This window comes from Chenggangzhangella methanolivorans (genome assembly GCF_042648545.1).
Lineage (GTDB): Bacteria > Pseudomonadota > Alphaproteobacteria > Rhizobiales > Methylopilaceae > Methylopila > Methylopila methanolivorans.
On record NZ_JBHRXS010000004.1, the window covers coordinates 107,693 to 161,426 of the forward strand.

Below are 53,734 nucleotides of genomic sequence, written 5' to 3' on the forward strand. Positions count from 1 at the left end.
CCCGGCGGCGACGCTCGCCGCCGCCGCCCCCGCGGACGCCGCCGCCGCGCTCTCCGCCGCCGCGCACCCGCAGCCGGCGATGACGGCCGCGCATGACGCCGCGCCGCCTTCGCCCCAAGAGACTGAGCGCGAGTCGGCCGCTCACGGGCCGGACGCCGCCGCCGCGCCCGGCGTGGCGGCGCATGACGAGCCCGCCGCGCCCTCCGCCGCCCCATCCGCCGCGCCGAGCGCCGTCCCCGCCGCCGCCGCCGGCGTCGGCGAGGTCCGGATGGCCGGCCACACCGCCCGGCTAGTCTTGCCCTTCGCCCGTCCGGTTCCGGCCGCGATCTTCCGGCGCGGACGCACATTGTGGGGCGTCTTCGACGACGTCGCGCCGCTCGACCTTTCGGCTTTCACCCGCGATTCCAAGGGCTTGGTGACGGCCGTTTCGCAGAGCGCGCTCGATCGCGGGCGCGTCGTGCGGATGACGCTCTCCGACGACGTGCTCGTCTCCGCCCAGGCCGACGGCGCGAGCTGGATCGTCTCGCTCGGCGACGAGGTGCTCAGCCGCTCGGGCGTCGTCGATTTGAAGCCGAGCTTCGACCGCGACGGCCGCGCCGCCATGCAGGCGGATGCGCCAGGCCTTGGAACCGTAAGGACAATTCCCGATCCGGAGGTCGGCGACGAGCTCACCGTGGCGACGCTTGCGGGCCCGGCCCGGGGCGCGGAACGGCCGCGCAGCTTCGTCGAGTTCCAGTCGCTCGCCACCGCGCACGGCCTCGCCTTCCTGCTCGGCGCCGACGACGCCCGCGTGGTCGGGCGCCTCGACCAGCTCTTCGTCGAGCGCGACGGCGGCCTCACGCTCTCGGCCGCCGACGCGACCGCGGACGCCACGCCCAAGCGCAAGAACGACAACGGGGTCACGCTCGGCGCCGAGACCTGGGCGGCCGACAACCAGAAGCCCTTCGCCGAACGCGAGAACGAGCTGATGGGCGCAGCCGCCATGGCCCCGGTCGACGACCGGCAGGAGGCGCGCCTCGATCTCGCGCGGTTCTATCTGGCGCGCCAGCGTCCGGCCGACGCCAAGGCCGTCCTCGGCGCGATCGTCGACGACGGCGGCCTGAGCGAGCGCGACGAGCGGCTCTCGATCATGCGCGCGGCGGCCGAAGTCGGCCTCGGGCGGGCCAAGGAAGCGCGTGCGATTCTCGCCGCGCCGTCGCTGCGCCTGCCGTCCGAGGCCGCGCTGTGGCGCGCCGCCGCGGAGGCGGAGGACGGCCAGACCGGCATGGCCCGGGTCTCGCTCAAGCGCGGCGCGCCCGCGCTCGACGACCTGCCGCCGGAGCTGCAGGCGCGCTTCGTCGGCCTCGACGTGACGCTCGCCCTCGACGCCGGCGACGCCGCGACCGCCGCGGCGGAGTTCGAAAAGCTCGACGTTCTCCCCGCGATCGACGGCGTCGCGCAGCGCGACCTCGTGCGCGCCCGTCTCGCCGAGGCGCTCGGTCGCGCCGACCGGGCGATCGCCTCCTATGAGAGCCTCGCCAAACGCGCCGGCGGCGCCGCGGGCGCGGAGGCGGACCTTCGTGGCGTCGAACTTGGCCTGAAGACCGGCAAGATCGACGCCCCGGCCGCGATCGACCGGCTCGAGCGGCTCGTGACGGGGTGGCGGGGCGACTGGATCGAGGCCTCCGCGCTGTCGCGTCTGATCCAGCTCTACGCCGACGCCGCGCGCTGGCGCGACGCGTTCTCGACCCTGCGCGTCGCCGTCCAGGCCTTCCCGGACGCCGACGGCACCCGCGCGCTCCAGGACAAGATGCAGGAGCGCTTCACCGACCTTTTCCTGGGCGCCGGCGCCGAAACCTTGCCGAAGCTCGACGCCCTCGCATTGTTCTACGACTTCAAGGAGATGAGCCCGGGCGGCAAGCGCGGCGACGAGCTCGTGCGCCGTCTCGCCGACAAGCTCGTCGAGGTCGACCTGTTCGACCAGGCCGCAGACCTGCTCCAGTACCAGATCGACAACCGCCTTGCCGGGGCGGCTCGCGCCCAGGTCGCGGCGCGCGCGGCCCTCGTCGACATGATGAACGGCAAGCCCGCCAAGGCGCTCGAGGTGCTGCGCAAAACGCGCCAGGCGGACCTGCCGGGCTCGCTTCTGCGCACGCGCCTGCGGCTCGAGGCGAGGGCGCTCGCCGAAACCGGCCGCGTCGACCTCGCGCTCGAGATCGCCGACGGGCTCGAGGGGCCGGAGGCCTCCCGGTTGAAGGCCGACATCCTCTGGGCGGCCCGGCGCTGGCCGGAGGCCGGCGAGGCGCTCGAAACGGCGCTCGGCTCCGCCTGGCGTGCGCCGTCGCCGCTCGACGCCAGCCAGCGCAGCGACGTGATGCGCGCCGCGATCGCGCTGTCGCTCGCCGAGGACGGGTTCGGGATCGACCGCCTGCGCCAGAAGTTCTCGGCCAAGATGGCCGACGGCCCGCAAGCCTCGGCCTTCGAGGTCGTGACCGCGCCGATCGAAGCGCGGGGCGACGCCTTCCGGGAAATCGCGCGGACCGTCGCCGCCAGCGCGTCGTTCGACGCCTTCATGAAGGAATATCGCGCCCGCGGGGCCGAGGAGGCGGCGGCGGCCGCTCCCTCGGGCGCGCAACCCCCGAAGGCCTGATGATCTTGGCGGCGCGGAACACGGTCCTGCGAGCCAAGACTTATTTCCCGCTTAAGGCGTCGAAAGACGTGGTGCGACAGGCTCCGCCATGCGAGAATCCTTCATCGCTGGGCATCGCTTCATGGCCGCCAGCGACTGAGAGTCGGGCTAGGCCTTGGGCTTCGTCCGCGCTCCCGCCGTTCGGCCCGGGAGCGCTCCATGTCGTATTACCGGCTCTATTTTTTAAGTCCGGACAACCGGATCTCGCGCTTTGTCGAGCTGTTTCACGACAGCGACCAGCAGGCGCTCGACGACGCCCGCGGTCATGTCGGCGGCGAGGCGATGGAGCTGTGGAACCAGGAACGGTTCGTGGCGCGTATCCCGGCTGAGGAAATGACCGCCAAGTCAGGCGCGCCCGCCTAGGTCTCTCCTTGCGAGGGCCGTTCCGACGGGTCTCGTTTCGCCGGTATGGGGCGCGGCGGATCGCCCGGTTTGCAAGCTCCGACGGCGCTCTAAACGGTCAAAACCGCCATATCGCCTGAGGTGTGGGGACCTCCAGCGGGAGGGCGACGCTAGGCTCCGCCCGTGTAGCTCTGCACGAGGCTGCCTGCGACCAGGTTCCAGCCGTCCACCAGCACGAAAAAGATGAGCTTGAACGGCAGCGACACGATCGCGGGCGGCAGCATCATCATGCCCATCGACATGAGCACCGAGGCCACCACCAGGTCGATCACGAGGAACGGGACGAACAACAGGAAGCCGATCTCGAAGGCGCGGCGAAGCTCCGAGATCATGAAGGAGGGCACCAGAACCCGCAGCGAGACCTGCTCGGGCGTCTCGGGATTCGGTTCGCGCGAAAGGCCCTGGAACAGCGCCAGATCCTTCTCGCGCACATGCGCCAGCATGAAGGTGCGGAACGGCGCGGCCGCGCGGGTGAAGGCGGTGGCGTCGTCGATCTGGCCTGCGAGCCTCGGCTGGACGCCGTCGGTATAGGCCGCCTGGAACGTCGGCCCCATCACGAAGGCGGTCAGGAACAGCGCGAGCGCCGTCACGACGGCGTTGGGCGGCGCGGTCTGGGTGCCGATCGCGGTCCTGAGCAGCGACAGCACCACCACGATGCGGGTGAAGCACGTCACCATCACCAGAATCGAGGGCGCGAGGCTCATGACCGTGATGAGCGCGACGATCTGGAGGGCGCGCTCGCTGGCGCCGCCCTGGCCGAGATCGAGCGTCATGGTCTGGGCGGCGGCCGAGCCCGCGACGAAGAGCGCCGCGCAGCCGAACGCCCAGCCGGCGACCCGCCTCACGCGGCGGAGCGCGGCCCCGACGCGGAGCCGCGTCGCGGTCGGGTCCTCAGCTCTTGGGCTTGCCGACATCCCGCCCGAGCAGGTTCGCCATGTCCGCCTCGAGCGACGCCAGCAGATCGTCCTCGGTCGAAGCGTCAAGCTCGGCGCGCTTTTCGGCCTTCACTTCGGGAGCCGGCGCCGAGGCCGGGGCGGACGGGGCGGGAGCGTCGCCGCCCATCGCCGGCATGGCGCGGGGCAGGTCGGGCTCGGCCGGGGCGGCCGCGGGCCGGGGCGCTGCGGGCGCCACCGGACGCTTGAGCGCGGCGGCGAGGCGGTCGGCGAGCTCGTTCGAGCGGGCGACGGGCTCGGCCGAGCGGGCCGCCGGACCGGCGATGATCTGCTGCGGAACCGGGCGCGGAGCGACGGGAGCTGGAGCAACAGGAGCCGGAGCGGCGGGAGCAGGGGCCTGCGGAGCCGGAGCGGGGGGCGGCGGAGGCGGCGTCGCGGGACGCGCGGGCTGAACGACCGCTTCGGGCTTCGGAGCCTCGACCTTGGGAGCCTCCACTTTCGGAGCTTCAACCTTGGGAGCCTCGGCCTTTGCGGGCTGCGCCTTCGGCGCTTCCACCGCTGCGGGTTTCTGGGTTTCGGCGGCGGGGCGGGCGACCGGCTGGACCTGCGGCGCAGGAGTCGGCTGAGCCGGGCGCGGGGGGATGGTCGGGGCCCGCTGCGCAGGCTGCTGCGCAGGCGTCTCCGCGATCTTGGGATGGACCCGGGTCTGGTCGGCGGGCGTCGGCGCGGCGACGACAGGGGCCGGCGCGGCTGGCTGCGGGGCGCGCGGCGCGGGCGACGGAGACGCCGGGATCGGCTGGGGCGGAACGGTGCGCGCGGGCTGAGGCTCGACCTGGCCGAGCGGGCCCGGTTCGCGCATCTGCTGGACGCCCGGCGGCTGGCGCAGAATGCCGCTCTCGACCACCACGTCGTTCGGCCCGCCGATCATGACGAGGTGCTCGACATTGTCGCGGCGAACGATCACGAGCCGGCGCCGCCCGTCGACGGCGAGCACGTCGAGCACGCCGAGCCGCGGCTGGCGCGAGCGTCCGGAGCCTGCCGTGGGGCCGAAACGCTGGCCGCCGAACCGACGGATCAGCCAGGCGGCGATCACGATCAGCAGGATGACGACCACGAAGGCCAGCAGGAACTTGAGGGGCGTCGGGACGTCGCCGAGGAACTGGTCGAACACGCGAGATACCTCACTCTCGAAGGCGCGGTCGGAACGTGCGGCCCGGCCGGCGCATGCCCGCCGGGTCGATGCATGAAGATCACACGACCGCGACAGACCGCTTCGTCATAGCCAGAGTCACGCGCAAGGTGAATTGAAACTTAACGTTCTTAACGCCTCGTTAACCATGGAGGCGGCAGATTTTGCCGGGCGGCGGCGCAAATCGCGAAAATGGAGTTCGGCGCCGCGACTGGGGAAAGACCCGTGAACGGCATCTCGGAACCATCGCTGATATCGGCGCTGAAAACAAAGATGCGCTGGCACGAGGCGCGTCAGAGCGTGCTCGCCGAGAACGTCGCCAACGCCTCGACGCCGAATTTCCGCGGCCAGGACCTCACGCCGCTCGACCTGTCGAGCCCGGGGACCGCGCCGGTTCGCACCGACAGCCGCCACATGACGCTGGCGTCCGTTCAGGATCTCGGCCGCGCCGGCCCCGTGGACGGCTTCGCCCGCACTCCGGACGGCAACGGCGTGACGCTCGAGGAGCAGATGTCCAAGACCGCCCAGAACCAGATGGACCACCAGATGGCCGCGATGCTCTACAGCAAGAGCCTCGGCCTTCTGCGCACCGCCCTCGGGCGGCGCTGAGGAGGCGACCCATGGACCTTTCCCGCGCGATCGGCCTCGCGGCCGCCGGCATGAAGGCGCAGGCCGGGCGCATGCGCATCATCTCGGAAAACATCGCCAACGCCGATTCGACCGCGCGCACGGCCGGCGGCGAGCCCTATCGCCGCAAGGTGCCGACGCTCCGAGCGACCTTCGACGACGAGCTCGCGGCGCAGTCCGTCACGCTCGGCCGCATCGAGCGCGACCGCTCGGACTTCCGCGTCAAGTACGAGCCCGGCAACCCGCTGGCCGACGCCAAGGGCAACGTGCTGATGCCGAACGTGAATTCGCTCATCGAGCAGACCGACATGCGCGACGCCCAGCGCTCCTACGAGGCGAACCTCAACATGGTCGGAGCGGCGCGCCGGATGATCTCGCGCACGCTCGAGATCCTCAGGGCCTGACGGGAAGGATAGACGGACATGACGAGCCCCACGGCGGCCGCCAGCGCCTACGCGTCCATATCCGGCCTCATGGGCGGCGCCGCGGGCGGCGTCCAGAGCCCGTTGGCCGCGCCGAAAGGCGGCGGCTTCGGCGACATGCTGGAGCAGGCGATCTCCGGCTTCGCCGAGCAGGGCCGCCAGACCGACGCCAAGGCCATGGAGGCGATCTCCGGCAAGGGCGACGTCGTCGACGTGGTGACGGCCGTCGCCGAGAGCGAGCTCGCCCTCGACACCCTCGTGAGCGTCCGCGACAAGGTGATCGCGGCCTACGAGGAAATCATGCGCATGCCGATCTGACCGGCGGCGGTCAGTTCGCACCCAGCAGGTTGAGGCCGATGACCCCTCCCGAAGTTCTCGACGTCGCGCGCGACGGGCTCTGGACGATTCTCAAGGTCGGCGGCCCGCTGATGGTGGTGACCCTTGTCGTCGGCGTCGTGGTGTCGCTCATCCAGGCGCTGACGCAGATCCAGGAGACGACGCTGGTGTTCGTGCCGAAGATCCTCGCGCTCTTCGCCGCGATGCTGCTCGCGCTGCCCTTCATGGGCGACGCGCTCGCCGGCCATATGGGCCGGATCGCCGAGAAGATCGTCTCGGGCGGCTAGCGACTCTGGTACAGATCGGCGTCTCGAACCGCCGCGCGGGCGCCCGATGACCCTGCAGATCCTTCCCGCGGAAGTCGCCGCTTTCGTGCTGATCCTCGCTCGGGTCGGCGCGCTCGTCATGCTGCTGCCGGCGCTGGGCGAAGAAAACGTCTCGCCGCGCTTCCGGCTGACGATCGCGGTTCTGCTCGCCTTCGTGTTCTGGCCGTTCGCGCGGCCGCTCTACCAGATCGACGCCGGCGACCCGATGCGGCTCGTCGGCCTCCTGATCTCCGAGATCGGCGTCGGGCTGATGCTCGGCCTCGTCGGGCGCTTCATCATGTCGGCGCTCTCGGTCGCCGGAAACGTGATCGCGAACCAGCTCGGCCTCGGCTTCGTCATGACCGTCGACCCAACGCAGGGGCAGCAGGGCGCGATCGTCGGCACGTTCTTGAGCCTGCTCGCCATCGCGCTCATCTTCGCGACCGACCTCCATCACCTCGTCATCACCGCGATCGGCCAGAGCTACGAGGCGTTCCGCCCGGGCGTGATCCCGGACATCGGCGACGCCGCGAAGCTCGCGCTGTCGTCGGCCGCCGACGCCTTCCGGATCGGCGTGCAGATCTCCGCGCCGTTCCTCGTCTTCGGCCTGATCTTCAATCTCGGGCTCGGCGTGCTGGCGCGCCTGATGCCGCAGCTTCAGGTGTTCTTCGTCGCGGCTCCGCTCACCATCATCGCAGGCATCGGCCTGCTCGCCATCACCATCGGCGTGTTGATGTCCGTCTTCCTGGACGGCCTGTCGGACACGCTCCGCCTCTTGCTGGGCCGTTGAGCCATGGCTGAGTCCGAAGGCGGCGAAAAGACAGAAGAACCGACCCGCAAGCGCCTCGACGACGCCCTCAAGAAGGGCGACGTCGCGAAGAGCCAGGAGCTCAGCACCTGGTTCGGCCTTGCGGCCGCGACTCTCGTGGTCTCGATCTTCGCCGACGGGACGACGGCGAGCCTCGGCCAGACGCTGACGCGCTTCCTCGCCTCGCCGGAGCGGATCGCGGTCGACGGCGCGTCGCTGCGCGCGATGTTCGGAGGCCTCGGGCTCGCAGTCGCGGCGGCGCTCGCGTTGCCGATGCTGATGCTGGCCTTCGCAGGCATCGCCGGCAACATGGTCCAGCACCCGCCGATCGTGACCGCCGAGCCGATCACGCCGAAGTTCTCGAAGATTTCCCCGGCCTCGGGCTTCAAGCGCATCTTCTCGGTCGAGGGGCTGCTCAACTTCTTCAAGGGCCTCCTGAAGATCCTGATCGTCGGGATCGTCATCTGGATGGTCGCGTGGCCCGAGCGCACGCGCCTCGCGACCCTCGCCGAGAGCGACCTCGCAGGCCTCTTGCCGCTTCTCAAGGAGCTCAGCCTCGAGGTGATGGTGGCCTCGGTGATCGTGTTCGCCGCGATCGCGATCGCCGACTACCTGTTCGCCCGCCACCGCTGGCGCAAGAAGCTGATGATGTCGCTTCAGGAGATCAAGGACGAGCACAAGCAGCAGGAAGGCGACCCGCACATCAAGGGACGCATCCGGGCGCTCCGCCAGCAGCGGTCGAGGAAGCGCATGATGGCGGCGGTGCCGGGCGCGACCGTGGTCATCGCGAATCCGACCCACTTCGCGGTCGCGCTGAAATACGAGGCCGGCATGAACGCGCCGATGTGCGTCGCCAAGGGCGTCGACGCCATCGCGCTGCGCATCAGGCGGGTCGCCGAGGAGGCCGGCGTCACGGTCATCGAGAACCCGCCGCTCGCCCGTTCGCTGCACGCGGCGCTCGAGATCGACCGGGAGATCCCGGCCGAGCACTACAAGGCGGTCGCCGAGGTCATCGGCTTCGTCATGCGGCGCAGGGGCGGGCGGTAAGTCCGCCGACCCCGGAGGTTCACATGCGGCCGCCCGGGAAGCGTCACCGCGTCCGGCGCGGATCGAACGCCTTCGGCGCGATCATCAGCTTCGGCGTGAAGCTTTCGGCGATCTTCTCCCACGGCACGAACTTGAAGTTCGTCTGCGAGGGATCTCCCGAGAAGATGTCGCCCTTGTAGCCGTCCTGCGTGATGAACAGGCCCTTCTTGAAGCCCGGCAGCCCGAAGGAGATGACCTCGGCGCCGTCGCTCTCCTGCACGGCGTCGATCTTCTTGCCTTTGCCGACCCGGAAGGAGCCGATCAGCTCCGGCGTGTCGTCGCCCTTCAGCTTGAACACGACGAAGCTGTCGTCATAAGGCGCGTCCGGCGTCGGCGCGTCGCCATGGGCGTTCCCCTGGCTCGACGCGATCAGATAGGCGTTGTCGTCCTCGCCATAGAAGACGCAGAGCCCCTCGACGTCGCGCGAGATGACGCTGTCGGGATTGTGGAACGAGCTCTCCTTCGAGCCGCGGGTCTCGTAGATGAGCTTCGGCTTCATGTCGGAGCGCACGCGGATCGGAATGCGCCAGATCCCGACGTCCTCCTGGCCTGCGTAGAGCACGCCGGCGCGCAGATCGACCGCGAGGCCCTCGAATTGCGGGCTCCAGTCCTTGAGCGGATCGTTCTCGTTCTCCTCGCGCAGGTTCTGGCCCTTGTGCACGACGGGCACGCGGAACTCGCTGAAATACACCGCCTCGACGGTTCCGCCCTTCCGCGGGACAAGGCGGAAGACCCCGAGGCGCGGTTGGCCGCGCTGCGTGCCGACGGCGAAGACGGCGCCGCTCTCGGGATCCTTGATGGCGGTCAGGCCATAGACGGTGTTCTGGTCCTCGAGCGGATTGTCCTCGAGGCCCTTGCCGTTCTCCTTCGGGCGCTGCGGAAAGGCGCGGCGCGGGTTCTTCGCGGTGATTTCGACCAAAGGCCCTTCGTCGTCGTTCGCGTTCTCGGGCCTTTCGATCTTGAAGATTCGAATCACGTCGAGGCCGCGGTCGCTCGCGATGGCCGCGTCGATCTTCGAACCGTCGGCGAGCTTCAAGCCGTAGACCACGTCGACATTGTTGATGCGGCCGCCGTCAGGCGCGGGATCGACGCGCTGCACGAGCTTGCCCTTGAGGTCATAGACGCGGACGCCGCCGTTCTTGACGGCGGTGACGACGAGGCTGTCGGCGCCGTCGCCCGGCGCGACCCAGACCGCGGGATCGTCGGCGTCTGCGTCGAGATCGCTTTCGGTCAGCGTCTCGGTCTCGAGCTTCGGCTTCACGACGCCGATCTCGGGAGCCTTTGAGAATGCGGGATGCGCAATGAAAAGCGCGGCGATCGCCGCGCTCAGGAGGAGAGGCATGCGCATGGCGTATCTCCTGGAAAAGGCGGGCCTCCACGATGGCCGACGAGGCCCCCGGAAGGTGGCGCCGTCGCATGACGGACCGTTGACGCGCGCACGATAGCGAAAGATGACGCGAAGCGCGCTTGTCACCCGCGTAACGATCCGATATAGCCCGCGCTCTGATCCGGACCGCCTCCCGCGGCGGTCCGTAGGACGGTCGGGCGTGTAGCTCAGCGGGAGAGCACTACGTTGACATCGTAGGGGTCACAGGTTCGATCCCTGTCACGCCCACCATCCGTTCCAGATATTCTTACATGGCTGAAAACCGTTCGCTCTCTCGGGCGGACGCATCGGGCTAAGCGTGACGCCTTTGGCGATCATCGACGGGCGTCCGTTCCGTCCGTGAGCTGAAGACCCGCCCGTTTTGCGTGGCTCAGGAAGCTGTTACGGTCTCGTCGGCAGAGCGGGCTAGATCCAGCTTGACGAGTGTCTTGATGGTCGGTCCAAAAGCCCGTGGGTCGCGCGATCGGCGACCGGCCCTGCAGGACGGCAAGGATCGGCTATGGGCGAGTGGTTCTATGATCTTCCGCCGGACGAGCGTCGGGACCTAACGCGCAAAGCGATCTTCGAGAAGCGGACGCTTATCGAGCGGTGGTCGGGCGCGTCAGGCCTTCCGGAAGAAAATTGGGCTCCGCGCGCGGAGTTGGCCGCCAAATTTCTCAAGAACGCCAAGATTGTGGTGGATTTCGGCGCGTCTGCCATGACGCTCGAGCGGTTTTTGGCGCCGGACGTCCAGTATATTCCGGTCGACTGCGTACGTCTCGACCTTGTCATCGAGGCGAAAGCTTTCGACTCTCCCGAGGAGAAAGCAGCAAAACTGGCCGAGATCGCTCCGTTCGATTATTCGCGCGTCCATGTGGTGGATTTCAACGCCGATCCTCTTCCCGATTTCGGCGCTGACACCGGCGCGGCGCTGGGGGTTCTTGAATACATCTATGATCCCCTGCCTCTTTTGAAGTCGATGCGCGCCCAGCTGAAGCATCTTGTTTTGAGCTACAATCTGCGCACGGGAAAATGCGTGCTCGAACACCGCGAGCGTCATGGCTGGGTAAGTCATCTTACGCGCGCGGAAATCGAAAAGATGATCGCCGATGCCGGCTTCATCGTGGACGCAGAGGTTCATCTGGGAGGAAAGTCCTGGATGTGGAGCCTCAGGTAGTCACAGCGTGCTCTTGCGACGATGACATCACCCCAATCAACGTCGGCCGCTGGCTGTCGGCCTTCGAACTGAATCGCGCGGGCCGTCCTGGGCACTTGCGGGTCGCGGCGGGCCTGGCGCGAGGTTCATCACAGCGACATCTCGGCGTGCGTCAACACGTAGGCGACTGATCTTTCGTCCCGGGACGCCGCTCCTCCGGCGCTCCCACACGCCGGGGTGCGACATGTCAAATCTTTCCGAGCAGCCCGACCTCAGGGGTCGGCGCGCGATCGTCACCGGTTCGACCAGCGGGATCGGGCTCGGCGTCGCGCGAAGGTTCGCGGCGCTCGGCGCCGACGTGGTGCTGAACGGTCTCGGCGACGCCGCCGACATCGAGGAAAAGCGCGCCGCCATCGAGACCGAATTCGGCGTCCGCTGCCTCTATTCGCCCGCCAACATGATGTCGGGCGCGGAGATCGCGGAGATGGTGGCGCTCGCCATCGACGGCCTCGGCGGCTGCGACATCCTCGTGAACAACGCCGGCATCCAGCACGTCTCGCCGATCGTGGAGTTCCCCGAGCCGAAGTGGGACGCGATCACCGCGATCAACCTCACCTCCGCGTTCCACGCCATCAAGGCGGCTCTGCCCTCGATGCAGACGAACGGATGGGGGCGGGTGATCAACGTCGCCTCGGCGCATGCGCTGGTGGCCTCGCCGTTCAAGTCGGCCTATGTGGCGGCCAAGCACGGCATCGCGGGCCTCACCAAGACGGTCGCGCTCGAGGTCGCCAGGGAAGGCGTCACCTGCAACGCGATCTGCCCGGGCTATGTGTGGACGCCTCTCGTCGAGGCGCAGATCCCCGACACGATGAAGGCGCGCGGGCTGACCAAGGAGCAGGTCATCAACGACGTGCTGCTCGAAGCCCAGCCCACCAAGCAGTTCGTGACGATCGAGCAGGTCGCGGGCCTCGCGGCGTTCCTGTGCTCGGACGTCGCCGCCTCGATCACCGGCGCGATCATCCCGATCGACGGCGGCTGGACGGCGCACTGAGGAGATCAGCCCATGAAGCTCGCCGACGTCCGCCGCTCCTATGCGATGCCGATCACCAACCCGGCCTATCCGCCCGGGCCGTATCGCTTCTACGACCGCGAATATCTGATCGTGACCTATCGCACCGACATGGACGCGCTGCGCGCCGTCGTGCCGGAGCCGCTCGAAGTCACCGAGCCGCTGGTCAAGTACGAGTTCATCCGCATGCCGGATTCGACCGGCTTCGGCGACTATACCGAGAGCGGCCAGGTCATTCCCGTGAGCCTCGACGGGCAGCACGGCGTCTACGTGCATTCGATGTTCCTGGACGACGACGCGCCGATCGCGGGCGGCCGCGAGATCTGGGGCTTTCCCAAGGAGCTCGCCAATCCGAAGATCGTCCACGAGGGCGAGGTCATCATCGGCAAGCTGCATTACGGCTCGGTGCTCTGCGCCGTGATGTCGATGGGCTACAAGCACCGCCCCGTCGATCATGACGTGATCGCGAAGTCGCTCGCGGCCCCGAACTTCCTCGTGAAGGTCATTCCGCACGTCGACGCCACCCCGCGCATCTGCGAGCTCGTCCAGTACGGGCTCGAGGACGTCGTCGTGAAAGGCGCCTGGGAGAGCCAGGTCGATCTCGAGCTGTTCCGCCACACGATCTGCGACGTCGCCAAGCTCCCGGTGCTCGAGGTCGTCTCGTCGGTGCACTTCATCGCCGACCTGACGCTTGGGCTCGGAAAGGTCGTGCACGACTACATGGCCGATCCGGCCTGACGGGGAGCGAAGCGATGGACCAGATCGTCAGGAAGCGGAAGAGCGAGACGCCGGACATCGCCGCCATGCTCAGGGAGTATCAGTCGGTCGCGCTGGTGCTGCAGGGCGGCGGCGCGCTCGGCGCCTATCAGGCGGGCGTGTTCCAGGCGCTGAAAGAGGCGGGGGTCGAGGCCAACTGGCTCTCGGGCGTCTCGATCGGCGCGATCAACGCGACCATCATCGCGGGCAACAAGCCGGGCGACCAGCTCGACCGGCTGCGGGACTTCTGGGAGACGGTGTCGGCCCGCAAGGTCTGGCACTTCAATCCCGAGGGCGACTTTTTCCGCCGGCTGCGCAACCAGATGTCGTCGATGATGACGATGAACTCCGGCTTGCCGGGCTTCTTCAAGCCGCGGGACATGAACCCCTGGCTCAATCTGCCGGGCGCGGACGGGGCCACGAGCTTCTACGATACGGGCGAACTCGAACACACGCTTGACCGGCTCGTCGACTGGCGCATCGTCAACGACGGCGAGCGGCGGCTCTCCGTCGGCGCGGTGAACGTCCGCACCGGCAATTTCCGCTACTTCGACAGCGCCATCGAAGTCATCGGCCCCAAGCACGTGATGGCCTCGGGCGCGCTGCCGCCGGCCTTCCCGTCGATCCAGATCGAGAACGAATTTTACTGGGACGGCGGCATCGTCTCCAACACGCCGCTCCAGTATCTGCTGGAGCAGGAGGAGGTCCACGACACGCTGGTGTTCCAGGTGGACCTGTTCAGCGCCCGCGGGATCCTGCCGCGCGACATGCCGGACGTCCTCGCCCGGCACAAGGACATCATGTATTCGAGCCGCACCCGCAACAACACGGACACGTTTCGGCGGATGCACAACATGCGCCTGAAGCTGCACAAGGCGCTTATGCGCGTGCCGCCGGAGGCGCTGACAGCCGACGACAAGATTTTCCTCGCCTCGATGGAGGACGTTCCGCAGATCAACATCCTGCACCTGATCTACCAGCAGAAGATCTACGAGAGTGACGCCAAGGACTACGAGTTTTCCGGAACATCCATGAGGGAGCACTGGGACAGCGGCTATCAGGACACCCGCAAGACGCTGAGGAACCGCGCCTGGCTGGTGAAGCCGCCGGAGACGATAGGCATGACGGTGCACGACGTGCACCGCGACGATCCGAGCTGAGCCGAGCCGCCCCGCGGGGCGCTTCCGCGCCCTTTCAGGCCGAGAGACGACGCTCGGCCTGCTGGGACGACGGCAGGGGGCCGGACCCCAGCCAGCGGGGTCCGAGATCGAGCCCCTTGGGCGGCGCGCCTGTCGCCTCGCCGGCGACGCGCGCCGCGATGTAGGTGAGCGCGGCCGTGACGAGGCGCGGCGAATAGGGCTTGGCCATCACCGCGCAGGCGCCGGCGAGATCGGCTGGCAGCATCGACGGATTGGCTGTGGTGAACACGCCGGCGATGTCGCGGGCCGCGGCGGCGCGCGCGACGTCGGCGCCGGTCCAGCCGTCGGCGAGGCGAAGGTCGATCAGGGCGAGATGGACAGTGGTCGAGGCCAGCAGGGCGATGGCGGTGTCGCGGTCGGCCGCGAGCCCGACGAGCTCGTGGCCGGCCTCCGTCACCAGCGGGCTCAGCGCGCCGGCCACCGCCATGTCGTCCTCGACGATCAACACCCGCATGCGCTTCCCCCGAATCGCCCGACGGCCTTCTGGTAGCCGCCGGCAGGGGCGCGCGCCACGCGCCGATGGGTCGCCTTGACGTCGGGCCTTCGTCCCATATCGGGACGCCTAAGACCGCGCGACCGGATCCGCTCAGAGGGTCTTCGCAAGCGCCTCGAGCTGGTCGGCGCATTTGCCCCAGCCCTCGTGGAACCCCATGGCCTCGTGGGCCTTGCGGTCCTCGACCGTCCAGTGCCGCGCGCGGGCGACGTAGCGGGTCTTGCCGCCTTCGTCGGCGAAGGTGAGCGTGCAGGCGAAGAACGGCTTCTCGGACGGCTCCCACGCCTTCGTGAACGCGTCGGTGAAGACCAGCTTCTCGTTCGGGACGACCTCGAGATAGACGCCGCTGTTCGGATATTCGTTGCCCTCCGGATCGGCCATCACCACGAGCGAGGAGCCGCCCGGCCGGAGGTCGATCTCGGCGTGCGGCACCGTCCAGGGCTTCGGGACGAACCACTGCTTCATGAGCTCGACCTCGGTCCAGCACCGCCAGATCTTCTCGCGGGGAGCGTCGAGCAGGCGGTCGAGGACGAGTTCGCGGGTTTCGGCGGCCTCTGGGGCGGACGTTTCGGCGGCGGTCATGTCGTGTCTCCGTCGGTTCTGCGTGTCGTCCCGAGGACGAGCGGCGCGCAGGCTAGCCGACAGAGATCCGAAATTTTTCTCCGTCGCGCTTCACGTTCCCTTGGCCACGATCGCCTCGTGCCAGGCGACCGCCCGGCGCATCATGCCGAGATGCTGGCGCTCGTACATGCGCCCTTCGATCTTGAGCGCGCCGGCCTTGCCGTGCTCCGGCTCGTCGAAGATCGAGATCACCTTGCGGGCGCGCTCGACCTCGTCGCTGCTCGGCGCGAAGCAGGTGTTGGCCGGCTCGATCTGGCTCGGATGGATGATGGTCTTGCCGTCGAAGCCGAGGTCGCGCGACTGGCGGCATTCCTCGCGGCAGCCCTCGACGTCCTCGATGTCGTTGAACACGCCGTCGAGGATGGTGAGGCCGTTGGCGCGCGCGGCCGCGAGCGCCATCATGATCCACGGCATCATGGGAGCGCGGCCCTTCACGATCTGCGCCCAGGTGTCCTTGGCGAGGTCGTTGGTGCCGAGCACGAGGCAGGTGAGCCGGCAACCCGGCACCGTGCGGCGGCCCTTGGCGATCTCCTGGATGTTGAGGATCGAGGCCGGCGTCTCGATCATCGCCCAGACGTCGATGCCCTCCGGCGCGTCGAGCGCCTCGAGCCGGTTGGCGATGTGCTCGAGCACCGCGGTCGACGACACCTTCGGCATCAGGATCGCGTTGGGCTTGGCCTCGATCGCGGCCTGCAGGTCGGCCTCGCCCCACGGGGTCTGGGGCGCGTTCACGCGAATGACGATCTCGCGGTTCCCGTAGCCGCCTTCCTTCACCGCGCGGCACACCTGTTCGCGGGCGATCTCCTTGGCGTCAGGCGCGACCGCGTCTTCGAGATCGAGAATCAGGCTGTCGGCCGCGAGGGTCTTCGCCTTGTCGAGCGCGCGCTGGTTGGAGCCGGGCATGTAGAGGACGCTGCGGCGCAGGCGAAGATCGGCCATGGGGCGCTCCCGTTGCGTGATATATCGGGAGCACTTCCTAGCAGAGATCCGCGCCGTGGAGCGACGCCGATCTTCAGACTTTCTTCCGATCAGGGTTCAGCGAAAATGAAAAAAGGCCGGGACAAGCCCGACCTTCTCTCTGCGTCCCGAAAGGCTCCGCCAGTACATCCGTGGTCGAACGCCTGGAGACGCGATCCGGCTCGCAGGCCGGACATGAGATGAAACTGCGCCCGTATGGTTAAGGATTCATGAACGCGCGATCACGAAGCCGTCACTGAGGGCGCTGGCGCGTTCAGCTCGACAGGGCCGCGGTGAGCTCGCGCAGGTTCGAGCGCATCATGTCGACGTAGGTCGAGGCGGGACCGCCGGCGGGCGACAGCGCGTCCGAATACAGCGCGCCGCCGACGCGCGCGCCGGTCTCCTTGGCGATGCGCTCGATCAGGCGCCTGTCCGAGATGTTCTCGACGAACACCGCCGGGACCTTGGTCTCCTTGATCTGGCGAATGATCCTGGCGACGTCCTTGGCGGAGGCCTCGGACTCGGTCGAGACGCCCTGGGGCGCGATCACCTCGAGGCCGTAGGCCATCGCGAAATACCCGAAGGCGTCGTGCGAGGTGATGATGCGCTTGCGCTCGCCCGGGACCTTCGCCCAGGCGGCCTCGATCTCGGCGTCGAGCGCCTCAAGTTTTTCGGTGTAGCTCTCGGCGTTCGCCCGGTAGGTCTCCTCGCCGTCGGGGTCGGCGGCGATCAGCGCGTCGCGGATGTTGGCGACATAGACCACGACGTTGCGCACGTTCTGCCAGGCGTGGGGGTCGACCGAGCCGTGGCCATGATCGTGACCGTGGTCGTCGTCGTCCTTGAGTTCGATCGGGGTCACGCCCTTGGTGGCGACCACGACGGTCGCCTTGCCGCCCGACGCCTTGGTGAGCTTCGAGATCCATCCTTCGAGGCCGAGGCCGTTCTCGAACACGATCCTGGCCTGCGCGACCTTCTTCGCGTCCGCCGGGGAGGGGGAGAACACGTGCGCGTCTCCGTCGGGGCCCACGAGCGTCTCGACGCTCACCCGCTCGCCCCCGACCTGCTTCACGAGGTCGCCGAGGATGGAGAAACTCGCGACCGTCTTCAGCGGCTCGGCGGCGGCGGGCGACGCGAACAGTCCCGCCGCAAGCGCTGCGGCGGCGAGAGAAAAGAGACGCATGGGGGCGCTCCCTGTTGGACGAGAAGGTTCAGGCCGCGCGGTGTCGGCGCGCGGGCAGCAGACGCCAGACGAGGCCGGCGCTCGCGCCGAAGGCGATCGAGACGAGGTAAAGCGCGCCCGCGGCGAGCACGATCGCGGGGCCGCTCGGAACGCCGGTGTGGTAGGAGCCGAGCAGTCCGAAGAGGCTGGCGAGCGCCCCGACCGCGATCGCCGCCACGAACATTCCGGACAGGCGCGCGGACCAGAACGCGGCGCTTGCGGCCGGCAGCATCATGATCCCGACCGAGAGCAGCGTTCCGAGCGCCTGGAACCCGGCGACGAGATTGAGCACCACGAGGCCGAGGAAGACGAAGTGGGTCGGTCCGCCGGACCGGCTGACCGAGGCGAGGAAGCCCGGGTCGACGCATTCGAGAACGAGAGATCGATAGAGCGCCGCGAGCGTCAGCAGGGTCAGCGAGGACACGCCTGCGAGCAGGAACAGCGCGTCGTCGTCGAGCGCGAGCACCGAGCCGAACAGCACGTTGAGCAGGTCGACGTTCGAGCCTTTCAGCGAGACCAGCGTGACGCCGAGCGCGAGCGACAGGAGATAGAAGGCCGCAAGCGCGGCATCCTCCTTCAAAACGCTGGTGCGCGTCAGGAGGCCCGCCAGCACGGCGACCGCGACGCCGGCCGCGAGCCCGCCGATCGTCATGGCGGGCAGCGACAGGCCCGCGACCAGGAAACCCACGGCCGCGCCCGGCAGGATCGCGTGCGCCATCGCGTCGCCCGCCAGGCTCATCCGCCGCAGCATCAGGAACACGCCGATGGGCGCCGACCCGACCGACAAAGCGAGCGAGCCGACGAGAGCGCGGCGCATGAAGTCGAACTCGACGAAGGGGGCGACGAGCGCGTCGTAGGGGGTCATGCGGCGTGGTCCACGGCGCAGACGGGCGCGTGGTCGTCGAAGGCTTCCTGCATGCCGCGGGCCTCGAGCAGGCGCTCGGGGCGCAGCGCCTCGGAGGTTGGGCCCCAGGCGACCTGGCGTCGCGCAAGAAGCAGCGTCTCGGGGAAGGCGCGGCGGACCGTCTCGAGATCGTGCAGCACCGCCACCACGGTGCGCGTCTCGGCCCGCCAGCGCGCCACGAGCTCGAGCAGGTCCGAGACGGTCTTGGCGTCGATCGCCGCGAAGGGTTCGTCGAGCAGGATCACGGCGGCGTCCTGCAAGGCGAGGCGGGCGAACAGCGCGCGCTGAAGCTGGCCGCCCGAGAGCGTGCCGATCTGGCGTCGCTCGAAACCGGAGAGCCCGACGCTCGCGATCGCCTCGGCCACGGTCGCGCGGTCGCCTTTCGACAGGCCGCCGAACAGGCCCCTGCGCCGCCAGAGGCCGGTGGAGACGAGGTCGAACACGTCGATCGGAAAGGACCGGTCGAGCGCCGCGGCCTGCGGCAGATAGGCGATCTCCCGCACTTTCAGCGCGCCGCGGTCGATGCGTCCGCCCAGCGGCTTCAGCGTTCCCACGAGGCCTTTCAGCAGCGTCGACTTGCCGGCGCCGTTCGGGCCGACGACCGCAAGCAACGCTCCGGGCGCGATTTCGCCGGTCAGGTGATGGACGGCCGGATGCCGGTCATAGCCGAGCGTCACGTCGTCGAGCCGGATGGCGGAGGCGGCGCTCACGACACGACCCACAAGACGCCGCCCCAGACGAGCGCGACCACGGCGAGCGCCGCCGACAGCCGCGCGGCGGCGGAGGCGCGCAGCAGCGACCCGGTCGCGTCAGGCGCGGGACGTCCCGATTGAAGACGACGATGGCCGCCATGATGATGGCCGTGCGCATGATGGTCGTGCGCGTCGTGGCCGGAATGGTCGTGAGGCATGAGGCGACGCCGGGAGGTCGAGAGATCTCAACGTTATAATGTTACAGAAGCGACGCGCAAGCCATCCGGATGCGCGTTTTGAGCGCAGGCCGGGCAGCGGCGCGCGACCCGGCGGCAGGCGCGCAAGCCAGCGGCAGCCGTGAAACCCAAAGGATAGTCAGGGAGGAGCTTCAGCCCTGCGGCTGCTCGGCGCCGCGGCGGCCCGGGTCGTTCTTGAGAGCCGAGCGCACGAAGGCGACGACGGCCCACACGCCGAGGCACAGGCCCGCGGCCTCGAACCCCCAGGCGAAGTATTCGCCGAGGCCGAGGAAGCCCGCGATCGCCCAGCCGCCTGCGACCGCCGCCGTGATGGTCTGAGCCGCGATCAGAATCACGGCCGAGACCAGAGTGACGGCGCGCGCCAGCGGCGTCTGGATCGAATGCGACGTCTGGTCGGTCACGGAAGGCGAACTCCGAAGGCGTGAGGCCGCGCGGCCTCGTTTCGCGGACTTTTAGCACGCCGGGCGCGCGCGTCGAGCCCCTCGGGTCCGCCTCCGTGTTGCGCGGCCTCTCGTCTCGCCGCATCTTCGCAGCGACGTCGAGGGTCTCCCGGCCCGCGCGAATCGCAACGTCCGTCAGGAGCCGCCATGTCGAGCCTCGCCGAGGGCGGCGAACGCGCCGCAGAGCCGCCGATCGACCGGTCGGGCCGTTCCGGTTCGATCGGCCTCGTGGCGCTGCTGGCCGTCGCCCTCGTCGGGGCGGGGCTCGCGATCTCGTTCCTGAAGGGCGAGGAGGCGCAGCCGTGGATCCTCGCGCTGCTCGCGATCCTTTCGGTCGTCGGCGTCTTCGCGCTGTTCGCCGCCGCCATCGGCCTCGTGCAGGTCGGCTCGCGCGGCGCGCGCGACGAGCTTTCCCGCGCCATCGTCGCGACCGACGAGCACGGCGTGCTGGTGACCGACCAGAGCGGCCGGATCGTGCTCGCCAACGACGCTTATCTCGACCTCACGCGCGCTGAAGGGCCCGCCGCCGCCCGGACGGTGGAGCGCGTCTTCGCCGGCAACGCCGACGTCGCCGAGGCGATCTACCGGCTCTCGCAGGCCGCGAGCGGCGGCAAGCGCGCCTTCGAAGAAGCGCGCGCGACGCTGCCGGACGGGCGCGGCGCCTGGTTCCGCATCGGCGTGCGGCCGGTGACGCGCGCCGGCGCCGCGGAGACGGTCTGGACGCTCTCCGACGTCACCGGCGAGCGCGAGCGCCAGGAGAACGTGTTCCAGGAGCTGCAGCATGCGGTCGACTTCCTCGACCATGCGCCCGCCGGCTTCTTCGCCGCCGAAGCCGACGGCTCGATTGTCTATATGAACGCCACGCTCGCCGGTTGGCTGGACCAGGATCTCACCCGCGTCGGCCCCGGCGCGCTGAAGCTGCGCGACATCCTTGCGGGCGAAGGCGCGGCGCTCGTCGAGGCGGCGGCCCCGGCCCCGGGCGGCACCTCGACCGAGATCATCGACGTCGATCTGAGGACCCGCGGCGGCCGGCCGACGCCGGCGCGGCTGCTGCACGCCGTCGCCTGGGGGCAGGACGGGGCGGCCGGCGCCTCGCGCACGCTCGTGCTCGACCGCGGCCCTGGCCAGGACGTCTCCGAGCCCCTGCGCGCCGCCGAGGTGCGGTTCGCGCGCTTCTTCAACAACACGCCGCTCGCGATCGCGACCGTGGACGCGCGCGGCCGGATCGCCCGCGCCAACGCGCCCTTCGCCAAGCTTTTCGGCGACCGGCTGCGCGGGGAGGGCGACGAGCGCTCGGTGTTCGCCTGCCTCGCCGCCGAACGCGACCGCACCGCGCTCGAGGCCGCGGTCTCGGCGGCGGCGCGCGGGGAGGGCGACATCGCGCCCGTCGAGGCGACCCTGCCGGGCGAGGCCGGACGCTCCGCGACGCTTTTCGTCACCCGCGTCGACGATCGCGACGGCGACGACGAGGCGGCGGTGGTCTACGCGCTCGACACCACCGACCAGAAGGCGCTCGAGGCCAAGTTCGCCCAGAGCCAGAAGATGAACGCCGTCGGCCAGCTTGCGGGCGGCGTCGCGCACGACTTCAACAACGTGCTCACCGCGATCATCGGCTATTCGGACCTGCTGCTCGCCAATCACCGGCCGACCGACCCGTCCTTCCAGGACATCATGCAGATCAAGCAGAACGCGAACCGGGCCGCGAGCCTCGTTCGCCAGCTGCTGGCCTTCTCGCGCCGCCAGACGCTGCGCCCGCAGGTCATCGCGCTCGGCGACGTGCTGGCGGACGTGCGCATGCTGCTTTCGCGGCTGCTCGGCGAGAAGATCAAGCTCGAGGTCGTGCACGGGCGCGACCTGTGGCTGATCAAGGCCGACCTCAACCAGTTCGAGCAGGTGATCATCAACCTGGTGGTGAACGCCCGCGACGCCATGATGGACGGCAAATCCGGCGCGGAAGGCGGCCTCGTCACCATCCGCACGCGCAACATCGCCGCCGCCGAGGTTCCCGCGCTCGGCCACGCCGAGATGCAGGCGGCGGACTACGTCCAGATCGACGTCGAGGACACCGGCCCCGGCATTCCGTCCGAGATCATCGACAAGATCTTCGAGCCGTTCTTCTCGACCAAGGAAGTGGGCAAGGGCACGGGCCTCGGGCTCTCGACCGTCTACGGCATCGTGAAGCAGACCGACGGCTATGTGTTCGCGGTCTCCGAGCCCGGCCGCGGCGCGATCTTCCGCGTGTTCCTGCCGCGCCACCACGCCGTGGCCGAGGACGAGGCCAAGCCCGCGGTGGCGGCCGCCGCGCCCCAGCAGGACATGACCGGCTCCGGCACCGTGCTGCTGGTCGAGGACGAAGACGCGGTGCGGGCCTTCGGAGCCCGCGCGCTCGCCTCGCGCGGCTACACCGTGGTCGAGGCGCGCTCGGGCGTTGAGGCGCTCGAGCAGATGAAGACCCACGGCTCCGAGATCCAGCTCGTGGTCTCGGACGTGGTGATGCCCGAGATGGACGGGCCGAGCCTGCTGCGCGAGCTCCGCAAGACGCAGCCGACGCTCAAGATCATCTTCGTGTCCGGCTACGCCGAGGACGCCTTCAAGAAAAACCTGCCCGAGGGCGAGACCTTCTCGTTCCTGCCGAAACCCTTCAGCCTGAAGCAGCTCATCCAGGCCGTGAAGGAGACGATCGGCGACGGCGCGGCGGGGAGTTGAGTCCGCGAGGCCCTCGCGTGGAGCCGCGGCCGTCGTCGCGGCCTTGAGCCCGGGCGGAGAACTGAAGGTCTGTTCAATCAAGGCGTTTCGGTTCGTCCGGCGTCTTCTGTTTCGCCGGCGGATCTGGATCCCGGCTCTCCGGCCGGGACGACGGCGGCGGGTTCTGCGATCGATTCGCCAGACGATCCGCGCCCCCGGATCAACCGCTAGCGTGTTCCGCTCGCCCTCAACCCCATATGTTCTACTTGTGTTCCGTGAACAAAAACGGTACATCTCATCGCGTTGAAGCCCCGCAGCAGCCCGTGCCATAAGGAGCCCCCGCGATGCCCCAGCCCTCGCTTCGTCTCGTCGAAGGAAGCTCCATGGACAAGACCAAGGCGCTCGACGCCGCCCTGTCTCAGATCGAGCGCGCCTTCGGAAAAGGCTCGATCATGCGACTCGGCGCCGGGCAGGCCGCGGCCGAGATCGCGACCGTCTCCACCGGCTCGCTCGGCCTCGACATCGCGCTCGGCGTCGGCGGCCTGCCGCGCGGCCGCATCGTCGAGATCTTCGGCCCGGAAAGCTCGGGCAAGACCACGCTTGCGCTGCACACCATCGCCGAGGCCCAGAAGAAGGGCGGCGTCTGCGCCTTCGTCGACGCCGAGCACGCGCTCGATCCGGTTTACGCCCGCAAGCTCGGCGTGAACCTCGAGGATCTGCTGATCTCGCAGCCGGACACCGGCGAGCAGGCGCTCGAGATCGCCGACACGCTGGTGCGCTCGGGCGCGATCGACGTGCTGGTGGTCGATTCGGTCGCCGCGCTCACGCCGCGCGCCGAGCTCGAGGGCGAGATGGGCGAGGTGCAGCCCGGCCTTCAGGCGCGCCTGATGAGCCAGGCGCTGCGGAAGCTCACGGGCTCGATCTCGAAGTCCAACACCATGGTGATCTTCATCAATCAGATCCGCATGAAGATCGGCGTGATGTACGGTTCGCCCGAGACCACCACGGGCGGCAACGCGCTCAAGTTCTACGCCTCGGTGCGCCTCGACATCCGTCGCATCGGCGCCATCAAGGAGCGCGACGAGGTCGTGGGCAACCAGACCCGCGTCAAGGTGGTCAAGAACAAGGTCGCGCCGCCGTTCAAGCAGGTCGAGTTCGACATCATGTACGGCGAGGGCGTGTCGAAGACCGGCGAGCTGATCGATCTCGGCGTCAAGGCCGGCATCGTCGAGAAGTCGGGCGCCTGGTACTCCTATGACAGCCAGCGTCTCGGCCAGGGCCGTGAGAACGCGAAGGTCTATCTCAAGGAGAACGTCGAGATCGCGCGGCGGATCGAGTCGGAGGTTCGCCAGGCCTCGGGCATCATCGCCGAGAAGATCTTCGACCAGGTCGACCCCAACGATCCGGACGTCGACGCCGATTAAGCAAGAGCTCGCGACGGCCTCGCGACGAGCGGGTCGGCTGACCGAGAGGGTTTCAGAAAGGCCCGCGCCGGCTTCTCCGGCGCGGCCTTTTCGTCGTCGAGGGCGGCGGCGGACGGGATTTCTGGACATCGCGAGAACGCCCTGGCTATGGTGCCGCCGCGCCCCGTGGCGCGGCCGCGAGCGCCGCGCCACGGGGCGCCGGTCATTTCCGGCGACGCCTGCCGCGTCGCCCTCCGGGCGACCGCCTTTTCTAGAGATCCAGGCGAACTTCAGCGCGATGAGCGGCGTCAACGAAATCCGCAAGACCTTCCTCGACTACTTCGCGACCGAGGGCCACGCCCCGGTCGCCTCGGGTCCGCTCGTGCCTCGGAACGACCCGACGCTGATGTTCACCAGCGCCGGCATGGTCCAGTTCAAGACGCTGTTCACCGGCGTCGAGAAGCGCGCTTACGCCACCGCGACCACAGCCCAGAAATGCCTGCGCGCCGGCGGCAAGCACAACGACCTCGACAATGTCGGCTACACGGCGCGCCATCTCACCTTCTTCGAGATGCTCGGCAATTTCTCGTTCGGCGACTATTTCAAGGAACGGGCCATCGAGCTCGCCTGGAACCTCGTCACCAAGCATTTCGACATTCCGGCGAGCCGGCTGCTCGTCACCGTCTACATCGACGACGACGAGGCGGCCGATCTCTGGAAGAAGATCGCGGGCTTCTCCGACCGCCGCATCATCCGCATCGCAAGCTCCGACAATTTCTGGGCCGCAGGCGAGACCGGCCCCTGCGGGCCGTGCTCGGAGCTCTTCTTCGACCAGGGCGAGAGCGTGTTCGGCGGCCCTCCCGGCAGCGCGGACGAGGACGGCGACCGGTTCCTCGAATTCTGGAACCTGGTCTTCATGCAGTACGACCAGATCGCGCCGGGCGACCGCCGCGACCTGCCGCGCCCCTCGATCGACACGGGCATGGGCCTCGAGCGCATGTCGGCGCTGCTGCAGGGCGTCCAGTCGGTGTTCGAGACGGACCTCTTCCGCGCGCTGATCCGGGCGAGCGTCGAGGCCTCCGGTGTGCCGGCGGAAGGCGCAGCGCTCGCGAGCCACCGCGTCATCGCCGATCACCTGCGCGCATCGAGCTTCCTCGTCGCCGAGGGGGTGCTGCCGGGCAACGAGGGCCGCGGCTACGTGCTCCGCCGCATCATGCGCCGCGCCATGCGCCATGCGCAGCTCATCGGCGCCAAGGAGCCGCTGATGCACCGCCTCGTGCCCGCGCTCGCGCGCGAGATGGGCGGCGCCTACCCTGAGCTCGTGCGCGCCGAAGGCCTGATCGCCGAAACGCTGGAGCGCGAGGAGACTCGCTTCCGCCAGACGCTCGCGCGCGGGCTCGGCCTTCTCGACGAGGCGACCGACGGCCTGACGTCCGGCGGCAGCCTCTCGGGCGAAACCGCCTTCAAGCTCTACGACACCTACGGTTTCCCGCTCGATCTCACGCAGGACGCCCTGCGTCCGCGCGGCATCACGGTCGACACCGCCGGCTTCGACGCCGCCATGGCCAAGCAGAAGGCCGAGGCGCGCGCCGCCTGGTCGGGCTCGGGCGAAGCCGCGACCGAAACGGTGTGGTTCGGCCTGCGCGACCGCGTCGGAGCGACGGAGTTTCTCGGATACGCGGAAGAAAAGGCGCAAGGCGCCGTCGTCGCGCTGCTTCGCGACGGTCAGGAGGTCGAGCGGCTGAACGCCGGCGAAACCGGCGCGGTGGTGCTGAACCAGACGCCGTTCTACGCCGAATCCGGCGGTCAGGTCGGCGACCACGGCTCGATGGCGGGCGACGGCGCGAAGCTTCGCGTGACGGACGTCTCCAAAAAGCTCGGCGACCTCTTCGTCCATACGGTCGAGGTCACGGAAGGCTCGGTCGCGGTCGGCGACGAGCTGACGCTCGAGGTCGAGCATGCGCGCCGCTCCGAGGTGCGCGGCAACCATTCCGCCACCCATCTGCTGCATGAAGCGCTGCGCCTCACGCTCGGCGACCACATCGCCCAGAAGGGTTCGCTGGTCGCGCCCGATCGCCTGCGCTTCGACTTCAGCCACCCCAAGCCCATCTCGGACGCCGAGCTGAGCGAGATCGAGCGGCTGGCCAACGCCGTCGTCTGGCAGAACGATCCGGTGGTCACCCGCGTGATGCCGGTCGCCGACGCCATGGAGTCGGGCGCCCGGGCGCTCTTCGGCGAGAAGTATGGCGAGGAGGTTCGCGTGGTCTCGATGGGCCGCGCGGCCGAGGGCTCGAACAAGGCGTTTTCGGTCGAGCTCTGCGGCGGCACCCATGTGGCCTCGACCGGCGAGATCGGGCCGATCACCATCGTGGGCGAGAGCGGCGTGGCGTCCGGCGTCCGCCGCGTCGAGGCGCTCACCGGCGAGGCGGCGCGGCTTTATCTCGAAAGCCAGAACGCGCGCGTCGCCGATCTCGCGGCGCTGCTGAAGGCCCCTGAGGCTGAGGTCGTGGCCCGCGTGGAGACTCTCATCGAGGAGCGCAAACGCCTCGAGCGCGAGCTCGCTGACGCCCGCAAGAAGCTCGCCATGGGCGGCGGAGGCGGCGGCGCGCAGGACGCGACCCGCGAGGTGGGCGGCGTGAAACTGTTCGCCAGAACCGTCGAAGGCGTCGAGATGAAGGATCTCAAGGGCCTCGTCGACGAGGCCAAGAAGTCGCTCGGCTCCGGCGTCGCGGCGATCGTGGGCGTCACTGCCGAGGGCAAGGCCGGCGTGGTGGTGGGCGTCACGGCGGACCTGACCGCGAAGTTCAACGCCGTCGACCTCGTGCGCGTCGCCTCGGCGGCGCTCGGCGGTTCGGGCGGCGGCGGTCGGCCCGACATGGCGCAGGCCGGCGGACCGGACGGCGCGAAGGCGGCCGAAGCGCTCGACGCGGTGGCGGCCAAGCTCGAGGCGGCCTGAGCGGACGACGCAGCAGCCGCTTGAGCCGATGGGGACGTTGGCGCAGTCAGCCGATCGTTCGCGCGGCGAGCTTCTGCCAGACGACATGCCGGCGAGGCTCGGGCCGAACGAGCATCCGTCGGCGAAGACGCAACGAAAAGGCCGCCGGGCGATCGCCGGCGGCCTCGTCTCTCTCCGGCGATCGTGCGCCGTGACGCTTAGCGGCGGTCCTGCGGACCGCTGACCTCGGCCGAGGGCTCCTCGCTCATCTGCGCGTCAGACCTGTAGCCGCGCGGCTCCGAGACGGACCGCGTCTCATATCCGCGTTCCGATCCGCGCCGCAGCTCCGCCGAGCGATAGCTCTCGGACGGCGCGACCATCTGCTCCTCAGCCGCCGAATAATCGCCTCTTGCGACCGTGTCCTGCTGGATGGTGCGGTGCGCGGCGGCCCCGGCCTGCCCCTTGCCGTCGACAGGGCCAGACTGGGCGACCGCGTAAGTCGCGCTCGAGGCGAGAATGGCGGCGGCGAGAGCGGCGTTTCTGAAAATCATAGACATAATTGTTTCCTGTACAGTTTCGATGCGAGGCGCCGAAGTCTGGCGTCGGGCTTCGACAGACCAACAGGTCGTGGCGCCGCATCGTTCCGCTGAAAGTCAGCGTCGCGAAAATCGTGATCGACTTGCACAGTCGATGTCCTGTGGCGCGAAATTAGGCGGGTTTGGATCGGCGCTGGTTGCTGATCTTGATCTCATGCTCGATGCGAGCGACGCGCTTGCGGTCCAGCTTGGTCTTTTCGACCATGGTCTGCTGCGCTGCGCCCACGCCGGTCGGCTGCGGATGGACAGGCGTCGCCTGCGCCGAGGCGTAGGTCATGGCGGCGGTCACGAAGCCGAAGAAAAGCGCGGTCTGTTTGGCCGAGTCCGTCATCGTCGTCGTCCCTCATCTCGTTCAAGGCGGCCCTGCTTGCGCACGGTGACGCCTCTCGACAATGGAAGGACGGTATCGGGGCGCGGATGAACCGCGCGCGAAGCAGCGATTTAGGTGAGGTTCAGAGAGATGAACGCGGGTTCATAATGTCTGTGCGACAGTTGGCGGTAAGATGCGCCGAGAATGTGGGGCCAAACACGACGTCACGCCACCGCCTTTGCGCAGGTGATCATGACTTCGGATTATGGGATAAGCATCGAGCATGACGGGCGGCGCGGCCAGAACCGCGCCGCCACGCCGAAACCTCAGGCCATGGCCTTCTGGAGGTTCTCGTCGACCTTGTCGAGGAAGCCCTCGGTGGTCAGCCACTTCTGCTCGTCGCCGACGAGCAGCGCGAGGTCCTTGGTCATGAAGCCGCTCTCGACCGTGTCGACGCAGACCTTCTCCAGCGTCTCGGCGAAGGTCTTGAGCTGCGCGTTGTCGTCGAGCTTGGCGCGGTGGCCGAGGCCGCGGGTCCAGGCGAAGATCGAGGCGATCGAGTTGGTCGAGGTCGCCTTGCCCTTCTGGTGCTCGCGGTAGTGGCGGGTGACGGTGCCGTGCGCGGCTTCCGCCTCCATGATCTTGCCGTCCGGGGTGGTGAGCACCGACGTCATCAGGCCGAGCGAGCCGAAGCCCTGCGCCACCGTGTCGGACTGGACGTCGCCGTCATAGTTCTTGCAGGCCCAGACATAGCCGCCGGACCACTTCAGCGCCGAGGCCACCATGTCGTCGATCAGGCGGTGCTCGTACCAGATCTTGGCGGCGGCGAACTTGTCCTTGAACTCCCCGTCGTAGACCGCCTGGAAGATGTCCTTGAAGCGGCCGTCATAGGCCTTGAGGATCGTGTTCTTGGTCGAGAGATAGACCGGGAAGCCGCGCGCGAGGCCGTAGTTCAGCGAAGCGCGGGCGAAGTCCTTGATGGACTCGTCGAGATTGTACATCGCCATGGCGACGCCTGAGCCCGGCGCGTCGAACACCTCGTGCTCGATCGTCGTGCCGTCTTCGCCCACGAACTTGATCGTCAACTTGCCTTTGCCCGGGAACTTGAAGTCCGTCGCGCGGTACTGGTCGCCGAAAGCGTGGCGGCCGACCACGATCGGCTGCGTCCAGCCCGGCACGAGGCGCGGCACGTTCTTGCAGATGATCGGCTCACGGAAGATCACGCCGCCGAGGATGTTGCGGATGGTGCCGTTCGGCGAGCGCCACATCTTCTTGAGGCCGAACTCCTCGACCCGCTGCTCGTCGGGGGTGATCGTCGCGCACTTCACGCCGACGCCGTGCTTCTTGATCGCTTCCGCCGCCTCGACCGTCACCTTGTCCTCGGTCGCGTCGCGGTGCTCGACGCCGAGGTCGTAGTAGTGCAGGTCGAGGTCGAGATAGGGATGGATCAGCTTGTCCTTGATCGACTGCCAGATGATGCGGGTCATCTCGTCGCCGTCGAGTTCGACGACTGGATTGGCGACCTTGATCTTGGACATGTGGCTCGGATCCTTCGGGAAGGGGGATGGTGCGCCGCACGCTCTAGCATGTGGGCGCGAACCCCGCCAAGGCTGAAGGGCGGTCACCAGTTCTGCTTAATCCCGAAGTAGCCCAGCAGCATGCGGCCGCCGGAGTTGGTTTCGGCCTCGAACTCGGCCGTGAGCGAGAGGCTCGGCGCGATCTCGACGCTGGTCTTGCTGTTGATCCAGAGGGCGTCGCGGGTGAGGTGGGAGGTTCCCCGGCGGGTCTGGGCGACGCCGCCTTGCGCGAAGGAAGCGTAGAAGCCGTGGCCGACCTTCTGCTCGCGCGCCCAGCCGACCTCGAGGCCCGACACCACCGCCTTGCGGCGTCCGACCGTTCCACGGAACTCCTGCTTTGCTTCGAGCGTGGTGGTCATGACGGACGGATCGGTCTCGACCGAACTCGAAAGCGAGGCGCCTTGGCCAAAGGAGCGCGTGAGGCGAGACGAAAAACCATCGGTCGAAGCGTCGAGCGGCGATCGGCTCCGGTCGGGGCGGCCCGCGCCATAGACCGACGCCTTGGCCGTCCATCCGGGGGCGAGTTCGAGGCCGCGCGATCCCGCCGCCGAACCCTCGGAGAACGGATCGTCGAGGTCGTCCGCGGCGTCTGACAGCCGCAGCGTCGCGCGGCGGCGGGAGGTGAGCCCGTCGGCGTCCGGCGCCCGAAACAGCGCCCCGGCGAAAGCCGGCGCCATCGCGGCGCTCCGGCGCTTCGCGGCGACGGCGCCCGAGGGCGAAGTCGCGATCGCGCAGGCCATGGCCGCGGACAAAGCTCTCCCGAAGACGGCGTGCAACGCGCGCGTCATGGTGAAGTCCTGTGAAATATAGATGCGATCTTGGCGCCGAACGCCTGCGCATCGGCCGTATCTATGCTTAGCGCATCCAAGCTGACGCGAAGCTGACCCGCTGCGTCAGGCAGGCATGGGGCGGCGTCCGTTAGGTCTTGTCTCCATCGGCTCGGGGCCCGCAGCCCTCATCCCGCCGAACCCGAGAAAGGATACGTCATGATCGTTCGTACGCTCATCGCCCTCGGCGCTCTTGCGGTCGCCGGCGCGCTTCCCGCTTCCGCCGCCGTCGCCCCCGCCACGGACGCGGCCGTCTCCCACCCGGCCGCCGCGCTCGTTCTCGCCCGCCACGGCGCCGACGACGGCGCGAACCACGACAAGAACGACGACAAGGGCCATCACAAGCGCGGCTCCGGCCACGCCTCGGCCTCCGACGCCGCCCCGATCGTGCTCGCCCGCCACGGCGCCGACGACGGCAAGAGCCATGACAAGAACGACGACAAGGGCGGCCGTCGCGGCCGTGGCCGCGGCAAGGACGACTGACCTCAGACTGACCTCAGCGGCGGCGCCTCCCCTCGCGCCGCCGCAGCCGGAGCCGGCGGCGCGCCGCCTCTCCGCGCATTCCTGTCTTGCGCTGCAGCATCTGGCGCGCGGGACCCGGGGGGCTACATGAGCCGGAACCTCTCAGGAAGTTTCCGGCGATCCCCATGTCCAGCACCGAGACCCTTGGCGCGAGCCGCGCGATCGACGAGGCGCCGAGCACGGCCGTGGTGCTGGCCGCGGCGGTGGCCTGCGGGGCGATCGTCGCGAACCTCTATTACGGCCAGCCGCTCGTCGACCTGATCGCGCGCGATCTCGCAATCGCGCCGTCCGCCGCGAGCGCGGTCGTCGCCCTGTCGCAGATCGGCTACGCGGTCGGCCTCATCCTGATCGCGCCGCTGGTCGACATCTTCGAGAGCCGGCGCCTGCTCACCATCACGCTCGGCTTTGCGGTCGCGGCGCTCGTCGTAGCGGCGCTCGCGCCGACCGGTTCGGTGTTCCTCGCCGCAGCGCTGCTGATCGGCGTCTCGTCGGTCGCCGCGCAAATGCTGCTGCCGCTCGTCGCCGGCATGGCGCCCGAGGCGACCCGCGGGCGGGTGGTCGGCACCATCATGAGCGGCCTCTTGTTCGGCATCCTTCTCGCCCGCCCTGTCGCGGGCGTGGTCGCGGATTTCTTCGGCTGGCGCGCGGTCTTCGCGCTTTCCGCCGTGCTGATGGCGGCCGTCGCGCTGATGCTGCGCGCGCTGATCCCGTCGCGGCGGCCGGAAGGCGGCATCGCCTATGGGGCCTTCCTCGCCTCGATGCTCGACCTCTGGAAGACCTATCCGGAGCTTCGCCGCCGCGCGCTCTACCAGGCGACGATGTTCGCCGCCTTCTCAATGTTCTGGACCGCCTCGCCGATGCGGCTGTCGGAGGGCTACGGCCTGTCGCATTCGCTTATCGGCCTGTTCGCGCTGGCAGGCGCGAGCGGCGCGTTGATCGCCCCTGTTGCGGGCCGTCTCGCCGATCGCGGCTTCACCCGCCCCGGCACGCTGCTCGCGATCTCCGCCGTGGTGATCGGCTTTGCGGCCGCGGCCGGCGACCTCTGGATGGGCGTCGCGGCGCTGCTGTTCGGCGCGGTGGTGCTCGACATGGGCGTGCAGGCCAACATGATCTTCGGCCAGCGCACCATCTACGGCCTGAACCCTGCGGCGCGCGGGCGCATCAACGGGCTTTACGTCGCGGTTCTGTTCCTCGGCGGCGCCTTCGGCTCGTCGATCACCAGCCCCTTGATGACCAATTTCGGCTGGGCCACGACTGCGCTCGTCGGCGCGGCCTTGCCCCTGGCGGCGCTGCTGTTTGCTTTCGCCGAGCGTCGCAAGGCCTGACGGTTTTGGCTGACGCGTGCTATCGGGGCGCTCCGTAACGTCCCAGTGAACGCGCATGGCCGGCACCGACCACACCAAGCAAGACCTCTCGCTGAGCCTGCCCTCAGGCCCCGCGATCGTTCTCGTCGAGCCGCAACTCTCAGAAAACGTCGGTTCGGTCGCGCGCGCCATGGCGAACTTCGCGCTCGCCGATCTGCGGATCGTGAACGGCCGCGCGAAAGCCTCGGACGAGAAGGCGCGCATCTTCTCCGCCGGCGCGACCCATGTGCTCGACGCGGCGCGAAACTTCGAGACCGTCGAGGAGGCGATCGCCGACGCGACGCTGGTCTTCGCCACGACCGCGCGGGAGCGGGGGCAGGCCAAGCCCGTCGACGCGCCGGAGGCGGCGGCCGCCCGCGCGCTCGGCGAGATCACCGCTGGCGGGCGGGTCGCGATCCTGTTCGGGCGCGAGCGCACGGGGCTCGAGAACGACGAGGTGGCGCTCGCCGCCCGCGTCGTCACCTATCCGGTGAACCCCACCTATGCGAGCCTCAACCTCGGCATGGCGGTGCTGCTCATGGGCTACGAGTGGTTCAAGGCCGCGGCCGGCGGCGCGCCTGCCTTCGAGATGCCGTCCCGCGCGCGTCCGCCCACCCATGAGGAGACGCTGGCGCTGTTCGCCCATCTCGAGGGCGAGCTCGAGGAGGGCGGCTTCTTCCGCTCGGCCGACAAGCGCGCCTCGATGGTCCGCAACATCCGCAACATGATCCACCGGATGGAGCCGAGCCTGCAGGACGTCCGCACGCTCCACGGCATGGTGGCGGCGCTCGTCGACGGGCGGCCGGGCCCGAAGGGCAGGGGTCGGACCTATCTGAAGCCGCTGAAGGACGCCGACGACGTCACCTCCGGGAGCTGAGCGGCCCCAGCAGCCCGGCAAGCGCGCCGATGGCGGCGGAGCCGAGCGCCACCAGCCCGTCGGGAATCGCGATCACGAGGCGCTGGGCCGCCTCGACGAGCTTGTCGGCCGCGGCGTCGGGGTCCGGAGCGGCCGCCCCTCCGGCCGCGGCAGGCGCGGCGCCGGGCGCCCCTGCCGCTGGGTCCACGGCTGCGGCGGTTTCGGCGATCAGCGGACCCACCTGACGCCAGGCGAGAAAGCCGATCGCCACCACGACGATCACCGAGACGAGGCTGAGCGCAGTGACGGCGATGAGATAGACGCGGCTGTCGGCGTAAGCCTGCGTGAGGTCGCGGTCCGCCTCGGTCTTTTTGAGCGCGAGGCTGTTCGCGCCGTCAGTCTGCGCGATCGACTTGTCGACGAGCCCCTGCAGAACCTGGGGTTGGCCAAGCGTCGTGACGAAGTTCGGATCCTTGACGATCTCGCTCGAGATGACGTCGGCCATCACGTTGGCGGATCGGGGGTCGTTCGAGGCCATGGCGGTTCGGTCTCCGGCGGTGTCGCGACAGAGTGTGACGAAGCGAAAAAGCACGTAATACGTGTAATTGTAGATATGGTTGCGTCAGGGTTGTATTTCGGACTCGTCAGATCTCGTAGACGAAGCTCGCCATGTCCGGTTCGCCGAGGTCGCGGAGCTCGGCGAGCGAGGCGCGGTCGAGCACGTCGGCGATCGCTTCGCGAACCTCGAGCATGACGAGCCTCACCTCGCAGGTCTCCTGGTCCTCGCAGTCCTGGCAGGCGGAGAAGGCCGACTTGCTCGCGCAGGCGATCGGGGCGAGGGGGCCGTCGAGAACGCGCAGAATCGCGCCGACCGCGATCTCTTCGGGGCGTCGCGCCAGCATGTAGCCGCCGGTCTTTCCCTTCTTGCTCCACAGCATGCCGGCGTTGCGGAGTTCGCCGAGGATGGCGTCCAGAAATTTCTTGGGGGCGCCGATGGCGCTCGCGATGTCGGCCACGAAGGCCGGCGAGCCCTGGGGCAGCTTCGCGAGATGCGCCATGGCCTTGAGCCCGTATTTCGCTTTCTTGGTGAGCATCCGGCCCTCCGCCTTGCGCCCCTCTCGCGTTCGTCGCGAAGGCTGCGTCGGCGGTCCGAAATTATATAATCTATCGAAATGATCAAATGTATCTTGACGCGGCGCCGCGAGAGGGACATCGTCAGCCTTGTTCCGGTCGATCCCTGAAGTCCCCCCCATCGACCGGGGCCGCGGTTTTTGAAGGGCAGCTTGCGCCGCGATCCCCAAGGCTAAAGCGCCGCGACGCGCGCCGGCGCTTCGTGGAGACCCTCACGGAGCGTCGGCGTGTCTTTCTCCTTGATGTCCTCAATGTCCCGACTCGAGACCCGGCCCATGAGCCGGCGATGTCGCCGCTGAAACGACGCTTCGCCCGGCGCTGGAGCCGGGCTCGCTTTTTCCAGGGACAATCGAGATTCAAGGGAGCGCGCGAGCCGGAGCGCCGCGCGTCGCGTCATGAATTCTGCAGTGCTGATCGAAATCCACGGCGTCGAAGCCGGCCTCGTCGTTCGCGACGAACGCGGACAGTTCCGCTTTTTCGCCGCGGCCCGCGAGGCCTTCCGGTTTGAGGGCCGCTTGTTCCGCAGCGCGGCGGACGCCCGCCGCGCCGTCGCCGAAGCGATCGATCCGAAGCCTTCGCGCAGAGGCGGGTGAGGGCCGCTCGGGTCCTTGGACCCTCGCGGGCTTCCGGTTTTACGCCTTCGCCGTGAACAGGCTCGAGATCGCCTCGTCCATGAAGCTGGCGCTCGACGAGGCGTAGGTCCCGCGGGCGCTGAGCAGCTCCGACAACGACGTGAGCAACTGGTCTGTCTCGTCCTCGGTCTCGTCCGACGCCTCGGATCCGCCTCCCGCGGGCGGCGCCGGCGGCGGTCCGCCTGGCCCTTGAGGACCCTGAGCCGTGCGGAACGCTTCGTCCTCGTCCGAGGAAATCTCGCCGTCGCCGTCAGAGTCGATTTCGGAGAACAAGCTTTCGACGTCGTCCGACGAGACCGACTTCGGCCCTGCCGCCGTAAACTCGTCGAGCGAGATCGAGCCGGAGTCGTCTGCGTCCGCTTCGGCGAAGAAGCCTCCGCCCGGGCCGCCTGCGCCGCCGGGCGGCGGCGGGCGGGCCGCCTCCTGCGCGCCGAGCAGGGCGCCGGCGCTTTCGGACGAGAACTTGGCGAGCCCCTGGGCGATTTCGCCTTCGGTGAGCGAACCGTCCTCGTCTGAGTCGAGCGAGGCGAAGGCCCTGGCGAGCGCGTCCTCGCTCTTGTCGGCTGACGTCGTCTCGAGGCTCTGCCCGAGCGGGGTGAACTCCTCGAGCGACGCCGTCCCGCTCTTGTCCTGGTCGAGCGCCTTCATCATAAGGCTCGAGAGCATCGAGCTCCCGCCGCCGACTGCTCCAATGCTCATGGCCCGCATCCTTTCGCGTGACAGGGCGACTTTGTCCTCCGCGGCCATCGCGGGAAAAAGCGCTGTGACGGAAAGGCTTGCGCCGCGACGATCACGCGAACGTTAACAAACCGCCCCTGAAACAACTCATCACGGGCGGCAACGTTCGGTTACGAGGCGCGGCGGCTCCAGGCGGTTGCTGCGTCACCCTGCGCCTTCGCGAGCGGGAGCGTGACGACCTGGACGAGGCCGCCCGAGGGCCTGTTCGCGATCGTCAGCCCGCCGCCGTTGCGGGCCACGATCTCCTTGGCGATGGCGAGGCCAAGCCCTGCGCCGGGCGTCGTGGCCTTGCGCGCCGGGTCGACGCGGAAGAACGGCTCGAAGGCGCGTTCGAGCAATTCGGGAGGGATGCCCGGTCCCTCGTCCTCGATCGCGACCACCACCTTGTCGGGCGTCACGTCGACCGAAAGCGTCGCCGACAGTCCATGGGTCGCGGCGTTGACCACGAGGTTGCGCAGCGCGCGCTTCATCGCGAGCGGCCGAACCAGGGCCCGGGCGGGCGCAGCGCGCGTGACGCGCACCGGCAGTCCGATCTCGCTGAGCTCCGCGGCGATCTCGCTCGTCATCTTGGCGACGTCGGCTGTCTGAGGCGCGTCCGGGTCGACCTCCTCGCGCACGAGCCGGATGGCGCTGTCGGCGATCCGGTCGAGCTCTTCGAGGTCGGCCAGCCATTTGCCGCGCTCCTCGTCGTCGGCCAGGAACTCCGCCCGCAGCCGCATGCGCGTCATGGGGGTGCGCAGATCGTGCCCGGCGGCCGCGACGAGCCGCATCCGGCTCTCCATCGCGGTTTTGAGGCGCAGCGACAGCTGGTTGATGGCGCGCGCCGCGGCCCGCACTTCGGGCGGCCCTTCCTCCGGCAGCGCCTTGAACTCGCCGTCCGGGCCGACGGCCGCGACCGCGCGCTCCAGAACGGAAAGCGGACGCGTCGAGCGGATCACCACAAAGGCCGCGAGCCCCGCGACGCCGATCGCGATCAGCACCAGCCAGAACGCGAAGACCAGCCACTCGCGACGGCCGGGGCCCGGCGGCGGGCCGGTCTCGATCGAGAGCCATCGACCGTCGGAAAGCCGCACGGCCGCGGTCGCGGGCGCGCCGGGCGCGGGTTCGACCACGCGCGCCTCGCCGTGCGCGCCCTCGCGCCGAAGCGCTTCCTCGAGCTTCTCGGACGCGCTCTCGATCTCGGGCCCGGGCGGCGGCGCGGAGCCGATCGAGACGGCGCCGCCGGCCACCAGCTTCTCGAACTCCGCCGTCGACAGCCGTTCGACGGCGCGGACCGCCATCGCGAGCTGGGCCGCGGCGCGGCGCGGACCGCCGGGCGGCGGCGGGGGCCCCAGAAACTGCAGCGCAAGGACTGTCGCGACCCCGACCACAATCAGGATCGCAAGCGTCAGGAGCGCGGCGACGCGGACGCCGAGAGCGTTCATTCGGGCGCCGCCTCCGTCTCCACCCGGGCGGTCATCTGATAGCCGCCGTTCCGCAGCGTCTTGAGGATCTGGAACGCGCCCTGGTCGCCGAGTTTGCGTCGCACCCGGCTCACGAGCACGTCGATCGATCTGTCGAACGGTCCCAGGCTGCGCCCCTGCGTGATGTCGAGCAGCTGCTCGCGCGACAGCACGCGGCCCGGGCGTTCGAGAAACGCCATCAGCAGGTCGAACTCGCCGGCGGTCAGCGGCACCTCAGCGCCGGTCTCGTCGACCACCCGGCGCGAGTCGGCGTCGGCCGTGAAGCCTGAGAAGCGATGGCGTCGGCCCGAGGCGGGCGGCGTCTCGCGCTGCTCGCCGGTCCGGCGCAGCACGGCGCGGATGCGCGCCACCAGTTCGCGCGGGTTGAACGGCTTTCCGACATAGTCGTCGGCGCCGATCTCGAGCCCGATGATGCGGTCGACGTCCTCTTTCAGCGCCGTCAGGAGGATGACGGGCACGCCAGACGTCGTCCGGAGGTCGCGGCAGAAGTCGACGCCCGAGCCGTCCGGCAGCATCACGTCGAGCACGACGAGATCGGGCCTGCCGCGGTGCAGCTTTTCCTTCAGCTCCTTCAGGCTCGCGGCGAGCGAGACCCTCAGGCCCTGGGTCTGGAGATAGCGCCCGAGAAGCTTGCGGATCTCCTCGTCGTCGTCGACCACGAGGATGTGGGGAGAAGCGTTCACGTCGGTCCTGTCTTTCGCCGAGACGCGTCGGCCCTCGTCGAGAACGACCTGCCGGCGCGAGGCGCTTTTTAGCCGATCGCCGCTCGCCGGGCGAAACCGTCCGCGTTGCCGAACGTCTCGCCTGTGGTCTCCGCAACGTTCGGAAACGAAAATCGCCCTGCCGGAAACGTTTCCACACCGCCCGGACGTAAGCGCGCAACGCCTGGCCTCCATGGTGGCTCCCGACGAAACCACAGGGAGACGCCCATGAAAGCGTTCCACCTCGCCTTCGCGCTTGGCCTTGGGGCCATGGTCGCGGGCTCGCTCGCCTGGGCGGCCCCGGCGACGGCGACGAAGGATCAGGACAGGGCCGTGACCGTGCTGGCCCGAGCCGATTTCGACCCAGCGGCCGGCTGGCCGGACAGGCCGCCTCATCCGCGCGGTCCCAAGCCCTTCGGTCCAAAGGGGCCGCATGGCTGGCGAGGCGGCCCGCCGCCCGGACCGAAATTCGGCCCGCCGCTCGCCGCCGTGCTCGCCGCGCAGGAAACGGCGATCGGCATCCGCTCCGGCCAGCTCGACGCGTGGCGCGATTATTCCGACGCGCTGCAGGCGATGCTCGCGCCGCCGAAGCCGCCGGCCAAGACCGACGCTCCGGAGGCTTTCTCCGCGGAGCAGGCGATGGCCGATGACGCGGTCGCGCGCGGCCGCGCCGCGGAAAAGCTGAAGAGCGCGATCGAGGCGCTCAAACCGAAGCTGACGCCTGAACAGCTCGAACGCGCCGCGCTCGTCATGGGGCCGGACGGTTTCGGTCGAAAGGGCTTCGGATCTGAAGGTTTCGGCGGCTCGAAGGCGCCGCCGTCACGCCCCGACGAGCCGTCCCCCGGCTCGAGCGGGATGGAGCGAGGACCGGCCCAGCCCGGCTAAGCCTCGTCTCCACGAGCGGGCGCGGCGTCCCCCACGCGTCGCGCCCGCTCGGTCTGTCGTCGAAGACTGCAAACTAGACGTAGACGCGCTGGTCGATGCTGAGCAGGCCAAGCTGCGTCACCTCCCACCCGTCGAGCGAAAAGGCCACCAGACCGCGCGCGTGAAGATTTGACAGGGTTTCGCCGTCGAACACGCCGAAGGCGTCGCGCACGACCAGCTGATTCAGCGTGTCGCGCTCTTCCGCGCTGAGCTCCGTCATGCCGTGTCTCCCCGATAGTTGCCATCCGATAACGATGGAGGCCGATCCGGGTTCCACAATTGCTTCGCGCTCAATGCGTCGCAGGGCCGCGACGCGTGAGTTCCGCCGTGCGCCATCGGCGGCTATGCTTCGGTTCTCCCGGCGTTCGCCGGGACAGGCGCCGAGGAGCACGATGGCAAAAAGATCCTCCCAAGAGGCCGCCGCATCCGTCGACGCTTCGGCGATCGACGACGCGGAGGATTACGTCACCGGATCGGGCGCTCCGGCGGCGCAGGAGCGCCGCACGCTCGAACAAGCGATCGGCCTCCAGATCCGCCACCACCGCAAGCTGATGGGGCTGACGGTCGCCGAACTCGCAGGCGCGGCCACGGTGTCGACCGGCATGCTCTCGAAGATCGAGAACGGCCAGATCTCTCCCTCGTTGACGACGCTGCAGACGCTGGCGGCGGCGCTCAACGTGCCGATCAGCCTGCTGTTCTCCGAATTCGAGGAGCGGCGCGACTGCTCGCACGTGCCGGCCGGGCAGGGCGTGGTGATCCAGCGGCGCGGCACCAAGGTCGGGCACCACTACGAGCTGCTCGGCCACATGCTTGGCGGGCCGGTGGCCTGCGAGCCCTATCTCATCACCCTGACCGAGGACGCCGCCCCCTTCACCGCCTTCCAGCACGAGGGGACGGAACTCATCCACATGCTCACCGGCGAGGTGGTCTACGCCCATGGCGGCAACAGCTATCACCTGAAGCCCGGCGACACGCTGCTGTTCGACTCGGGCGCGCCGCATGGGCCGGAGCGCCTGCTGAAGAAGCCGATGACCTATCTGTCGATCATCATGTACGAGAAAGACTGACGGCGCGGGCGGCTCACCGCCAGAACGGCTCGGCCGCCATCAACGCCTTGCGCGTCTCCTTGGCCTCCTTCAGCAGCGCGTCGGCGCGCGCGTCGCCGTCGGCGGCCGTGACGCCCGCCGCGAAGGCCGCCGAACGCGAGCGCCCTGTCTGGGCTGCGTCCGCCATCAGCTCATGTCCGGTCGCCACGTCGTTGAGCGCGCCGAGACGGCCCTGCAGCCGCTTCACCGCCTTGACGAAGACCACGCGCTTCCGCTCGCGCTTCGGCTTGTCGGCGAAGAGGTCGGCGAAGAATTCCGATCCGTAGCGCAGTTTTTTGGCCGAGATGCGCGCGTCGTGGCGTTTCTCGTCGGTGATCTTGGTGATGCGCCGGCTCTTGCGGCGGACCTGCCGGTAGCGCTTCTCGAGCACCGTGGCGGCGAAGTCCCGCGCCGGACCCGCGATCTGCCTGGCGATCTGCTCATCGCGCGAGCGCAGCCAGGCGCCGACATTGATCCAGCCAGCGAGTTCGACCACGAGCCTGCGCCACTCGTCGGACCGCAGCGTCGCGAGCGCCCCGTCATAGGCCTTCGCCTTCTGGGTCTGAAGCTGCTTTTCGAGGTTGAGCAGCCCGGATTCATCCGGCCGTCGCTCGCGCTCGTCCGCCAGCGTCTCGGCGAGGAATACGTCGAGATCGCGGGCCGGACCAAGCGGTTCGGACAATCGCTTCAACTCCGCCTTCAGCTCGTCCGTGCGGGCGTGCCGGAGCAGCGGGCCGAACAGCGAGAAGGCGGAGCGCAGCCGGCGGATCGCGACGCGCGTCTGGTGGAGGGCGTCCGAATCGCGCCGCGCCAGCATCACGTCCTCGTTCATCCGCAACTGCACGAGACAGGCGTTCGCGATCGCGCGGAACGCGTCGGCGGCGCTCGGCTCGTCGCCGAACGGCACCGGCTGGGCATTGGCGACGTCGTTGAGCCGCCCTTCCAGCAAGGCGTGGCCGCGCGCGCTCTTGCTCGCGACGCCGAGCCGCAAGGGAGCGGCGGCCATGATGTCGGCGGCGAGCGCGAACAGGTCCTGCGGCGCGCCGGCGAGAAGCTCGAGCTCCACCTCGCCGACGGCGATCGCCGAAACCGGATCCGCCGACTTGAAGATCCGGCCGCGGTCGATCGCAATCTCGATACGCGAGCGGCCGCGCGTCACCTGTCGGACCGTGCGCTCGACCGCCACCGTGAACAGCGCGTCGAAGGGCTCGTCCGCCGAGAACAGGCCAGCTGCGGGCGTGCCCTTCAGGCTGTTGAGGTCCGGCTCCCGGCGTTCGACCGCCGATTCCCATTCTCCGCGCGCGAACAGGCCGTCGCCGCGCGTCTTCACGGTCTGGAGGCGCCGGCCTCCGTCGATCTCGCGAATTCTGAGCGCGACCCCGGCTTTGTGCAGCCGCAGGTCAGGGGCGTCGAAATAGGTCGAGGACAACGACGTCGTGCGCGCGGGGCCCGCTTCCATCAGCGGGGCCGACCTCTCGAGCGCGTCGAGGTCGGAGGCGTCGCCGACGAGCTTGAGCTCGATTTCCTTGTTGGCGGCCATGGGAGCGTCAGACCGTGCGCGCGAGCAGCGTCACGGCGGCGATCGTCATCACCAGAATGGTGGCGATGATCCCTCCGCCGCGGCAGGCGAACTGTTGCGGAGAATTCTTCGGCGCGATCATGCCGATCGGATGCAGAATCCGCGCGACGAGGAGCACGACCAGCAGCGTCGTCACCAGTCCGCCGCCGGCGCCGGAGGCCTCCAGCAGGCCGATGAGGATCAGCGTGAGCGGGACATATTCGATGAAGTTGCCGTGGCTGCGAATGCGCTTCAGCAGCGTCTGGTTTCCCCCGTCACCATGGAGCACGTCGCTCGAGAACCGGCCGGCCACCACCCAGAAACTGAGTCCCGCATAGACCAGCGCGAGCAAGGCGGCGAAGACCGCAGTGGTCGCAGGAAAGATCATCGGGCGGCGGTCTCCTCGGGGCGTGCGGCCGCGACGGCGGTCCGCGACCATCCGAGCGACATAGCGCGTCGGCGCGCCGCCGTCCGCCGCCTTCGCCGAATAAATCTGAGAGGGCGCCCGCTATGCGCGTCTTCAGGCCGCCCGGGCCTGCGCCGTCAGGTCGGCGAGGACGCTCTCGGAGACGTCGAGCCCCTCCGTTTGGGCCTTGGCGCGCAACGCAAGGCGGCGCGCTCCGGGCAGCCTCGCGCCCTCCTGGGCCTCGATCGCCCCGGCGAGGACGGCGAAGCGCTCCGGCGCGCTCGACGAGAAGGCGGCGGGGTCGAAGGCGAGGATCAGCTGGCCGACGCCGGGAGGTCCGCCCTCGTCGTCGAGGAAGCTCGAGGCCTCGGCCGCGAACAGCGAGCCGGTCAGGCCGGCCGCCAGAAGCTCGACCATCAGCGCGAGCGCCACCCCCTTCGCGCCGCCGAGCGGGGCCATGGTGCCGGAAAGCGCGGCGGCCGGATCGGTGGTGGGGCGACCCTCGGCGTCGAGCGCCCAGTCGTCCGGTATCGCTTCGCCGCGCTGCTTGGCCGCCAGCACGTTTCCGCGCGCGACCTTGGAGAGCGAGAGATCCACCACGAGCGGCGCGCGGCCGGGCAGGGGGCAGGCGAAGGCGATGGGATTGGTGCCGAACACGGCGGCGCGCCCGCCATGCGGCGCCATGGCTGCCGGCGTGTTGGCGAACAGCATCGCGACGAGCCCGGCTTCGGCGAGCGCTTCCACCGGCTGGCCGGCCGCGCCGCAATGATGGGAGCGGCGGATGGAGGCGGCGGCGAGCCCGGTTTCGCGCGCTGTGGGGGGGAGCGCCGCGACGGCCGCGTCGAGCGCCGGATAGGCGAAGCCATGGGCGGCGTCGATCGCGACGACGCTTGGGCGCGGCCGCGTGACGACGGGCGTCGCCTCGCCGTCGACCTTCCTCGCGCGGAGCTGCGCGGCGTAGGTCGCCACGCGCGACAGGCCGTGGCCCTTCAGCCCGTCGGCCTCGGCCCCGACGAGGGCGCGCGCGACGCTGGCGGCGTTCGCGGGCGCCGCCCCGTTACGCTCCATAGCGGCGGCGACAAGACTGCGGGCTTCGGCGAGCGTCAGCTTCGGCATCGCGGCTCAGGCTCCCGTCAGGCGCTTGGCGACCGACGCCGCCGTGACGCCCGAGACGCGCACGTTCGATTCCGCCGTGACGCCCGCCACATGGGGGGTGAGGATGAGGTTCGGGACCCCGGCGAAGATCTCCGCCGCCGCGCCCCTGAGCGGCTCGGCGTCGAACACGTCGAGCGCCGCGCCCCCGAGACGCCTCTCCTTGAGCGCGCTCGCGACCGCCGCTTCGTCCACGACGCCGCCGCGCGCGGCGTTGATCAGGATCGCGTCCCGCTTCATCGACGCGAGCGCTCCGGCGCCGATGAGGCCGCGGGTGCCGTCGGTCAAGGGCACGTGCAGAGAGACCACGTCGGAGGTCTTGAGAAGTTCGGGAAGCGACATCGGGATGGTCTGGCCCCATGCGGGGGAGTCGGCCGGCACATAAGGGTCGTGGCCGACGACGCTCATTCCGAGCGCGATCGCCCGGCGAGCGGTCTCCCGGGCGATCGAGCCGTAGCCCACAAGTCCGAGGCGCTTTCCGGAGATCTCGCGGCCCGCCGACAGCGCGTTGCGCGGCCAGGCGCCTTGCGCCATCTCGGGCGTCGAGACGTACGCGCCGCGCAGCAGGACCATCGCGGTCCCGATGACGTATTCGGCGACCGAGACGTCGTTGGCGCCGGTTGCGGGGAAGACGTCGACGTTCCGGGCCTTGCAGGCGTCGACGTCGATGTTGTCGAGCCCGACGCCCAGCCGCCCGACGCAGATCAGCTTCGTCGCTCCCTCGAGCAGGGCCCCGCGCACCTGCGTGCGGTTGCGCACGATCAGCGCGTCGGCGTTCCCGGCTTCTTTCGCGAGGCGTTCCGGCTGGTCGACGAGGTCGGGGTCATAGACGACTTCGAAAGCGCCGAGATGCTCCGCGATCGCGGCTTCGTCGATGAATTCGCTGATGACGATCTTGGGCAAGGGGACCTCTGCGGAAACGTCAAACGCATCCCTCCCCTGGGACAGGGGAGGGTAAGGGTGGGGTGCGTTTCAGGGCATGGCGAAGAACTCAGGACTGCGCTCTACGCCCAAGACCCCACCCGTCACGTCGCCTGACGGCGACGCGCCACCCTCCCCACGCCTTCGGCGCGAGGAGGGAGAAGCGCGCTCTACGCGCTGCGGTACAGCTTCGTCATCACGAACTCGCGGTGACCGAGCGCCTCCGCGGCGGTGAGGCGGCCGTTGGCGGTGCGGATGATCATGTCGATCAGCGCGTCGCCGGCCTCCGGGATCGTCATCTCGCGACGCAGCACGCCGGAGACGTCGACGTCGACATGCTCGCCCATGGTGCGCACGGTTCGCGGGTTGCCCGTGATCTTGATCACCGGGACGATCGGGTTGCCGATCACGTTGCCCTGGCCCGTCGGGAAGGTGTGGACCACGTAGCCCGCCGCCGCCATCAGGGTCACGCATTCGGCGGCCGCCGAGCTCGTGTCCATGAAGTAGAGGCCTGGGCCCTTGGCCGGGGCTTCAGCCGGCTGCAGGGCGTCGATGTATCTGCACTCGTGGCCGATCTTCTCGAGATTCCCGAGCGCCTTCTCCTCGATGGTGGTGAGCCCGCCCTCGATGTTGCCCTTGGTCGGCTGGCTGTCCGAGAGGTCGTCGGTCTTGTGGGCCTCGATGACGTCGTCCTGGTAGGACTTCCACATACGGAACCACTTCTCGGAGATCTCGGGAGACGCCGCGCGCTCCTTGCAGAGATGCTCGGCTCCGGTGATCTCGGAGGTTTCGCCGAACACGCCGTAGATCCCGTGCGGGATCAGCTTGTCGTACATGTTGCCGACGGTCGGGCAGGAGGAGAGGCCGGTCGTCGTGTCGGACTCGCCGCATTTGGTCGAGATCCAGAGGTCGGTGATGGGGCATTCTTCCTTCGGAAGCTCGGTCGCCCACTGCACGTATTTCTTCGCCACATAGCTCGCGCGGGCGATGGTGGCGATGTCGCCATGCTGCTCGATGCCGAAGCCGACGACCGGCTTGCCGGTCTTGGCGATGCCGTCGACGACGCGCTTGGTCCACTGCTCCTCGATGCCGATGACCACGACCGCCGCGACGTTCGGGTTCGAGCCGACGCCGATCAGCGTGCGAAAGTGGATCTCGAGATCCTCGCCGAACTGCAGCCGCCCATAGGCGTGGGGCAGGGCCATCACGCCCTTGATGTTGTTCGCCACCGCCTCGCAGGCGGCGTTCGACAGGTCGTCGAGCGGCAGGATCACGACGTGGTTGCGCACGCCGACGCGGCCGTTCTCGCGGCGCCAGCCGGTGAAGGTCGCGTTGACGAAGTCCTCAGAGGCGCGCTTCTGCGCGATCTGCGAGGTGAAGTGCTGGTCCGGAGCGCCGCCGACGAAGGGCGTCTCCCCCTGGGGCAGGACGTCAGCCATGGTCGTGTCTCCTCACCAGCGCTTCGTCTTCATGTTCTGCGTATGGACGTGTTCGCCCTTGGCGATGTCCGCGACGATCCTGCCGACGTCCTGGCCGTACTTGATCACCGTGTCGCCGGCCTTGAGATCGGTGAGCGCGACCTTGTGGCCGATCGGGATGTCGTTCTTCACGTAGATCCCGAAGCTCTCGTTGTTCTCGGTCACGACGCCGAAAGCGTCGGTCTCGGCCTTCAGTCCCTCGATCACCGCGACGGCGACATTGTCCTTCGGGCTGTGGGCGAGAACGTGCGGGACGCGGCCGTCCCCGTTGGTCTTGTCGCTCATCGTCAGGCGATCCTCCTCGCGTGATCCGGCGGCGCGTCGTCGGTTCATCCGTGCGCTCTTACTCTTGTATAAGACACAAGACATTTCGTGCGTCAACGGGCCCTCGTCTGATCTTTCCGAGTATCTTGACTCAAGTCGTAGAAAAACTGGAATGTGGCGTCCCAAACCTCTCGATCGGCGCTAGTCTTATATAAGAGATATGATACCGTATTCGGGTCGCAGCCGATCGGCTGCACGTCGGCGCGAGGGTGAAACGCCCCGCGCCGGGCGGGCAGGCGGACGAGAAAGATCCGCCGCCGCGCCAGAGGAAACGAAACCCGCCGGGAGGCTCCGCATGACGTCGAAGACGCGCTTTCTCGCACTTTTCAGATCCGTGGCCGCCGCGGCCGGCGTCGCGGTCGCGCTCACGGCCGCCGCTTCGCCGGCGCGCGCCGCTTATCCCGACCGCGTGGTCACGCTGATCGTGCCCTTCGCGGCTGGCGGTCCGAGCGACATCATCGCGCGCCTCGTCGGCGACTCGATGTCGAAGACGATCGGCCAGCAGATCGTGATCGAGAACGTGACCGGCGCCGGCGGCACGCTTGCGGCCGCGCGCGTCGCCCGCGCCGAGCCGGACGGCTACACGCTGCTGATCCACCACGTGGCGCTCGCCGCCTCGGCCTCGCTCTACGACAATCTCGGTTACGACGCGGGAACCGCCTTCCAGCCGCTCGGGCTCGTCAACGGCGGCCCGATGATCCTGACGTCCAAGACCGCCTTTCCGGCCGCCGACGCAAAGGCGATGTTCGCGAAGTTGAAGTCCGACGGGCCGTCGGTGTCGGTGGCGCATGCCGGGATCGGGTCGAACTCGCATCTCTGCGCGCTGCTGCTGCAGCGGGCGCTCGGCTCAAAGTTCAATCTCATCAGCTATCGCGGCAACGCGCCGGCGCTGAACGACATGATGGGCGGTCAGGTCGACGTGCTCTGCGACCAGTCGACCACCGGCGTGCCGCCGTTCCTCGCCGGCAAGGTGAAGGCGTATGCGGTTTCGTCCAAGCAGCGCCTCGACGTCGTCAAGGATCTGCCGACCTTCGAGGAGGCGGGCCTGAAGGGATTTGAGTTCCAGATCTGGCACGCGCTCTACGCGCCGAAGGGCGCGCCCGCCGAAGTCGTGACGAAGCTTCATGACGCGCTTCAGGTCGCGCTGAAGGATCCCAAGATCGTCGCCCGCTTCAAGGAGGTGGGCACGTCGGTGTTCCCCGAGGCGGAGCTCAGCGTCGAGGCCCACAAGGCCAAGTTCGAGCGGGAGATCGCGACCTGGAAGAAGGTCTTCGCCGAAAGCGGGGAGCAGAAGGTCCAGAACTGAACCGCGCCGCACCGGCCCTTCGGGGCCGGGCTTTCAGCGGAGCTCCGACAGATAGTGGAAGCGCTCGGTGAGGCACACCGAGACGCGCCATTCGACCGGCTGGCGCTCGATCGACAGCGCCAGCCGGTCGATCTTGAGCGCGGGCGTTCCGGCCGGAACGCCGAGCGTCTCGGCGTCCTGCGCGCATGTCGCGACCGCCTTGATGCGCTCGCGCGTGCTCGCGACGGTCACGCCGAAATGCATGGCGTAGAGCCCATAGAGATTGTTCGGAATCTCCATCGCCGACAGGCCGGGAAAAATCGTCTCCGGCAGAGTCAGCGTCTCGACGATCGCCGGCGTCTCGCCGAAGGAGCGCAGCCGCCGGATGCGCACGACCTTGGCGTCCCGCTCGAGCTTCAGCGCGTCTCGCTCGCCGGCGTTGGCGCGCGCGGCCGAAACCGACAGCACCCGGCTTTGCGGGAAGGTGCGGGCCCCGTCGTCGCCGACCAGCTTGAAGAACTGGAACATGATCCGTTCTTCGTCATGCCGCGCGACGAAGGTGCCGCGCCCCTGCCGGCGCACCACCAGGTTCTCCGCCGCCATGGCGTCCAGCGCCTTGCGCACCGTGCCCTGGCTGACGCCGAGCTCGGCGGCGAGCTGCATCTCGCTCGGCAGGGGCTCGCCGGGCGCCCAGACGCCGTCCACGAGCCGCCGGATCAGCCGATCGCGCACTTGCGCGTAGAGCGGGCGGAAGCCGAGCCCTTCCTCCGCGGCGGCGCCTGTTTCGGTCGTGGCGGGCGCGGTCATGTGGAAAGGCGGTCCTCGAAACGCGGCAGAAGGCGTCCCGGCGCGCGGGACGTCTTCTATTTTATAGCAGTTCGCAGGACCGCAGCGAGCGCCGTCACGTGGGAGGCTTCAGCTTCCTGGGGATTTCAGCACCGCGATCGCGACCACCATCGCGACGAGCGCGATCGCATAGAGCACGATCACGATCCGCAAGGTCGTGGGCGGGTTGCGCAACGCCTCGGCTCCGGCCTTGTCGGCGGGATGAGGAGGATGAGGCTCGATGTTGGTGGACAGGAAGGGTTCGGGCGGAGTCCTGACGTCGCTCATCTCGGGGGTCCTCTCCTCTCGCGGTCGGCCGCGGCGGAGCCGCCTGGCCCGGTTTGTCCCGGGCGCTTGTTCGGCTCCTGAGAACCATGATGGCGCGCAAGGCGCCCGAGCGGAAGGCGCGGAGGGTCGTTTTCCGGGACCGCAGTCGTCAAAGCCGAGATGACAAGCCGCCCCGCTTCGGCGTATCCCTGCCGCGGGGGCCTGTAGCTCAATGGTTAGAGCCGACCGCTCATAACGGTCTGGTTGTCGGTTCAAGTCCGGCCAGGCCTACCAGCCGAAAACCCTCATGCCCGCAAGGCGAGAGGCGCGACTTTCACCCGTCCCCCCATTCGATCCCGGCCCGAAGCCCGCGCGAAGGCGCGGCCGACAGGCGCAGGCGTGCGCCCGTCGAGGCGGCGAGGTCGCGCGTGATCGCAAGCCCGAAACCGGTGCCCGGCGTCGCCTCGTCCCAGCGTCGTCCCCGGTCGATCGCGGCCATCTCAGCCGCGGCCATTCCCGGCCCGTCGTCCTCGACTGAAATCGCCCCGCCGCCGGACTTCGCCACGACGGAGATCGTCACGCTCGTCCGGGCCCATTTGCGCGCGTTGTCCACAAGGTTGCCGAGCATCTCGAGAAGCTCGCCCTCGGATGCTGGGTACAGAGCGTGCCCGGACGTCTCGACGCGCCACGAGATCCGGTCCGAACCGGGCAGGCTCTTCATCGCCGCGACCAGTTGCCCCAGCACCGGCGCGACGGGGGTCGATCTCTTCTGGAGTCCGGCGGCCGTCGCGCTCCGCGCCCGGGCGATCGTTCGCGACACCTGCTCCTGCATGGCGAGCGACTGCTCGTCGATCTCGGCGCTCAGCGCGGGGTGGCGCTCCTCTATCCTGCGCGCGAGAGCGTCGAGCACCGCAAGCGGGGTCTTCAGTCCGTGAGCCATGTCCGCCGCTTGCGTCCGCGCGCGTCCAAGCGCTGACTCCTGTTGGGCCACGAGCCGGTTCAGATCGTCGACCAGCGGCTGGACCTCGCTTGGATAGCTGCCGCGGAGGCGCTCGTCGCGTCCGTCATGCACGCGCTGCAATTCTCCGCGAAGCGTCCTGAACGGGCTGAGCGCGCGGCGCACGAAGGCCGCCATGGCGAGGGCGAGAAGAAGTCCGAGCGCCGCGAGCGAGGCGGGAAGCAGCCAGAGCACCATGCCGCGACTCGCCGCGAGCTGGCCGCGGTCCATAGCGACGGTGATCACGACAAGCGGCTTGTTCGGCGCGGACGCGATCCGGACGGTGCGGAACACCACAATGAGCGGCCTCCCGTCGAAGCCTTCGAGATCGATCGTGGCGTGATGAGCCATGTCGGCGTCGGGCGAACGGGGCAGGGCGATGGTCTGGTCCCACAGCGAGCGCGAGCGCAGCGGCTCCTTTTCTGCGCTTTCGATTTGCCAGTAGAGGCCGCCATAGGGCGTCGCATAGCGTGGGTCTGCAGGCGGCCGGTCGACCGTTATTCCGCCGGAAGCGTCGAAGCCGACGCCGCCGGCGAGGAGCCGGGCGGTGTGGTTCAGTTCGTCAGCGGTGCGCCGGTCGAGCGCCGCTTCGAAGAGCAGGAACAGCCCGACGCCGCCGAGCGCGAGCGCGAGCGCCACAAGCGCCGCGGCCGCGATGCTGAGGCGAAGACGGAGCGAGCCGCGCGTCACCGCGCGTTGGCCGGCACGACATAGCCGTGGCCGCGACGCGTCTTGATCAGCGACGGTCCGAGCTTGCGGCGCAGCCGCGCGATCAGCGCCTCGATGGCGTTGGCCTCTCTGTCCGTTCCGCTCTCATACACATGGTCGAGCAGGTCGCCGGCCGAGACCACGTCGCCGCACCGGTGGAGGAGATAGGCCAGCAGACGATATTCGAGCGGCGTCAGCGACAGCGCCTTGCCTGAGACCGTAACGATCTTCGTGCGCGGGTCGAGCTCGAGTTCGCCGACGCGCATCAGCGGAGAGGCTTGGCCGACCGTCCGCCGCAGCACCGCATGCAGCCGTGCGACGAGTTCCTCCATCCGGAACGGCTTCGTCAGATAGTCGTCGGCCCCGGCGTTGATGCCGTCGACGCGTTCGCGCCAGCCGTCGCGGGCGGTCAGGATGACGATCGGCACGGCGTTGTCGGCGGCGCGGAGCTTTCTGAGGACGCTCAGGCCGTCGAGCTTCGGCAGGCCGAGGTCCAGCACCAGGGCGTCATATGTCTCGACGTCGGCCTGGAACCAGGCGCTTTCGCCGTCGTCCGCGAGGTCGACCGCAAAGCCCGCGCGCTCGAGCCCGCGCTTCACGTCGGCGGCGATCCGAGGCTCGTCTTCGACCACCAGCACACGCATTCCTAGTCAATCTCCAGCACACGCAGCGACTTCGCGTCGATCTCGACTTCGCGCCGCTCGCCGCTGGGCGTCAGGATCTTGATCTCGTAGGTCCAGCGTCCGTCGTCTTCGTCGAGCTCCACCTTGACGACGTCTCCCGGCAGCGCCTTGCGTGCGGCGTCGAGCACCTGGTCGAGCGGGCGGATCTCGCCGCGCTCGAGCGCCCGGCGCGCCCGGTCCTGGTCGCTCTCGTCGCCGAAAGCGGCGTGAGCGGACAGAGAGACGAGCAGGGCGGTCGCGAGCGCAAGAAGAGGTTTCGGCATGGTCGGAGGCTAAGGCGGCGAAGCTGATAAACGGCTGACAAAGCCTATCAGGGAAATATGGGGGCGCGCCGCCAAAAGGGCTCCACAGGTTCACACCAAGGAGCTTTGGACATGACCACCGCCAAGATCGCCCTCGCCGCCGCTCTCGCGCTCGGCTTCATCAGCCCCGCGCTCGCTGACCGTCCTGGCGCGGATTGGATGACCATCGAGCAAGCGACCCAGAAGGCCAGGGACGCCGGCTACGCGCAGGTGACCGAGATCGAGGCCGACGACGGCCGCTGGGAGGCCAAGGGCGTGAAGAACGGCCAGATCTACGAATTCCACATCGACCCGCGCACCGGCTCGATCTCGAACGAGCATCTGGACGACTGAGCGGCGCCAACGGCCCCGTCGCAGCAAGGCGGGGCCGATCGCCGGACGACGCCCGGGATTGGCTGAACGCATTCGCCGCCGCCCGCCGCAGGAAATCGAGGCTCCGGCTGAACGAAGCTCCGGTTGATCGCAACCGACTGGTTTTCGATTATCTTCAGCCATGAACCCGGTTCTGATCCGGGGAGCGGAACCGCGACCGGTCAGCAGGATCAAGACGCGTCGTCGATGACCCGGCGACGCCTTGCGGGCGCGTCGCGTTCGCGGAAAGGCCATCGGATCCTCATGAGCCTTCGCATCGACCGTCGCAGGCTCATTCAGGCGCTGGGAGCGGCGGCGTCTCTGCCCGGCCTCCCTACTCTGGCGCGCGCCGACGACGCTGAGGGGCGGTCTGCTCAACGGGTGGACGTGGCGGATCTGGGCCTGTTCAGGTCCGTGTCGGACGACGATCCGGACCTTCTGGCCAAGGCGAAGAAAAACGCGGCTTTGCTGACAGAGGCCGCGCGCGAGCTTTCGCGACGCGGGGGCGGCGAGATCGTTTTTCCGCGACAGGAGACCTTCAGGGTCGCGGCCTCGCCTTACGAGGGCGGTCAGCGGGGAGGATTTGGGTGGGGGCAGGTCGCCTGGGCGCTCGACGACGTCCACAATGTCGCCATCCGCGGAAACGGATCGACGTTGGAAAGATGCGAGGCCGAAGCGACCGGCGCGGCCGGTGACCCGCGCAATGCCACGGTCGGAGTGTATCGGTCGAGCGCGATCCTGTTCGAACGACTGATCCTGAAGGGCAAGTCGCGCACCGAGGTGCAAAAATACACCACCGGAAACAACTGGGACATCAGCTTCGCGAGCCGCGACGTCACCTTGCGGGAGTGCGAGGGCGGCGAGGGCACAAATGCGCTCGCCGCCCTCGGCCTCAACATCGACAAGCCGCGCCACGCGCGGGGCTACGCGATCGATCAGCCGGTCAGCGGGATAAAGATCGAAAGGTGTCTCGCCTACAACGGAGAGCACGGTCTGCTGCTAAACTGCTGCGAGGACGTCGAGATCGACGGATTCCGGCATCAGGCGCGCGACCACCGTTTCGGAGGGGCCCTGCAGGAGCCGTTCATTCAGCGCGGCCTCTTTTTTCTCGCGTGCCGGAAGGTGTCGGCGCGGAACATCCTGCTTGAAGGCGCGCACAAGACTTCGATCTTCTTCGTCGTCGCCGCGAAGTCGCGGGCGCCGTTCGATCTGACGGACGTTCGGATCTCGAACTTCGAGATCAGGTCGCCGGGCGGCTTAGACGACGACGGGGTCCGACAGGACGAAAATCGATACGAAGCGGTCGTGTTTCACGACCAGACCGGCGCCGACCTGTCGCTGTCTCGAACCGCGTCCCGGATCGCGTTGGTGGACGGGATCATCGAGAATTCGAAGACGGCCGTGCGGTTCCGGGACAGGAAGGCCGACGCCCGCGCTGCGCCGGCTTATTCGGACGTCAGGTTTCGAAACGTCCAAGCCCGCACGCTGGCTCGCGGGGTCTATGCGACCACGTTCAAGCCGCTTGGCGGCGCGTCTTTCGAGAACTGCGGCTTCTCGGTGTTTTCGGATCCGTCCGTCGGCGACGCGGCGCCGGTGGCCGGCTTCAGGGTCACGCGCGCGGATCGGAAGTCCGACGTCCGGCACGCCGATGTCCGGCTGCAGAACGTCATGGTCCGCGCAGGCGCGATCGCGTCGGAGTTCGAGGGCGTAGATGGCCTGGTGCTGCGCGACCTCGACACCGGCTATGTGCGCGACAAGGCCGCGAGCGCCAAGGCGTCCTTTTCGCCCGAGGCCGTCGATCTGCGCATCGTCGCGTGTCGCGCCGCCGAGGCGCCTCGGTTCACTGCGCTGAACCAGAAGGTCGAGATCCGCGACAGCGTCATTCCCTGACGTCGCGACCGACGGCGCCGCCGGTCACGGCTCAGCGTCACAGCCCGTCGATCGGGATCTTCAGGTAACGCCTGCCGTCGCTTTCGGGCTTGGGCAGTTCGCCGGCCTTCATGTTCACCTGCAGCGAGGGGATGATGAGCCGCGGCATGGCGAGCGTCGCGTCGCGCTCGGTGCGCAGCTTCACGAAGTCGTCCTCGCTCACGCCCTCGCGCACATGAATGTTGGCCGCGCGCTCGGCCGCGACGGTCGTCTCGTTGTGGATCACGCGGCCGTTCGGGCCGTAGTCGTGGCACATGAACAGCCTCGTCTCGGGCGGCAGCGCCAGCACGCGCTGCGCCGAGCGGAACAGCGTGCGGGCGCAGCCGCCGGGAAAGTCCGCGCGCGCGGTGCCGCTGTCGGGCATGAACAGCGTGTCGCCCACAAAGGCGGCGTCCCCGATCACATAGGTGACGCAGGCCGGGGTGTGGCCCGGCGTGTGCAGCACGCGCGCCGGGAGGCCGCCGATCGAGAACGCGTCGCCGTCCTCGAACAGGCGGTCGAACTGCGAGCCGTCGCGCTGAAAGTCCGTGCCCTCGTTGAAGACCTTTCCGAAGGTCTCCTGCACCTCGCGGATGCCGGCGCCGATCGCGACACGGCCGCCGAGCGCCTGCTGGATGTAGGGCGCGGCCGACAGATGGTCGGCGTGCACATGGGTCTCGAGCAGCCATTCGACCACGAGGCCGCGCTCGCGCACATGCGCGACGATCAGGTCCGCGGAGCGATGGCTGACGCGTCCCGAGGCGTAGTCGAAGTCCAGCACGCTGTCGACGACGGCGCAGGCCGGCCCGTCCGGGTCCTTCACCACATAGGAGAAGGTGTTGGTGGCGGGATCGAAGAACGTCGAGACGTCGGGCTCGCCGGTCATGCGCGTCACCTCCGGCCGCAGCGGGCGGATCGCCTGTTCGGACGAGAATAGCGCCTCCCCGCAGGAGCGCGATCACGATCGCGGGCGGCG

Annotated in this window: 57 protein-coding genes and 2 tRNA genes; 26 read left to right on the forward strand and 33 right to left on the reverse strand. The window is 68.9% G+C overall.

All coding sequences use genetic code 11. From position 1 onward, the window contains the following. Both ACFOWB_RS05775 and ACFOWB_RS05780 read left to right on the forward strand, forming a co-directional pair. The coding region (locus ACFOWB_RS05775) for a hypothetical protein (RefSeq protein WP_378146189.1) at positions 1 to 2,629 on the forward strand (2,629 nt) is incomplete at its 5' end. A gap of 198 nt (positions 2,630 to 2,827) precedes the next feature. Next, complete coding sequence (locus ACFOWB_RS05780) at positions 2,828 to 3,031, forward strand: hypothetical protein (RefSeq protein WP_261404200.1); 204 nt, start codon at positions 2,828 to 2,830, stop codon at positions 3,029 to 3,031. A gap of 149 nt (positions 3,032 to 3,180) precedes the next feature. Here ACFOWB_RS05780 and fliP read toward each other — a convergent pair whose 3' ends face one another. Both fliP and ACFOWB_RS05790 read right to left on the reverse strand, forming a co-directional pair. Next, on the reverse strand, positions 3,181 to 3,984 hold the full coding sequence (gene fliP / locus ACFOWB_RS05785; RefSeq protein WP_261404199.1) for a flagellar type III secretion system pore protein FliP: 804 nt from the start codon (positions 3,982 to 3,984) through the stop codon (positions 3,181 to 3,183). Continuing rightward, positions 3,962 to 5,134, reverse strand: a complete 1,173-nt coding sequence (locus tag ACFOWB_RS05790; protein ID WP_261404198.1) for a FliO/MopB family protein — start codon at positions 5,132 to 5,134, stop codon at positions 3,962 to 3,964. Before ACFOWB_RS05790 ends, fliP begins: the two co-directional genes overlap by 23 nt. 243 nt (positions 5,135 to 5,377) lie before the next feature. On the opposite strand from ACFOWB_RS05790, the gene ACFOWB_RS05795 reads away from it, so the two are divergent. Genes ACFOWB_RS05795 through flhB form a run of 6 tightly spaced genes read left to right on the forward strand, consistent with a single transcriptional unit; the run spans position 5,378 to position 8,697 of the window. Then, positions 5,378 to 5,761: a flagellar basal-body rod protein FlgB gene (locus tag ACFOWB_RS05795; protein ID WP_378146192.1), complete on the forward strand. Its 384-nt coding sequence runs from the start codon at positions 5,378 to 5,380 to the stop codon at positions 5,759 to 5,761. A gap of 11 nt (positions 5,762 to 5,772) precedes the next feature. Beyond that, positions 5,773 to 6,183: a flagellar basal body rod protein FlgC gene (flgC, locus tag ACFOWB_RS05800; protein WP_378146194.1), complete on the forward strand. Its 411-nt coding sequence runs from the start codon at positions 5,773 to 5,775 to the stop codon at positions 6,181 to 6,183. 18 nt (positions 6,184 to 6,201) lie between these two features. Further along, on the forward strand, positions 6,202 to 6,519 hold the full coding sequence (locus ACFOWB_RS05805) for a flagellar hook-basal body complex protein FliE (RefSeq protein WP_261404195.1): 318 nt from the start codon (positions 6,202 to 6,204) through the stop codon (positions 6,517 to 6,519). A gap of 38 nt (positions 6,520 to 6,557) precedes the next feature. Beyond that, positions 6,558 to 6,824: a flagellar biosynthesis protein FliQ gene (gene fliQ, locus ACFOWB_RS05810; RefSeq protein ID WP_261404194.1), complete on the forward strand. Its 267-nt coding sequence runs from the start codon at positions 6,558 to 6,560 to the stop codon at positions 6,822 to 6,824. Positions 6,825 to 6,870: 46 nt separating this feature from the next. Then, the gene (gene fliR, locus ACFOWB_RS05815) at positions 6,871 to 7,632 is read left to right on the forward strand and encodes a flagellar biosynthetic protein FliR (RefSeq protein WP_378146196.1); all 762 of its coding nucleotides are present in this window, start codon (positions 6,871 to 6,873) and stop codon (positions 7,630 to 7,632) included. 3 nt (positions 7,633 to 7,635) lie between these two features. Then, positions 7,636 to 8,697: a flagellar biosynthesis protein FlhB gene (gene flhB, locus ACFOWB_RS05820; RefSeq protein WP_378146198.1), complete on the forward strand. Its 1,062-nt coding sequence runs from the start codon at positions 7,636 to 7,638 to the stop codon at positions 8,695 to 8,697. Between the two features lie 43 nt (positions 8,698 to 8,740). On the opposite strand, the gene ACFOWB_RS05825 is transcribed toward flhB, so the two are convergent. Next, a complete protein-coding gene (locus ACFOWB_RS05825; RefSeq protein WP_378146200.1) occupies positions 8,741 to 10,084 on the reverse strand; it encodes a phytase in 1,344 nt (447 codons plus the stop codon). A gap of 195 nt (positions 10,085 to 10,279) precedes the next feature. Here ACFOWB_RS05825 and ACFOWB_RS05830 point away from each other — a divergent pair. From ACFOWB_RS05830 to ACFOWB_RS05850, 5 genes are all read left to right on the forward strand, one after another. Further along, a tRNA-Val gene (locus ACFOWB_RS05830) sits at positions 10,280 to 10,354 on the forward strand. Positions 10,355 to 10,622: 268 nt separating this feature from the next. After that, the gene (locus tag ACFOWB_RS05835) at positions 10,623 to 11,279 is read left to right on the forward strand and encodes a hypothetical protein (protein WP_261404191.1); all 657 of its coding nucleotides are present in this window, start codon (positions 10,623 to 10,625) and stop codon (positions 11,277 to 11,279) included. A gap of 223 nt (positions 11,280 to 11,502) precedes the next feature. Continuing rightward, entirely contained in the window at positions 11,503 to 12,309 is an 807-nt protein-coding gene (locus ACFOWB_RS05840) for a 3-hydroxybutyrate dehydrogenase (protein ID WP_261404190.1), read from the forward strand. Between the two features lie 12 nt (positions 12,310 to 12,321). Continuing rightward, positions 12,322 to 13,065, forward strand: a complete 744-nt coding sequence (locus ACFOWB_RS05845; protein WP_261404189.1) for an acetoacetate decarboxylase — start codon at positions 12,322 to 12,324, stop codon at positions 13,063 to 13,065. A 14-nt stretch (positions 13,066 to 13,079) separates the two neighbouring features. Then, positions 13,080 to 14,243 (forward strand): patatin-like phospholipase family protein, encoded by a 1,164-nt coding sequence (locus ACFOWB_RS05850; protein ID WP_378146203.1) that lies wholly within the window; start codon positions 13,080 to 13,082, stop codon positions 14,241 to 14,243. Positions 14,244 to 14,277: 34 nt separating this feature from the next. Here the strand turns inward: ACFOWB_RS05850 and ACFOWB_RS05855 are convergent, their stop codons facing one another. The 8 genes from ACFOWB_RS05855 to ACFOWB_RS05890 form a co-directional block, all read right to left on the reverse strand. Next, positions 14,278 to 14,736: a response regulator gene (locus ACFOWB_RS05855; RefSeq protein ID WP_261404188.1), complete on the reverse strand. Its 459-nt coding sequence runs from the start codon at positions 14,734 to 14,736 to the stop codon at positions 14,278 to 14,280. 132 nt (positions 14,737 to 14,868) lie between these two features. Further along, on the reverse strand, positions 14,869 to 15,357 hold the full coding sequence (locus ACFOWB_RS05860) for an SRPBCC family protein (RefSeq protein ID WP_261404187.1): 489 nt from the start codon (positions 15,355 to 15,357) through the stop codon (positions 14,869 to 14,871). A gap of 90 nt (positions 15,358 to 15,447) precedes the next feature. Next, entirely contained in the window at positions 15,448 to 16,335 is an 888-nt protein-coding gene (locus tag ACFOWB_RS05865) for an HpcH/HpaI aldolase/citrate lyase family protein (RefSeq protein ID WP_378146205.1), read from the reverse strand. Positions 16,336 to 16,627: 292 nt separating this feature from the next. After that, the gene (locus ACFOWB_RS05870) at positions 16,628 to 17,533 is read right to left on the reverse strand and encodes a metal ABC transporter substrate-binding protein (RefSeq protein ID WP_261404186.1); all 906 of its coding nucleotides are present in this window, start codon (positions 17,531 to 17,533) and stop codon (positions 16,628 to 16,630) included. Positions 17,534 to 17,561: 28 nt separating this feature from the next. Further along, on the reverse strand, positions 17,562 to 18,437 hold the full coding sequence (locus tag ACFOWB_RS05875; protein WP_261404185.1) for a metal ABC transporter permease: 876 nt from the start codon (positions 18,435 to 18,437) through the stop codon (positions 17,562 to 17,564). Next, positions 18,434 to 19,198, reverse strand: a complete 765-nt coding sequence (aztA, locus tag ACFOWB_RS05880; RefSeq protein WP_449252279.1) for a zinc ABC transporter ATP-binding protein AztA — start codon at positions 19,196 to 19,198, stop codon at positions 18,434 to 18,436. Before aztA ends, ACFOWB_RS05875 begins: the two co-directional genes overlap by 4 nt. Further along, entirely contained in the window at positions 19,183 to 19,386 is a 204-nt protein-coding gene (locus ACFOWB_RS05885; RefSeq protein WP_261404183.1) for a hypothetical protein, read from the reverse strand. Before ACFOWB_RS05885 ends, aztA begins: the two co-directional genes overlap by 16 nt. 170 nt (positions 19,387 to 19,556) lie before the next feature. Next, positions 19,557 to 19,826 (reverse strand): hypothetical protein, encoded by a 270-nt coding sequence (locus tag ACFOWB_RS05890; protein ID WP_378146208.1) that lies wholly within the window; start codon positions 19,824 to 19,826, stop codon positions 19,557 to 19,559. Positions 19,827 to 20,012: 186 nt separating this feature from the next. Between ACFOWB_RS05890 and cckA the strand changes: the two genes are divergently transcribed. The 3 genes from cckA (at position 20,013) to alaS (ending at position 26,909) form a co-directional block, all read left to right on the forward strand. After that, complete coding sequence (cckA, locus tag ACFOWB_RS05895) at positions 20,013 to 22,571, forward strand: cell cycle histidine kinase CckA (RefSeq protein ID WP_378146210.1); 2,559 nt, start codon at positions 20,013 to 20,015, stop codon at positions 22,569 to 22,571. Between the two features lie 323 nt (positions 22,572 to 22,894). After that, positions 22,895 to 23,974, forward strand: coding sequence for a recombinase RecA (gene recA / locus ACFOWB_RS05900; protein ID WP_261404181.1), 1,080 nt, complete (start codon positions 22,895 to 22,897; stop codon positions 23,972 to 23,974). A gap of 277 nt (positions 23,975 to 24,251) precedes the next feature. Then, positions 24,252 to 26,909 (forward strand): alanine--tRNA ligase, encoded by a 2,658-nt coding sequence (alaS, locus tag ACFOWB_RS05905; RefSeq protein ID WP_378146213.1) that lies wholly within the window; start codon positions 24,252 to 24,254, stop codon positions 26,907 to 26,909. A gap of 197 nt (positions 26,910 to 27,106) precedes the next feature. On the opposite strand, the gene ACFOWB_RS05910 is transcribed toward alaS, so the two are convergent. From ACFOWB_RS05910 to ACFOWB_RS05925, 4 genes are all read right to left on the reverse strand, one after another. Further along, positions 27,107 to 27,445: a hypothetical protein gene (locus ACFOWB_RS05910; protein ID WP_378146215.1), complete on the reverse strand. Its 339-nt coding sequence runs from the start codon at positions 27,443 to 27,445 to the stop codon at positions 27,107 to 27,109. 151 nt (positions 27,446 to 27,596) lie between these two features. After that, positions 27,597 to 27,815, reverse strand: a complete 219-nt coding sequence (locus ACFOWB_RS05915) for a hypothetical protein (RefSeq protein ID WP_261404179.1) — start codon at positions 27,813 to 27,815, stop codon at positions 27,597 to 27,599. A gap of 305 nt (positions 27,816 to 28,120) precedes the next feature. After that, the gene (locus tag ACFOWB_RS05920; RefSeq protein WP_261404178.1) at positions 28,121 to 29,332 is read right to left on the reverse strand and encodes an NADP-dependent isocitrate dehydrogenase; all 1,212 of its coding nucleotides are present in this window, start codon (positions 29,330 to 29,332) and stop codon (positions 28,121 to 28,123) included. 83 nt (positions 29,333 to 29,415) lie between these two features. Then, positions 29,416 to 30,159 carry a hypothetical protein gene (locus ACFOWB_RS05925; protein ID WP_261404177.1) on the reverse strand — a complete coding sequence of 248 codons (744 nt, stop codon included), beginning with the start codon at positions 30,157 to 30,159 and terminating at the stop codon, positions 29,416 to 29,418. A gap of 198 nt (positions 30,160 to 30,357) precedes the next feature. Between ACFOWB_RS05925 and ACFOWB_RS05930 the strand changes: the two genes are divergently transcribed. The 3 genes from ACFOWB_RS05930 (at position 30,358) to ACFOWB_RS05940 (ending at position 32,940) form a co-directional block, all read left to right on the forward strand. Then, a complete protein-coding gene (locus tag ACFOWB_RS05930) occupies positions 30,358 to 30,681 on the forward strand; it encodes a hypothetical protein (protein ID WP_261404176.1) in 324 nt (107 codons plus the stop codon). A gap of 164 nt (positions 30,682 to 30,845) precedes the next feature. Then, positions 30,846 to 32,045 carry an MFS transporter gene (locus tag ACFOWB_RS05935; protein WP_261404175.1) on the forward strand — a complete coding sequence of 400 codons (1,200 nt, stop codon included), beginning with the start codon at positions 30,846 to 30,848 and terminating at the stop codon, positions 32,043 to 32,045. Between the two features lie 55 nt (positions 32,046 to 32,100). Continuing rightward, a complete protein-coding gene (locus ACFOWB_RS05940; RefSeq protein ID WP_261404174.1) occupies positions 32,101 to 32,940 on the forward strand; it encodes an RNA methyltransferase in 840 nt (279 codons plus the stop codon). Here the strand turns inward: ACFOWB_RS05940 and ACFOWB_RS05945 are convergent. Both ACFOWB_RS05945 and ACFOWB_RS05950 read right to left on the reverse strand, forming a co-directional pair. After that, positions 32,924 to 33,457 (reverse strand): hypothetical protein, encoded by a 534-nt coding sequence (locus tag ACFOWB_RS05945; RefSeq protein WP_261404173.1) that lies wholly within the window; start codon positions 33,455 to 33,457, stop codon positions 32,924 to 32,926. The genes ACFOWB_RS05940 and ACFOWB_RS05945 overlap by 17 nt on opposite strands. Positions 33,458 to 33,563: 106 nt before the next feature. Further along, positions 33,564 to 34,013, reverse strand: a complete 450-nt coding sequence (locus ACFOWB_RS05950) for an RrF2 family transcriptional regulator (protein WP_261404172.1) — start codon at positions 34,011 to 34,013, stop codon at positions 33,564 to 33,566. Positions 34,014 to 34,457: 444 nt separating this feature from the next. Between ACFOWB_RS05950 and ACFOWB_RS05955 the strand changes: the two genes are divergently transcribed. Then, entirely contained in the window at positions 34,458 to 34,643 is a 186-nt protein-coding gene (locus ACFOWB_RS05955) for a hypothetical protein (protein ID WP_378146220.1), read from the forward strand. 39 nt (positions 34,644 to 34,682) lie between these two features. On the opposite strand, the gene ACFOWB_RS05960 is transcribed toward ACFOWB_RS05955, so the two are convergent. From ACFOWB_RS05960 to ACFOWB_RS05970, 3 genes are all read right to left on the reverse strand, one after another. Next, on the reverse strand, positions 34,683 to 35,381 hold the full coding sequence (locus tag ACFOWB_RS05960; protein ID WP_378146222.1) for an EF-hand domain-containing protein: 699 nt from the start codon (positions 35,379 to 35,381) through the stop codon (positions 34,683 to 34,685). Between the two features lie 149 nt (positions 35,382 to 35,530). After that, the gene (locus ACFOWB_RS05965) at positions 35,531 to 36,844 is read right to left on the reverse strand and encodes an ATP-binding protein (protein WP_261404169.1); all 1,314 of its coding nucleotides are present in this window, start codon (positions 36,842 to 36,844) and stop codon (positions 35,531 to 35,533) included. Continuing rightward, positions 36,841 to 37,566: a response regulator transcription factor gene (locus ACFOWB_RS05970; RefSeq protein ID WP_261404168.1), complete on the reverse strand. Its 726-nt coding sequence runs from the start codon at positions 37,564 to 37,566 to the stop codon at positions 36,841 to 36,843. The genes ACFOWB_RS05965 and ACFOWB_RS05970 overlap by 4 nt, the downstream gene beginning before the upstream one ends. A 246-nt stretch (positions 37,567 to 37,812) precedes the next feature. Here ACFOWB_RS05970 and ACFOWB_RS05975 point away from each other — a divergent pair, with 246 nt between their 5' ends. Continuing rightward, positions 37,813 to 38,469 (forward strand): hypothetical protein, encoded by a 657-nt coding sequence (locus ACFOWB_RS05975; protein WP_261404167.1) that lies wholly within the window; start codon positions 37,813 to 37,815, stop codon positions 38,467 to 38,469. 73 nt (positions 38,470 to 38,542) lie between these two features. On the opposite strand, the gene ACFOWB_RS05980 is transcribed toward ACFOWB_RS05975, so the two are convergent. After that, complete coding sequence (locus tag ACFOWB_RS05980; RefSeq protein WP_261404166.1) at positions 38,543 to 38,728, reverse strand: hypothetical protein; 186 nt, start codon at positions 38,726 to 38,728, stop codon at positions 38,543 to 38,545. A gap of 172 nt (positions 38,729 to 38,900) precedes the next feature. Between ACFOWB_RS05980 and ACFOWB_RS05985 the strand changes: the two genes are divergently transcribed. After that, positions 38,901 to 39,575 (forward strand): helix-turn-helix domain-containing protein, encoded by a 675-nt coding sequence (locus tag ACFOWB_RS05985; protein WP_261404165.1) that lies wholly within the window; start codon positions 38,901 to 38,903, stop codon positions 39,573 to 39,575. Positions 39,576 to 39,588: 13 nt separating this feature from the next. Here the strand turns inward: ACFOWB_RS05985 and ACFOWB_RS05990 are convergent, their stop codons facing one another. The 6 genes from ACFOWB_RS05990 to ACFOWB_RS06015 form a co-directional block, all read right to left on the reverse strand. Further along, entirely contained in the window at positions 39,589 to 41,133 is a 1,545-nt protein-coding gene (locus ACFOWB_RS05990; protein ID WP_378146226.1) for a CYTH and CHAD domain-containing protein, read from the reverse strand. Positions 41,134 to 41,140: 7 nt separating this feature from the next. Beyond that, positions 41,141 to 41,539 (reverse strand): MAPEG family protein, encoded by a 399-nt coding sequence (locus tag ACFOWB_RS05995; RefSeq protein WP_261404163.1) that lies wholly within the window; start codon positions 41,537 to 41,539, stop codon positions 41,141 to 41,143. 132 nt (positions 41,540 to 41,671) lie between these two features. Next, the gene (locus ACFOWB_RS06000; RefSeq protein ID WP_261404162.1) at positions 41,672 to 42,673 is read right to left on the reverse strand and encodes an Ldh family oxidoreductase; all 1,002 of its coding nucleotides are present in this window, start codon (positions 42,671 to 42,673) and stop codon (positions 41,672 to 41,674) included. A 6-nt stretch (positions 42,674 to 42,679) separates the two neighbouring features. Continuing rightward, positions 42,680 to 43,612 (reverse strand): hydroxyacid dehydrogenase, encoded by a 933-nt coding sequence (locus ACFOWB_RS06005; protein WP_261404161.1) that lies wholly within the window; start codon positions 43,610 to 43,612, stop codon positions 42,680 to 42,682. Between the two features lie 188 nt (positions 43,613 to 43,800). Further along, the gene (locus ACFOWB_RS06010) at positions 43,801 to 45,069 is read right to left on the reverse strand and encodes a UxaA family hydrolase (protein WP_378146229.1); all 1,269 of its coding nucleotides are present in this window, start codon (positions 45,067 to 45,069) and stop codon (positions 43,801 to 43,803) included. A 12-nt stretch (positions 45,070 to 45,081) separates the two neighbouring features. Further along, positions 45,082 to 45,393, reverse strand: a complete 312-nt coding sequence (locus ACFOWB_RS06015) for a UxaA family hydrolase (RefSeq protein ID WP_261404160.1) — start codon at positions 45,391 to 45,393, stop codon at positions 45,082 to 45,084. A 334-nt stretch (positions 45,394 to 45,727) separates the two neighbouring features. Between ACFOWB_RS06015 and ACFOWB_RS06020 the strand changes: the two genes are divergently transcribed. Beyond that, positions 45,728 to 46,738, forward strand: a complete 1,011-nt coding sequence (locus ACFOWB_RS06020) for a tripartite tricarboxylate transporter substrate-binding protein (RefSeq protein WP_261404159.1) — start codon at positions 45,728 to 45,730, stop codon at positions 46,736 to 46,738. Between the two features lie 33 nt (positions 46,739 to 46,771). Here ACFOWB_RS06020 and ACFOWB_RS06025 read toward each other — a convergent pair whose 3' ends face one another. Both ACFOWB_RS06025 and ACFOWB_RS06030 read right to left on the reverse strand, forming a co-directional pair. Further along, entirely contained in the window at positions 46,772 to 47,524 is a 753-nt protein-coding gene (locus ACFOWB_RS06025) for a GntR family transcriptional regulator (RefSeq protein ID WP_261404158.1), read from the reverse strand. A 108-nt stretch (positions 47,525 to 47,632) separates the two neighbouring features. Continuing rightward, positions 47,633 to 47,830, reverse strand: a complete 198-nt coding sequence (locus ACFOWB_RS06030) for a hypothetical protein (RefSeq protein WP_261404157.1) — start codon at positions 47,828 to 47,830, stop codon at positions 47,633 to 47,635. A gap of 197 nt (positions 47,831 to 48,027) precedes the next feature. Between ACFOWB_RS06030 and ACFOWB_RS06035 the strand changes: the two genes are divergently transcribed. After that, positions 48,028 to 48,103 (forward strand) — tRNA-Ile (locus tag ACFOWB_RS06035). A 40-nt stretch (positions 48,104 to 48,143) separates the two neighbouring features. On the opposite strand, the gene ACFOWB_RS06040 is transcribed toward ACFOWB_RS06035, so the two are convergent. Genes ACFOWB_RS06040 through ACFOWB_RS06050 form a run of 3 tightly spaced genes read right to left on the reverse strand, consistent with a single transcriptional unit; the run spans position 48,144 to position 50,460 of the window. Further along, positions 48,144 to 49,496: a sensor histidine kinase gene (locus tag ACFOWB_RS06040; protein WP_261404156.1), complete on the reverse strand. Its 1,353-nt coding sequence runs from the start codon at positions 49,494 to 49,496 to the stop codon at positions 48,144 to 48,146. Next, positions 49,493 to 50,158, reverse strand: coding sequence for a response regulator transcription factor (locus ACFOWB_RS06045; RefSeq protein ID WP_261404155.1), 666 nt, complete (start codon positions 50,156 to 50,158; stop codon positions 49,493 to 49,495). The genes ACFOWB_RS06040 and ACFOWB_RS06045 overlap by 4 nt, the downstream gene beginning before the upstream one ends. 2 nt (positions 50,159 to 50,160) lie before the next feature. Beyond that, positions 50,161 to 50,460: a PepSY domain-containing protein gene (locus ACFOWB_RS06050; protein WP_261404154.1), complete on the reverse strand. Its 300-nt coding sequence runs from the start codon at positions 50,458 to 50,460 to the stop codon at positions 50,161 to 50,163. Positions 50,461 to 50,571: 111 nt separating this feature from the next. Between ACFOWB_RS06050 and ACFOWB_RS06055 the strand changes: the two genes are divergently transcribed. Together ACFOWB_RS06055 and ACFOWB_RS06060 are read left to right on the forward strand one after the other, a co-directional pair. Next, complete coding sequence (locus ACFOWB_RS06055) at positions 50,572 to 50,832, forward strand: PepSY domain-containing protein (protein ID WP_261404153.1); 261 nt, start codon at positions 50,572 to 50,574, stop codon at positions 50,830 to 50,832. A 282-nt stretch (positions 50,833 to 51,114) separates the two neighbouring features. After that, positions 51,115 to 52,740 carry a hypothetical protein gene (locus ACFOWB_RS06060; protein WP_261404152.1) on the forward strand — a complete coding sequence of 542 codons (1,626 nt, stop codon included), beginning with the start codon at positions 51,115 to 51,117 and terminating at the stop codon, positions 52,738 to 52,740. A gap of 37 nt (positions 52,741 to 52,777) precedes the next feature. On the opposite strand, the gene ACFOWB_RS06065 is transcribed toward ACFOWB_RS06060, so the two are convergent. Further along, a complete protein-coding gene (locus ACFOWB_RS06065) occupies positions 52,778 to 53,644 on the reverse strand; it encodes an MBL fold metallo-hydrolase (RefSeq protein WP_261404151.1) in 867 nt (288 codons plus the stop codon). Between the last annotated feature and the right edge of the window lie 90 nt (positions 53,645 to 53,734).

Excerpts from the sequence above, each read along its gene's own strand:
- ACFOWB_RS05780 (WP_261404200.1), top strand. The coding sequence starts at position 2,828 with ATGTCGTATTACCGGCTCTATTTTTTAAGTCCGGACAACCGGATCTCG.
- fliP (WP_261404199.1), bottom strand. The coding sequence starts at position 3,984 with ATGTCGGCAAGCCCAAGAGCTGAGGACCCGACCGCGACGCGGCTCCGC.
- flgC (WP_378146194.1), top strand. The coding sequence starts at position 5,773 with ATGGACCTTTCCCGCGCGATCGGCCTCGCGGCCGCCGGCATGAAGGCG.
- ACFOWB_RS05805 (WP_261404195.1), top strand. The coding sequence starts at position 6,202 with ATGACGAGCCCCACGGCGGCCGCCAGCGCCTACGCGTCCATATCCGGC.
- fliQ (WP_261404194.1), top strand. The coding sequence starts at position 6,558 with ATGACCCCTCCCGAAGTTCTCGACGTCGCGCGCGACGGGCTCTGGACG.
- fliR (WP_378146196.1), top strand. The coding sequence starts at position 6,871 with ATGACCCTGCAGATCCTTCCCGCGGAAGTCGCCGCTTTCGTGCTGATC.
- flhB (WP_378146198.1), top strand. The coding sequence starts at position 7,636 with ATGGCTGAGTCCGAAGGCGGCGAAAAGACAGAAGAACCGACCCGCAAG.
- ACFOWB_RS05825 (WP_378146200.1), bottom strand. The coding sequence starts at position 10,084 with ATGCGCATGCCTCTCCTCCTGAGCGCGGCGATCGCCGCGCTTTTCATT.
- ACFOWB_RS05835 (WP_261404191.1), top strand. The coding sequence starts at position 10,623 with ATGGGCGAGTGGTTCTATGATCTTCCGCCGGACGAGCGTCGGGACCTA.
- ACFOWB_RS05840 (WP_261404190.1), top strand. The coding sequence starts at position 11,503 with ATGTCAAATCTTTCCGAGCAGCCCGACCTCAGGGGTCGGCGCGCGATC.
- ACFOWB_RS05845 (WP_261404189.1), top strand. The coding sequence starts at position 12,322 with ATGAAGCTCGCCGACGTCCGCCGCTCCTATGCGATGCCGATCACCAAC.
- ACFOWB_RS05850 (WP_378146203.1), top strand. The coding sequence starts at position 13,080 with ATGGACCAGATCGTCAGGAAGCGGAAGAGCGAGACGCCGGACATCGCC.
- ACFOWB_RS05855 (WP_261404188.1), bottom strand. The coding sequence starts at position 14,736 with ATGCGGGTGTTGATCGTCGAGGACGACATGGCGGTGGCCGGCGCGCTG.
- ACFOWB_RS05860 (WP_261404187.1), bottom strand. The coding sequence starts at position 15,357 with ATGACCGCCGCCGAAACGTCCGCCCCAGAGGCCGCCGAAACCCGCGAA.
- ACFOWB_RS05865 (WP_378146205.1), bottom strand. The coding sequence starts at position 16,335 with ATGGCCGATCTTCGCCTGCGCCGCAGCGTCCTCTACATGCCCGGCTCC.
- ACFOWB_RS05870 (WP_261404186.1), bottom strand. The coding sequence starts at position 17,533 with ATGCGTCTCTTTTCTCTCGCCGCCGCAGCGCTTGCGGCGGGACTGTTC.
- ACFOWB_RS05875 (WP_261404185.1), bottom strand. The coding sequence starts at position 18,437 with ATGACCCCCTACGACGCGCTCGTCGCCCCCTTCGTCGAGTTCGACTTC.
- ACFOWB_RS05885 (WP_261404183.1), bottom strand. The coding sequence starts at position 19,386 with ATGCCTCACGACCATTCCGGCCACGACGCGCACGACCATCATGCGCAC.
- cckA (WP_378146210.1), top strand. The coding sequence starts at position 20,013 with ATGTCGAGCCTCGCCGAGGGCGGCGAACGCGCCGCAGAGCCGCCGATC.
- recA (WP_261404181.1), top strand. The coding sequence starts at position 22,895 with ATGCCCCAGCCCTCGCTTCGTCTCGTCGAAGGAAGCTCCATGGACAAG.
- alaS (WP_378146213.1), top strand. The coding sequence starts at position 24,252 with ATGAGCGGCGTCAACGAAATCCGCAAGACCTTCCTCGACTACTTCGCG.
- ACFOWB_RS05910 (WP_378146215.1), bottom strand. The coding sequence starts at position 27,445 with ATGTCTATGATTTTCAGAAACGCCGCTCTCGCCGCCGCCATTCTCGCC.
- ACFOWB_RS05915 (WP_261404179.1), bottom strand. The coding sequence starts at position 27,815 with ATGACGGACTCGGCCAAACAGACCGCGCTTTTCTTCGGCTTCGTGACC.
- ACFOWB_RS05920 (WP_261404178.1), bottom strand. The coding sequence starts at position 29,332 with ATGTCCAAGATCAAGGTCGCCAATCCAGTCGTCGAACTCGACGGCGAC.
- ACFOWB_RS05925 (WP_261404177.1), bottom strand. The coding sequence starts at position 30,159 with ATGACGCGCGCGTTGCACGCCGTCTTCGGGAGAGCTTTGTCCGCGGCC.
- ACFOWB_RS05930 (WP_261404176.1), top strand. The coding sequence starts at position 30,358 with ATGATCGTTCGTACGCTCATCGCCCTCGGCGCTCTTGCGGTCGCCGGC.
- ACFOWB_RS05935 (WP_261404175.1), top strand. The coding sequence starts at position 30,846 with ATGTCCAGCACCGAGACCCTTGGCGCGAGCCGCGCGATCGACGAGGCG.
- ACFOWB_RS05940 (WP_261404174.1), top strand. The coding sequence starts at position 32,101 with ATGGCCGGCACCGACCACACCAAGCAAGACCTCTCGCTGAGCCTGCCC.
- ACFOWB_RS05945 (WP_261404173.1), bottom strand. The coding sequence starts at position 33,457 with ATGGCCTCGAACGACCCCCGATCCGCCAACGTGATGGCCGACGTCATC.
- ACFOWB_RS05950 (WP_261404172.1), bottom strand. The coding sequence starts at position 34,013 with ATGCTCACCAAGAAAGCGAAATACGGGCTCAAGGCCATGGCGCATCTC.
- ACFOWB_RS05960 (WP_378146222.1), bottom strand. The coding sequence starts at position 35,381 with ATGAGCATTGGAGCAGTCGGCGGCGGGAGCTCGATGCTCTCGAGCCTT.
- ACFOWB_RS05965 (WP_261404169.1), bottom strand. The coding sequence starts at position 36,844 with ATGAACGCTCTCGGCGTCCGCGTCGCCGCGCTCCTGACGCTTGCGATC.
- ACFOWB_RS05975 (WP_261404167.1), top strand. The coding sequence starts at position 37,813 with ATGAAAGCGTTCCACCTCGCCTTCGCGCTTGGCCTTGGGGCCATGGTC.
- ACFOWB_RS05980 (WP_261404166.1), bottom strand. The coding sequence starts at position 38,728 with ATGACGGAGCTCAGCGCGGAAGAGCGCGACACGCTGAATCAGCTGGTC.
- ACFOWB_RS05985 (WP_261404165.1), top strand. The coding sequence starts at position 38,901 with ATGGCAAAAAGATCCTCCCAAGAGGCCGCCGCATCCGTCGACGCTTCG.
- ACFOWB_RS05990 (WP_378146226.1), bottom strand. The coding sequence starts at position 41,133 with ATGGCCGCCAACAAGGAAATCGAGCTCAAGCTCGTCGGCGACGCCTCC.
- ACFOWB_RS05995 (WP_261404163.1), bottom strand. The coding sequence starts at position 41,539 with ATGATCTTTCCTGCGACCACTGCGGTCTTCGCCGCCTTGCTCGCGCTG.
- ACFOWB_RS06000 (WP_261404162.1), bottom strand. The coding sequence starts at position 42,673 with ATGCCGAAGCTGACGCTCGCCGAAGCCCGCAGTCTTGTCGCCGCCGCT.
- ACFOWB_RS06010 (WP_378146229.1), bottom strand. The coding sequence starts at position 45,069 with ATGGCTGACGTCCTGCCCCAGGGGGAGACGCCCTTCGTCGGCGGCGCT.
- ACFOWB_RS06015 (WP_261404160.1), bottom strand. The coding sequence starts at position 45,393 with ATGAGCGACAAGACCAACGGGGACGGCCGCGTCCCGCACGTTCTCGCC.
- ACFOWB_RS06020 (WP_261404159.1), top strand. The coding sequence starts at position 45,728 with ATGACGTCGAAGACGCGCTTTCTCGCACTTTTCAGATCCGTGGCCGCC.
- ACFOWB_RS06025 (WP_261404158.1), bottom strand. The coding sequence starts at position 47,524 with ATGACCGCGCCCGCCACGACCGAAACAGGCGCCGCCGCGGAGGAAGGG.
- ACFOWB_RS06030 (WP_261404157.1), bottom strand. The coding sequence starts at position 47,830 with ATGAGCGACGTCAGGACTCCGCCCGAACCCTTCCTGTCCACCAACATC.
- ACFOWB_RS06045 (WP_261404155.1), bottom strand. The coding sequence starts at position 50,158 with ATGCGTGTGCTGGTGGTCGAAGACGAGCCTCGGATCGCCGCCGACGTG.
- ACFOWB_RS06050 (WP_261404154.1), bottom strand. The coding sequence starts at position 50,460 with ATGCCGAAACCTCTTCTTGCGCTCGCGACCGCCCTGCTCGTCTCTCTG.
- ACFOWB_RS06055 (WP_261404153.1), top strand. The coding sequence starts at position 50,572 with ATGACCACCGCCAAGATCGCCCTCGCCGCCGCTCTCGCGCTCGGCTTC.
- ACFOWB_RS06060 (WP_261404152.1), top strand. The coding sequence starts at position 51,115 with ATGAGCCTTCGCATCGACCGTCGCAGGCTCATTCAGGCGCTGGGAGCG.
- ACFOWB_RS06065 (WP_261404151.1), bottom strand. The coding sequence starts at position 53,644 with ATGACCGGCGAGCCCGACGTCTCGACGTTCTTCGATCCCGCCACCAAC.